Annotated in this window: 55 protein-coding genes (2 of these 55 only partly in view); 19 read left to right on the top strand and 36 right to left on the bottom strand. The window is 52.2% G+C overall.

What is annotated here, in order from left to right; all coding sequences use genetic code 11:
* Positions 1-402 carry the 5' portion of an FtsX-like permease family protein gene (locus tag CIG75_RS15950; protein ID WP_094237523.1) on the bottom strand. 2,106 nt of this gene lie to the left of the window's left edge, so only the first 402 of its 2,508 coding nucleotides appear in the window; the start codon lies at positions 400-402; its stop codon lies off the left edge, out of view.
* Positions 403-470: 68 nt separating this feature from the next.
* Positions 471-875, bottom strand: a complete 405-nt coding sequence (locus tag CIG75_RS15955) for a hypothetical protein (RefSeq protein WP_094237524.1) — start codon at positions 873-875, stop codon at positions 471-473.
* Between the two features lie 236 nt (positions 876-1,111).
* Here CIG75_RS15955 and CIG75_RS15960 point away from each other — a divergent pair, with 236 nt between their 5' ends.
* Together CIG75_RS15960 and CIG75_RS15965 are read left to right on the top strand one after the other, a co-directional pair.
* Positions 1,112-1,876, top strand: coding sequence for a hypothetical protein (locus CIG75_RS15960; protein ID WP_094237525.1), 765 nt, complete (start codon positions 1,112-1,114; stop codon positions 1,874-1,876).
* A gap of 128 nt (positions 1,877-2,004) precedes the next feature.
* Positions 2,005-2,424, top strand: coding sequence for a VOC family protein (locus tag CIG75_RS15965; RefSeq protein WP_094237526.1), 420 nt, complete (start codon positions 2,005-2,007; stop codon positions 2,422-2,424).
* A 206-nt stretch (positions 2,425-2,630) separates the two neighbouring features.
* On the opposite strand, the gene CIG75_RS15970 is transcribed toward CIG75_RS15965, so the two are convergent.
* The 12 genes from CIG75_RS15970 to CIG75_RS16025 all read right to left on the bottom strand — a co-directional run bounded on the left by CIG75_RS15970 (position 2,631) and on the right by CIG75_RS16025 (position 16,168).
* The gene (locus CIG75_RS15970) at positions 2,631-3,893 is read right to left on the bottom strand and encodes an MFS transporter (protein ID WP_157729593.1); all 1,263 of its coding nucleotides are present in this window, start codon (positions 3,891-3,893) and stop codon (positions 2,631-2,633) included.
* A gap of 88 nt (positions 3,894-3,981) precedes the next feature.
* Positions 3,982-5,343 carry a coproporphyrinogen-III oxidase family protein gene (locus CIG75_RS15975; protein WP_094237528.1) on the bottom strand — a complete coding sequence of 454 codons (1,362 nt, stop codon included), beginning with the start codon at positions 5,341-5,343 and terminating at the stop codon, positions 3,982-3,984.
* Between the two features lie 1,003 nt (positions 5,344-6,346).
* A complete protein-coding gene (locus CIG75_RS15980; RefSeq protein ID WP_157729594.1) occupies positions 6,347-7,711 on the bottom strand; it encodes a coproporphyrinogen-III oxidase family protein in 1,365 nt (454 codons plus the stop codon).
* Between the two features lie 339 nt (positions 7,712-8,050).
* Positions 8,051-9,295, bottom strand: coding sequence for an MFS transporter (locus tag CIG75_RS15985; RefSeq protein ID WP_157729595.1), 1,245 nt, complete (start codon positions 9,293-9,295; stop codon positions 8,051-8,053).
* Positions 9,296-9,399: 104 nt separating this feature from the next.
* Positions 9,400-10,683 (bottom strand): EF-P 5-aminopentanol modification-associated protein YfmH, encoded by a 1,284-nt coding sequence (yfmH, locus tag CIG75_RS15990; protein WP_227874260.1) that lies wholly within the window; start codon positions 10,681-10,683, stop codon positions 9,400-9,402.
* A complete protein-coding gene (gene yfmF, locus CIG75_RS15995; protein ID WP_157729596.1) occupies positions 10,676-11,959 on the bottom strand; it encodes an EF-P 5-aminopentanol modification-associated protein YfmF in 1,284 nt (427 codons plus the stop codon). The genes yfmH and yfmF overlap by 8 nt, the downstream gene beginning before the upstream one ends.
* Before the next feature lie 151 nt (positions 11,960-12,110).
* The gene (locus CIG75_RS16000) at positions 12,111-12,344 is read right to left on the bottom strand and encodes a hypothetical protein (protein ID WP_094237533.1); all 234 of its coding nucleotides are present in this window, start codon (positions 12,342-12,344) and stop codon (positions 12,111-12,113) included.
* Between the two features lie 252 nt (positions 12,345-12,596).
* Positions 12,597-12,893: a hypothetical protein gene (locus tag CIG75_RS16005; RefSeq protein ID WP_094237534.1), complete on the bottom strand. Its 297-nt coding sequence runs from the start codon at positions 12,891-12,893 to the stop codon at positions 12,597-12,599.
* A 95-nt stretch (positions 12,894-12,988) separates the two neighbouring features.
* Positions 12,989-13,234: a hypothetical protein gene (locus tag CIG75_RS16010; RefSeq protein ID WP_094237535.1), complete on the bottom strand. Its 246-nt coding sequence runs from the start codon at positions 13,232-13,234 to the stop codon at positions 12,989-12,991.
* Positions 13,235-13,294: 60 nt separating this feature from the next.
* Positions 13,295-14,464 carry an NAD(P)/FAD-dependent oxidoreductase gene (locus CIG75_RS16015; RefSeq protein WP_094237536.1) on the bottom strand — a complete coding sequence of 390 codons (1,170 nt, stop codon included), beginning with the start codon at positions 14,462-14,464 and terminating at the stop codon, positions 13,295-13,297.
* A 364-nt stretch (positions 14,465-14,828) separates the two neighbouring features.
* Positions 14,829-15,428 (bottom strand): CYTH domain-containing protein, encoded by a 600-nt coding sequence (locus CIG75_RS16020; RefSeq protein WP_094237537.1) that lies wholly within the window; start codon positions 15,426-15,428, stop codon positions 14,829-14,831.
* A 104-nt stretch (positions 15,429-15,532) separates the two neighbouring features.
* Positions 15,533-16,168: a CAP domain-containing protein gene (locus CIG75_RS16025; protein WP_407701265.1), complete on the bottom strand. Its 636-nt coding sequence runs from the start codon at positions 16,166-16,168 to the stop codon at positions 15,533-15,535.
* Positions 16,169-16,281: 113 nt separating this feature from the next.
* Between CIG75_RS16025 and CIG75_RS16030 the strand changes: the two genes are divergently transcribed.
* The 3 genes from CIG75_RS16030 (at position 16,282) to CIG75_RS16040 (ending at position 17,753) form a co-directional block, all read left to right on the top strand.
* Positions 16,282-17,175, top strand: a complete 894-nt coding sequence (locus CIG75_RS16030) for a LysR family transcriptional regulator (RefSeq protein WP_094237538.1) — start codon at positions 16,282-16,284, stop codon at positions 17,173-17,175.
* Positions 17,176-17,218: 43 nt separating this feature from the next.
* Positions 17,219-17,386 carry a twin-arginine translocase TatA/TatE family subunit gene (locus CIG75_RS16035; protein ID WP_094237539.1) on the top strand — a complete coding sequence of 56 codons (168 nt, stop codon included), beginning with the start codon at positions 17,219-17,221 and terminating at the stop codon, positions 17,384-17,386.
* Between the two features lie 172 nt (positions 17,387-17,558).
* A complete protein-coding gene (locus tag CIG75_RS16040) occupies positions 17,559-17,753 on the top strand; it encodes a hypothetical protein (protein ID WP_094237540.1) in 195 nt (64 codons plus the stop codon).
* 112 nt (positions 17,754-17,865) lie between these two features.
* Here the strand turns inward: CIG75_RS16040 and CIG75_RS16045 are convergent, their stop codons facing one another.
* From CIG75_RS16045 to CIG75_RS16055, 3 genes are all read right to left on the bottom strand, one after another.
* Positions 17,866-18,711 (bottom strand): YhcN/YlaJ family sporulation lipoprotein, encoded by an 846-nt coding sequence (locus tag CIG75_RS16045; protein ID WP_094237541.1) that lies wholly within the window; start codon positions 18,709-18,711, stop codon positions 17,866-17,868.
* A gap of 357 nt (positions 18,712-19,068) precedes the next feature.
* Positions 19,069-20,139: a bifunctional phosphoglucose/phosphomannose isomerase gene (locus tag CIG75_RS16050; RefSeq protein ID WP_227874261.1), complete on the bottom strand. Its 1,071-nt coding sequence runs from the start codon at positions 20,137-20,139 to the stop codon at positions 19,069-19,071.
* 110 nt (positions 20,140-20,249) lie between these two features.
* Positions 20,250-21,008, bottom strand: coding sequence for a CDP-alcohol phosphatidyltransferase family protein (locus CIG75_RS16055; protein ID WP_157729597.1), 759 nt, complete (start codon positions 21,006-21,008; stop codon positions 20,250-20,252).
* Between the two features lie 75 nt (positions 21,009-21,083).
* Between CIG75_RS16055 and CIG75_RS16060 the strand changes: the two genes are divergently transcribed.
* Entirely contained in the window at positions 21,084-21,599 is a 516-nt protein-coding gene (locus CIG75_RS16060) for a hypothetical protein (RefSeq protein WP_094237543.1), read from the top strand.
* On the opposite strand, the gene CIG75_RS16065 is transcribed toward CIG75_RS16060, so the two are convergent.
* Positions 21,574-22,662: an HD-GYP domain-containing protein gene (locus CIG75_RS16065; protein ID WP_094237544.1), complete on the bottom strand. Its 1,089-nt coding sequence runs from the start codon at positions 22,660-22,662 to the stop codon at positions 21,574-21,576. The two genes, CIG75_RS16060 and CIG75_RS16065, sit on opposite strands and share 26 nt — an antisense overlap.
* A 175-nt stretch (positions 22,663-22,837) precedes the next feature.
* Here CIG75_RS16065 and CIG75_RS16070 point away from each other — a divergent pair, with 175 nt between their 5' ends.
* The gene (locus CIG75_RS16070) at positions 22,838-24,028 is read left to right on the top strand and encodes an ornithine cyclodeaminase, nickel-pincer nucleotide-dependent (protein WP_157729598.1); all 1,191 of its coding nucleotides are present in this window, start codon (positions 22,838-22,840) and stop codon (positions 24,026-24,028) included.
* 91 nt (positions 24,029-24,119) lie between these two features.
* A complete protein-coding gene (locus CIG75_RS16075; protein ID WP_094237546.1) occupies positions 24,120-24,725 on the top strand; it encodes a hypothetical protein in 606 nt (201 codons plus the stop codon).
* Between the two features lie 51 nt (positions 24,726-24,776).
* On the opposite strand, the gene icmF is transcribed toward CIG75_RS16075, so the two are convergent.
* The 6 genes from icmF to CIG75_RS16105 form a co-directional block, all read right to left on the bottom strand.
* On the bottom strand, positions 24,777-28,022 hold the full coding sequence (icmF, locus tag CIG75_RS16080) for a fused isobutyryl-CoA mutase/GTPase IcmF (protein ID WP_094237547.1): 3,246 nt from the start codon (positions 28,020-28,022) through the stop codon (positions 24,777-24,779).
* Between the two features lie 30 nt (positions 28,023-28,052).
* Positions 28,053-28,688, bottom strand: a complete 636-nt coding sequence (locus CIG75_RS16085; RefSeq protein ID WP_094237548.1) for a TetR/AcrR family transcriptional regulator — start codon at positions 28,686-28,688, stop codon at positions 28,053-28,055.
* 163 nt (positions 28,689-28,851) lie between these two features.
* Entirely contained in the window at positions 28,852-29,451 is a 600-nt protein-coding gene (locus CIG75_RS16090) for a hypothetical protein (RefSeq protein WP_094237549.1), read from the bottom strand.
* Positions 29,452-29,738: 287 nt separating this feature from the next.
* On the bottom strand, positions 29,739-29,960 hold the full coding sequence (locus tag CIG75_RS16095) for a YqgQ family protein (protein ID WP_094237550.1): 222 nt from the start codon (positions 29,958-29,960) through the stop codon (positions 29,739-29,741).
* Positions 29,961-29,973: 13 nt separating this feature from the next.
* Complete coding sequence (locus CIG75_RS16100; RefSeq protein ID WP_094237551.1) at positions 29,974-30,777, bottom strand: DUF3109 family protein; 804 nt, start codon at positions 30,775-30,777, stop codon at positions 29,974-29,976.
* Positions 30,774-31,211 (bottom strand): hypothetical protein, encoded by a 438-nt coding sequence (locus CIG75_RS16105; protein WP_094237552.1) that lies wholly within the window; start codon positions 31,209-31,211, stop codon positions 30,774-30,776. The genes CIG75_RS16100 and CIG75_RS16105 overlap by 4 nt, the downstream gene beginning before the upstream one ends.
* 175 nt (positions 31,212-31,386) lie before the next feature.
* Between CIG75_RS16105 and CIG75_RS16110 the strand changes: the two genes are divergently transcribed.
* Together CIG75_RS16110 and menA are read left to right on the top strand one after the other, a co-directional pair.
* A complete protein-coding gene (locus tag CIG75_RS16110; protein ID WP_094237553.1) occupies positions 31,387-31,779 on the top strand; it encodes a hypothetical protein in 393 nt (130 codons plus the stop codon).
* A gap of 17 nt (positions 31,780-31,796) precedes the next feature.
* A complete protein-coding gene (gene menA, locus CIG75_RS16115; RefSeq protein WP_094237554.1) occupies positions 31,797-32,744 on the top strand; it encodes a 1,4-dihydroxy-2-naphthoate octaprenyltransferase in 948 nt (315 codons plus the stop codon).
* 15 nt (positions 32,745-32,759) lie between these two features.
* Here the strand turns inward: menA and CIG75_RS16120 are convergent, their stop codons facing one another.
* The 3 genes from CIG75_RS16120 to CIG75_RS16130 form a co-directional block, all read right to left on the bottom strand.
* Complete coding sequence (locus CIG75_RS16120) at positions 32,760-33,245, bottom strand: phosphatase PAP2 family protein (protein ID WP_157729599.1); 486 nt, start codon at positions 33,243-33,245, stop codon at positions 32,760-32,762.
* A 76-nt stretch (positions 33,246-33,321) separates the two neighbouring features.
* The gene (locus CIG75_RS21030; protein ID WP_094237556.1) at positions 33,322-34,446 is read right to left on the bottom strand and encodes a hypothetical protein; all 1,125 of its coding nucleotides are present in this window, start codon (positions 34,444-34,446) and stop codon (positions 33,322-33,324) included.
* A gap of 190 nt (positions 34,447-34,636) precedes the next feature.
* Entirely contained in the window at positions 34,637-35,230 is a 594-nt protein-coding gene (locus CIG75_RS16130; RefSeq protein WP_094237557.1) for a biotin transporter BioY, read from the bottom strand.
* Positions 35,231-35,333: 103 nt separating this feature from the next.
* Between CIG75_RS16130 and CIG75_RS16135 the strand changes: the two genes are divergently transcribed.
* Positions 35,334-36,128, top strand: a complete 795-nt coding sequence (locus CIG75_RS16135) for an ATP-binding cassette domain-containing protein (protein ID WP_094238473.1) — start codon at positions 35,334-35,336, stop codon at positions 36,126-36,128.
* Positions 36,119-37,849 carry an ATP-binding cassette domain-containing protein gene (locus CIG75_RS16140; protein ID WP_172844470.1) on the top strand — a complete coding sequence of 577 codons (1,731 nt, stop codon included), beginning with the start codon at positions 36,119-36,121 and terminating at the stop codon, positions 37,847-37,849. Before CIG75_RS16135 ends, CIG75_RS16140 begins: the two co-directional genes overlap by 10 nt.
* A gap of 63 nt (positions 37,850-37,912) precedes the next feature.
* On the opposite strand, the gene CIG75_RS16145 is transcribed toward CIG75_RS16140, so the two are convergent.
* Genes CIG75_RS16145 through CIG75_RS16155 form a run of 3 tightly spaced genes read right to left on the bottom strand, consistent with a single transcriptional unit; the run spans position 37,913 to position 43,274 of the window.
* The gene (locus tag CIG75_RS16145) at positions 37,913-39,685 is read right to left on the bottom strand and encodes an acyl-CoA dehydrogenase family protein (RefSeq protein ID WP_094237559.1); all 1,773 of its coding nucleotides are present in this window, start codon (positions 39,683-39,685) and stop codon (positions 37,913-37,915) included.
* A 42-nt stretch (positions 39,686-39,727) separates the two neighbouring features.
* The gene (locus CIG75_RS16150) at positions 39,728-40,906 is read right to left on the bottom strand and encodes an acetyl-CoA C-acyltransferase (RefSeq protein WP_094237560.1); all 1,179 of its coding nucleotides are present in this window, start codon (positions 40,904-40,906) and stop codon (positions 39,728-39,730) included.
* 28 nt (positions 40,907-40,934) lie between these two features.
* Positions 40,935-43,274, bottom strand: coding sequence for a 3-hydroxyacyl-CoA dehydrogenase/enoyl-CoA hydratase family protein (locus CIG75_RS16155; RefSeq protein WP_094237561.1), 2,340 nt, complete (start codon positions 43,272-43,274; stop codon positions 40,935-40,937).
* Positions 43,275-43,613: 339 nt separating this feature from the next.
* Between CIG75_RS16155 and CIG75_RS16160 the strand changes: the two genes are divergently transcribed.
* Entirely contained in the window at positions 43,614-44,345 is a 732-nt protein-coding gene (locus tag CIG75_RS16160) for a 3D domain-containing protein (RefSeq protein ID WP_094237562.1), read from the top strand.
* Positions 44,346-45,045: 700 nt separating this feature from the next.
* Here the strand turns inward: CIG75_RS16160 and CIG75_RS16170 are convergent.
* Positions 45,046-45,552 carry a hypothetical protein gene (locus CIG75_RS16170; RefSeq protein ID WP_094237564.1) on the bottom strand — a complete coding sequence of 169 codons (507 nt, stop codon included), beginning with the start codon at positions 45,550-45,552 and terminating at the stop codon, positions 45,046-45,048.
* A 136-nt stretch (positions 45,553-45,688) separates the two neighbouring features.
* Between CIG75_RS16170 and CIG75_RS16175 the strand changes: the two genes are divergently transcribed.
* Positions 45,689-46,147 (top strand): acyl-CoA thioesterase, encoded by a 459-nt coding sequence (locus CIG75_RS16175; RefSeq protein WP_094237565.1) that lies wholly within the window; start codon positions 45,689-45,691, stop codon positions 46,145-46,147.
* A gap of 112 nt (positions 46,148-46,259) precedes the next feature.
* Here CIG75_RS16175 and speD read toward each other — a convergent pair whose 3' ends face one another.
* Positions 46,260-46,637, bottom strand: coding sequence for an adenosylmethionine decarboxylase (speD, locus tag CIG75_RS16180; RefSeq protein ID WP_094237566.1), 378 nt, complete (start codon positions 46,635-46,637; stop codon positions 46,260-46,262).
* 448 nt (positions 46,638-47,085) lie between these two features.
* On the opposite strand from speD, the gene CIG75_RS16185 reads away from it, so the two are divergent.
* Complete coding sequence (locus CIG75_RS16185; RefSeq protein ID WP_094237567.1) at positions 47,086-47,346, top strand: hypothetical protein; 261 nt, start codon at positions 47,086-47,088, stop codon at positions 47,344-47,346.
* Between the two features lie 62 nt (positions 47,347-47,408).
* Here the strand turns inward: CIG75_RS16185 and CIG75_RS16190 are convergent, their stop codons facing one another.
* From CIG75_RS16190 to CIG75_RS16205, 4 genes are all read right to left on the bottom strand, one after another.
* Positions 47,409-48,158 carry a PRC-barrel domain-containing protein gene (locus tag CIG75_RS16190; protein WP_094237568.1) on the bottom strand — a complete coding sequence of 250 codons (750 nt, stop codon included), beginning with the start codon at positions 48,156-48,158 and terminating at the stop codon, positions 47,409-47,411.
* A 79-nt stretch (positions 48,159-48,237) separates the two neighbouring features.
* Complete coding sequence (locus tag CIG75_RS16195) at positions 48,238-49,362, bottom strand: hypothetical protein (protein ID WP_094237569.1); 1,125 nt, start codon at positions 49,360-49,362, stop codon at positions 48,238-48,240.
* A 221-nt stretch (positions 49,363-49,583) separates the two neighbouring features.
* On the bottom strand, positions 49,584-50,021 hold the full coding sequence (locus tag CIG75_RS16200) for a S1 RNA-binding domain-containing protein (RefSeq protein ID WP_094237570.1): 438 nt from the start codon (positions 50,019-50,021) through the stop codon (positions 49,584-49,586).
* A 122-nt stretch (positions 50,022-50,143) separates the two neighbouring features.
* The gene (locus CIG75_RS16205; protein ID WP_157729600.1) at positions 50,144-50,902 is read right to left on the bottom strand and encodes an ATP-binding cassette domain-containing protein; all 759 of its coding nucleotides are present in this window, start codon (positions 50,900-50,902) and stop codon (positions 50,144-50,146) included.
* Between the two features lie 156 nt (positions 50,903-51,058).
* Between CIG75_RS16205 and CIG75_RS16210 the strand changes: the two genes are divergently transcribed.
* The 4 genes from CIG75_RS16210 to CIG75_RS16225 all read left to right on the top strand — a co-directional run.
* The gene (locus CIG75_RS16210; RefSeq protein WP_094237572.1) at positions 51,059-51,250 is read left to right on the top strand and encodes a hypothetical protein; all 192 of its coding nucleotides are present in this window, start codon (positions 51,059-51,061) and stop codon (positions 51,248-51,250) included.
* Between the two features lie 125 nt (positions 51,251-51,375).
* Positions 51,376-52,260 (top strand): ATP-binding protein, encoded by an 885-nt coding sequence (locus CIG75_RS16215; RefSeq protein WP_094237573.1) that lies wholly within the window; start codon positions 51,376-51,378, stop codon positions 52,258-52,260.
* Between the two features lie 172 nt (positions 52,261-52,432).
* Positions 52,433-56,089, top strand: coding sequence for a fibronectin type III domain-containing protein (locus CIG75_RS16220; protein WP_094237574.1), 3,657 nt, complete (start codon positions 52,433-52,435; stop codon positions 56,087-56,089).
* Between the two features lie 16 nt (positions 56,090-56,105).
* On the top strand, positions 56,106-57,671 hold the 5' portion of the coding sequence (locus tag CIG75_RS16225; protein ID WP_094237575.1) for an S-layer homology domain-containing protein. It continues 99 nt past the right edge of the window; 1,566 of the gene's 1,665 nt are visible here — the first part of the coding sequence; its start codon is at positions 56,106-56,108; its stop codon lies beyond the right edge, outside the window.

The raw sequence follows: 57,671 nt of genomic DNA on the forward strand, positions 1-57,671 counted from the left end.
AGTGGGAGATTGCCAAACAGAGCTTGGCAGTTCCAACTCAACACTTCCAGTATCGTTTGTAAAAAAGCCTACGACAGAGACGGGAGCCGCAATCTCGATGCCGCTAATTTTTTTTATTTTTTCATAATCGGCAATCGAAATTCCGCCCATTCCTCCGGTTAAATAATTTTCCTCCACTTTTTCATCCGATTCTGCATTTTCCTTTTGTGGGCGCTCAGGGCGCACCAAGATATCGTAACTGCCTCTGGCAAACATCGCGATCGATTGATCGGTAGCCAATTTTGTTGACTGCAAACTACTGATGGAAGCGGGAATCGAGGCCAGCAAAAGAGTGAGCAAAAGTATCGATGTGATAAAGGTCCGTGATGACTTTTTGGCTGACTTTATGATGTAGCTATACATGGGTCGTCTCTCCGTCCCTTCCTAGAAATAAAGGGAGAAGCGGGGCTTCTCCCTATTGCTAAAATATTTTACCAATTTTTTACGTATATATCTCTCCAATCCCAACTGCTCACTCCACCACTGTTTGTATTCAACTGAATACGGTAAATATTCGCAGAGCCATACAACCAACGCCAAGTCTTCGTTTTGTTATAGCCACTATATCCGCTGGAATTCCCATCACCCCAATAAATCGTACTGCCAAAGAATCCATTTCCTCCATCCCAGCTACCAGTACCATCCAGATACAATTGGTTGAAGTACGGTTGACTTGTTGAAAGAGTTGTCGTTACATAATCACCGCCCTCAGGAGCGACTAGAGAATTCTCATATACAGTCTTTTGATCGACTACCGTTCCAGCAAAAGCAATGCTACCACCAGAGATTGACAGCGTCAGACCTAATGACAAAACCAGTAGAACTGCCTTTTTCATAAAATCACCTCTATTTTTTTATATATGAAATATATTATTTTAATAGTATTTTTTTGTCAACGCCATATAAATGACTATATTTCTACTCTTTCCATACACTGTAAACCACATTTGACAAAATTTAGATACGATAGTAACTTAACTTCATCATCTCTCGTAGTAGGAAATTTATTGAACACGAAGCAAACTGTACAACGTATGTCCTTCCACATCTCCATTGAAGCGGTATCTTCGCTATGAACATCAGGCAACGAACGGCCCTGATCATTGGAGTAGCGATTTCCGCCCTTTTGCTCGGTTGCACCGATGAGACGGCGCAAGAGAATACATCTGTCCAGCAAGATCCGACGCCAAGTGCTTCTCAGGCTCAAAAATTGCTCAGCATCAGAGCGAACTACGCACCACCCGAGAAAAAACAAACACCGACTCAGTCGGCACTTCATCAATTGGTGTGGGAACTATCCAACTCTGAGAAACGCTCCCCAACACCGCAAGATATACAGTGGACGACCACGTTCTTACAGAACAGCGTGGTCATGCTGAAAGTTCCTGTTACAGACCCGTGGTTCAATCTGGTATTTCTTTCCCAGCAGGAGCAGGAATGGACCATGTTTGGATATGCGAATCTCCCTGTCACCACGGATCGAATGAACTCATCGAAAAACGGGCTCAACTTGCCGATGAATAGCTTTAATTCCGCCCATTTGTCCGACAGCACGAACACCCACTTCATCTGGGCTTTTTTAGATGAAGCGAAACATGTGGTCATCTGGAAATATCCACATACTGCCCCGTTCTCAGTCAACGCGAACGCCAAGGTTGTTTCGATCAACGGACGAGAAGGTTGGTATGCCACCCAAGAAACGGACAGTGGATACTTGTACTACATCGAACAAGGTCACGTCGTTTGGCTGACTGGAAATGTGACCGAAAGTGAATTGTTATCGGTTGCAAGGTCACTACCTAGCTCGACATCACACTCCTTTCCTTACACATACTAGCTGAATTAGCCGCATGAGATTCCTACCCGATCAACGCACGCCTTGTCCTTGTTTTCGAATTGGAAAAATGATACAATAGATCTCAGTTGTTACTTTAACAATTTACTTTTCGTGAGGAGCGAAGTGAAGTGTCTATTGATGCTTATCTGAATTTTAATGGAAATTGCCGTGAAGCGGTGGAGTTTTACACCGATGTTTTCGGTGCTGAGAAACCTCAACTCATGACATTTGCAGACATGCCGCCGCATCCCGATTATCCGCTCGCTGAAGAATCAAAACAACTGATCATGCACACTCAGCTGACCATCGGCGGAAGCAGAGTGATGTTTTCAGACGTAATGCCCGAGATGCCTTTTGTAGTTGGCAACAACATCAGCTTGGCTTTTGTAACGGACAACAAGGATGATATTCAATCCGCCTTTGAAAAGCTGAAAGTAGGCGGCACTGTTAATATGGAACTGCAAGAAACGTTCTGGAGCAAATACTTCGGCATGGTGACCGATAAATTTGGCGTGGGCTGGCAATTGAACTTGAACGTTGAGGAGTAATAACGGCTCAATCCTATTTTCCACATGGATTGCCGTGTAACCAAAAGGCGACGCTTCCGCATCGGAGGCGCCGCCTTTTTGTGCACTTCGAGGTATCTGGGTGGGATGTCTGCTCGCTGGCAGTCCAAACTCCCTCCTGTCGCATCACAAAAAACGGATTCGGAGCTCGCCTGCCCCGAATCCGTCTTGCCCTACCACGACCTCATCTACACCGCCTGCGTCTCTTCTCCCACCGACTCGCGGTACAGTTTTCCCTTCAGCCACAGGAATAGCACCGCTGCCGACACGACGCAGATCGCCGCCAGCATCCAGCCGCCGATGGCGCTCGGGATGTAGCCGCCGATAATGGAAAACAGCGGCAGGGAGATGCCGTACGCCAACCGAGACATCGACAGCCAGGTCGCCACGACTCGTCCGCGCAGTTCCGGTTTCGAGTAGGTCATCAGCGAGGTTTCTGTGATCACGTTTACTTTGGATTGGAAGATGTTCGCGAGCAGCATCACCGCGAAGAACAAGTACCAGTTGTGAATGATAAACATGCATCCAAGCCCGATCCCATACAACATGTTGGATGGGAAGTAGATCTTGAAATACGAACTGTCGTCAAACTTGCGCTTTTTAAAATACTGCTTGAGCAAGACCGCCCCGATGATATAGGCGACGGCCGTCACCGAGTAACCGATGCCGACGCCCGCGTCACCCGCTTGCAGTTCGTTCAGGACGTAAAGCGGGAACAGGATATAGATAAATCCGAGACAGAAGTCACGGAAGAATTGCAGCCAGAACACGCTGACCAATTGCGGGCATTTTTTTACATACTCGATCCCCTCTTTGACCTGTTGCAGATAAGGCAGGCGCGCCGCTGACTTTTTCTCCATCGGGGTGTACTTGATCAGCGCGATAAACACAGCCGATACCAAATAAGAGAACGCGTCAAAATACAGGATGTTCACAGCGCCGACCCACTGGGTCAAAAAGCCACCTATGGCGCTGGCCAGCACCATCATGGTCGAGTTGAGCAGCGCAAACGACGAAGTGGCTGCGATCAAGTTTTGCTCCTTCAAAATCTCGGGAATCATCGAGGTCCGCGCCGGAGCGAAGGCGGCCGATGCGAACGCGCCAAACGAGATACAGGCGTAGATCACCCAGATGTTCTCCATCATCACACCCGCAACGATCCCAAGCGTCGAGATCGTACGCAGGATGTCTACCCAAATCATCAAGCGCTTCTTGTTCCAGCGATCGACAAACGGCCCCATCATAATGCCACCGAACAGCACCGGCAGGACACTGGCGATGAACAGACCTCCGATCGAGGAGGCGGTAGGCACGATGGCATAGATCACCGAAATCAGCGCGATCGTTTTAAACCAGTCGCCAAACAAGGAGACCATCTGCCCGAAATAGAGCATGGTAAAATTGCGATTTTTAAACGGAGACGGCAATTTCTCCGTCGTCGCTGTAGACATGTCGAACCCCCCTTTTCCAAAATGATAAACGGTCAAGTGACAAACAAAGACCAGCATGAAGCGAGCGCCTCTTCATGCTGGTGAACGCCTATTGAATCACGGCAAGCTCCGTGTTCTCGTAGAAGTCTCGATCCTTTTGCGTATACTCGACATATCGGTCATACGTCTTCTTCTGATCTTCCGGCAGCAGGTCGATCATCACATGCATATACCAGATCTTGCCGAGTTCGGTCAGTTTGAGCAGCCCGTCTTCTTTGATGACCAGCCCCATTTTTTCAAACTTTTCGATCTTTTCCCAATACTCGGCTGGCAAGTCGAGCTGGCTCAGGTACTCCAGCGATACTTTCATGTGTTTCGGGAAGTAGATCAATCCTTTTTCTTTCGCATCATACTCTTTGGCACGCATGACCGGCAGGGTGCCGTTCTCCACCGCGCGGATGTACTCATCAGTCCTCACGCTGTTCGAATGCGAGATACCGCTCAAGTACGAAGCAGCCGCCTGACCGCAGCCGATGTATTCGTCTTCGTAGCTGCCGTAGATCGTCGCCCCAAATTTGAAATCTTTGTACGCCGCATCCTTTTTCGCAAAGGTGTAAATATGCGTCTGCTCGTACCCATGATTGAGCAGATAGGAGTTGACGAACTGATGTTGAAGCACCTTGTCGTCCGCTTTCGGCGGCGCCGGCACCCGACCGTCTTTGATCATGTTCAGGAAGCCTTTGGAGGTGACGAGATATTCGAGCGGGTAGACGTCAACACTGGTCGTCCCAAGTTCGCGCACACTCTCAAGGTCCTCATGCAATTGCTCGATCGTCTGCCCCGGCAGTTGATAGAGCAGGTCCATATTGTACGCTTTGAAATACTTCTCCGCCAGTTCTCGCGTTTGCTTGATTTCGTCAAGCGAAGCGGTCAGGTTGAACAATTTGCGGTAGTACGGATTAAAAGTTTGAACGCCAAAGGAGATCCGATTGACACCGTTCGCCGCCATCGCTTTCAGCTTGTCTTCCGAAGCGCTCTTCGCCTCGACTTCGAAGCTCCACTCGATGTCATCTTTTAACGTGAAATTCTCTTGAATCGTCGTGCAGAGGTCTTCGATCATCTTCGGAGACAACACGGAAGGCGTGCCGCCGCCAACATAGATGGCATCGAGCTTGAACTGTTGGATATAGGGCGTGCTGGCGATGGCTTTCAACTCTTTGAGCAGCGAATCCACGTAGGGCTGCAATTTGTCTTGGTAGTTCGTCGAACGAATGAACGGACAGAACGTGCAGATCGTGTCACAGAACGGAATGTGCACATAAAGCGACTTCGTTCCTGGCAACGGCGTACGCGCCGAGTTCAAAAATTGACGAACGGTCTCCACCGGTTCCGGCCCCTCTTGGATGAACGGATAGAGATAGTTCCACATGTTTGGCAGTTTTTTGTAAGGCAAAGCGCTATGCTGCGACATCTTTGTAAGTACCCCCTTTTCTTGGTCAGAGGCTGACAGGGGTTGCCCCCCTGTCAGCCGAATATGTGATCACAGATTCTGGCGCCTATGTTACGCAGCTACGATGATCCACTCACGCATGTTCTCTCCCCCTTTCAAATAGCATCGGCGCAGCAAACGCACGTTGAAGATACCATCCATGCGCGCATCCCTTTGCGCTTTCCTCACCATCTACGAGGTCGAACTTTTCAGAAGATTACTCGATCGTCACGCCTACGAGAATCCACTCACGCATGTTTCCTCCCCCTTTCATGAAGCTACGGCGCAGCAAACGCACGTTGACGATACTAAGCCATTCGCGCATTTCTTTTCACGTTCCTCATGAACGATGCGGCAGCGCTTAGAAACCTTTCGTATCTCCGATAGGAAGCCAATTTTTCATCTTGTGTCCCCCCTTTCACGAGATGAGTCAGGATTGTCATACACCACTACAGTTCAACTACAGGGATCCATTCTTTGATCATGCCGTACACCCCCTCTCGTTTCGCCTGCGGTGGGACGATTAAAATTCCACATCAGATGTGCCTACAGAGAGCCATTCTTTGATCATTACGTACACCCCCTCGTTTTGCACATGATCGGTTGAGAGTTATTTACTTCACCGCCACCAACCGTGGAACTGTCACACACCACTACGCTTCAACGACAGTGAGCCATTCTTTGATCATCCCGTACACCCCCTCGTTTTGCCCATGATCGGTTGAGAGCTATTTACTTCACCGCCACCAACGGTGGGACTGTCACACACCATTACGCTTCAACGACAGTGAGCCATTCTTTGATCATCCCGTACACCCCCTCGTTTTGCTTACGTTAGATATGTATTTAAGGCTAAAACAAATTATCACACGTCAGTTGAATTATTAACCGGAAAATATTTTATTAAATAACATAAATCCCTTCCTCTCTTCACAATCAGAAAACCCGGACTGGTAGTCAGTCCGGGTTCCGTGTCTGTTCCTGATTAGGTAAACACGATCAATTCATCATCAAACGTGAAGTCTGCACGCTCGTTCAACTGGGAGGAGATCCGGTCATGCACTTCGCGGGTGCGCTCCGGCAACATTTCAATCATCATGTTCATATACCACGGCTGGCCTTCGCGAGTCAGCAAGAGCCGGTTACCTTCTCGTTTGATCAAACCTTTTGCTTCGAACTGGTCGAGCAATTCATAGTAGCGGGCATCCAACTCATGACGGTCGATGTCATCAAGATCGATCGACATCCGTTTGGGGAAGTAGATCAAGCCTTTCTCACGTGCATGGTAGTCGTTGACGATCTCGACAGACAGCCCGTTTTCTTCGACCGCACGGAGATAGTTTTCCACCGTGTCAAAATTGCGATAGACCATGCCCGCTTGGTAGGAAAAAGCGGAAAGTCCTGCCCCGATACACTCATCTTCGTAGTGACCGTACAACGTCTCACCGAACATGAACCGTTTGTGTTCGGCATCTTGGCGAATAAAGGTATAGATGAACTCCTGCTTGTAGCCGTGCTCAACGAGGAATTGGGTCACCGCCTCCTGCTGAGCCACCTTTTCATACGCGTTCGGCGGCTTGGGAATGCGTTCATTTTTGATCGACTGCAGGAACCCTTTGGAGGTGATCGTGTAGTCGAGCGGATACGCATCAATCGAGGTGGTATTCAGTTCAAGCGCATGTTGCAGATCTGCCTGAATCTCTTCCCATGTCTGACCTGGCAATTGGTAGAGCAAGTCCATGTTAAATCCTTTGAAATACTTACCTGCCAGCTCCCGCGTGCGTTTGATCTCATCGTGCGATGCTGTCAAATTGAACATTTTGCGGAACTTCGGGTCGAAAGTCTGAACACCAAACGAGATGCGATTAACACCCTGTTCGTGCATCGCCTTCAATTTGTCTTCTGTCGCGCTTTTCGCTTCCACTTCAAACGTCCATTCGAAACCGTTTTTCAGTTTGAAGTGGCTGTGGACCGTCTCACCGATCATGTGGATCTGCTCTGCCGAAAGCACGGAAGGCGTTCCGCCGCCGACGAAGATTGCATCGAGCGCTACTCCTTGAATGCGCGGGGTAGAGGCGATGAGCTTCAGCTCTTTGATCAACGCATCCACATACGGCTGCAATTTATCCTGATAGTTGGTCGAACGGACAAACGGGCAAAACGTGCAGATCGTATCACAGAATGGAATGTGCATGTACAGCGTCTTCTTGCCACGTTGAGGTGCTGGCGTTTGTAAAAATTGACGCACATGCTCCACCGAAAGATCAGAACGCTTCAGATAGGGGTAGAGGTACACCCACATCTTAGGCAACGCGTGAAAGGGGAGCTCTTTTGCTCCAGAATCGGACATGTTCATGGCCTCCTCGTCTTTTCTCATCACATCTTCTATAAATGAACTCTATGAGCATACCCCTCGTATCAGAATAGCAAGGAGAGGAAAAAATTCCCTCTCCTTGCTCCAGCAGCAGTTCATTTCTGAACGACTCTCTAGTTCTCGATAATGATCCAGTTACGTTCGTGGATGATCCAAGACATGTCTTTCACCTCCTAAAAATATAAATGAATATTGATCACATAAATATTATAATCTTTCATTTTATTGTTTTCAATATAAATTATAAATTAAATATTTATCTACAAATTGTGACAGGCCCCCAAAAAGAAGAACCCTTGTCATGACAAGGGTTCTTTAGGCATGCATTGTCGATTTTTCTTTTGCTCTGTCACCTAGCGCCGCTTTCAACCACGGGGAGACAAGGAGTGCGGAGATCACACAGACTCCAGTCAGAATGTAGCCACCGATGTGCGTCGGAATATAGACGCCGATCACCGAGAATAACGGGAGCGAGATCGCATAGGCGAGGCGCGAAGCGGTCAGCCAGGACGCGACGACACGACCGCGGTTGTCAGCTCTCGAGTAGGTCATCAGCGACGTTTCGGCAATGATGTTCACACCTTGCGAGAAGATATAGGTTACGACGAGGGCGACCAAGAACCAATACCAGCCCGTCATGGAGAACATCACACCGAGTCCGACCCCGTAGATGATATGGCAAGGGAAGAAGATCTTGAAAAAGGCGCTCTCGTCAAACGGTTTTTTCTTAAAATACCACTTGATCAGCCATGCGCCGATCAGATAAGCGACCGCCGTCATCGAATAGCCGATGCCCATGCCCGTGTTACCCGTCTGCACCACTTCGAGAATGAAGATCGCAAAGAGGATGTAGACATACCCGAGCACAAAGTCACGCGCAGCTGTGATCCAAAATACAGCGACCAACTGCGGGGTGGCGCGGACATAGTCGTACCCTTCTCTGACTTGCTGCCAGTACGGCGGGCGGACTTTGACCTCTGTTGGCTGGGGGTGATAGCGCATCAAGACGATACAGACGGCCGCAAAGAGATAGGAAAATGCATCAAAATACATGATCGGATAAGGGCCGACCCAGTCGGCCACAAAACCGCCGAGCGCGCTTGCAACAACCATCGTGATCGAATTGAGGATCGCAAAGGAGGAAGTTGCTTTGATGATCTGCTTTTCTTCGACGATCTCCGGCACCATCGCCGTGCGCGCAGGCTGGAAAGCGGCAGAGACGAGGCTTGAGGCGACGATCAGCGCATAGATCAGCCAGATGTTCTGAAGATAGACCCCGTACACGATCATCAGCGTCAACACGAAGCGCAACAGGTTGCTCCAGATCATGATTCGCTTTTTGTTCCAGCGATCCACAAAAGGTCCGACAAAAATACTGCCAAACAGCGTGGGCAGGATCGTGGCGATAAACATGCCGCCAACTGTAGCGGCCGACGGGTGCAGTTCGTATAGAATGACAATCATCACCACGCCTCGGAACCAATCGCCAAACAGGGAAACGAGTTGACCCAAGTACAGCAGCGTGAAATTGCGATTGTGAAACAATGAAGGCTCTTTCACAGCACAGCCCCCTTCTTTTATTTTATAATCATCTATTAAAAATAAAAATACCAGCAACAGGGCAAAATCCCTGCATGCTGGTACCATTTTCTTCATATTTCTTTTTATTTTGGCAAAACGATCGAGACGGTCCGCATCTCTGGATCGAGATGTTCACGTAGACGCTGGTTGACCTGCTCCAACGTCAAGCTTTCCATCACGCCAATGATGTCGAAGAAATCCGCATCGCGGAACGTATAGCTCGTAAAATAACGGGCGAGGGCACGCGCCGAATCGAGCGCCGCCACCATTTGACCGACCATCTTGCAACGGGCCCGATTGAAGTCCTCCTCCGAAACGCCATGTTCTGTCGCTTCGGCAAATGCCGCTTCGACCACCGCCAACACGCGATCCGGATCTTTCGTATTACCGCCGAAGATGGAGTGGGCAAAGCGCGGAGTTACATCATAGGACCAGCTAAAGCGTTTGTCGATGATGCCCTCCTCGTACATGCGGTTAAAGAGCGGCGAGCTTCTCCCGATCAGCGCTTCCAGACCGATCGAAGTCGCATACTCGTTGATGATCATCTCTTTGCCAGACACACGGCTCATGTCTTTGAAACCAAATTGCATAGAAGGCATCGAGATCAGCATTTTTTCTTCGTGGCGCGCACGGCGAACAGGGGTCGGCTCATTTTGGATAATGCGCTCGATCTCCGGCTGGCGTTTGAAATCTTTTGCCGCCTGGTTGTCACGAATCAGCGCATGAATGTGCACCGGGTCAACATCCCCCACCACGACCACCGACATGTTGCTCGGATGGTAGAACGTGTTGTAACACTTGTACAGGGTATCCTTGTCGATCTGCTGAATCGTATCCACCGTTCCGGCAATGTCGATGGCGATCGGATGCACCTGATACATCCCTTCGATCAGATTGAAATAAACGCGCCAAGCGGGATCGTCATCATACATGCGAATCTCCTGCTCGATGATCCCTTTCTCCTTTTCGACGTTCTCCTCGGTGAAGTAGGGCTCCTGCACGTAGTTGAGCAGCGTGGTCAGGTTCTCATCCAGGAAATCGGTCGAAGAGAACAGATAGGCGGTCGTATCAAACGAAGTGAACGCATTTGACATCGCGCCATAGCGGGCGAACGTTTTAAACACGTCTTCACCGCTCTCCTGTTCGAACATCTTGTGCTCCAAGAAATGAGCGATGCCGTCCGGAACGATCGTCGGTTCGTCGGCACCGGGCACAACAAACTCACGGTCGATCGAACCGTATTTTGTGGAGAACATCGCGTAAGTTTGCTTGAATCCTTCCCGCGGGATCACGTATACGTTTAGCCCGTTGTCTAGTTGATCGTGGAAAGCGCTCAGTTTCAGTTGTTCATTGCGAATTTCACGCACCGTGGTTCCCCTCCTCATTGCGAAGCGTATAGATCGTGTCAAATTGCAGGCCTTGCGCCACGCGGACGACATCTTCGACGGTGACTTTTTGGAACGCTTCGATCATTTCCTCGCGCGTGCGCACGCGACCAGCGATCAGGCCGTTTAAGTGAAAATCGGCGAACGACGTCGGGGTATCCATCGCCGTCTTGTAGGCGTTGATCAAAGCAGAGATCGTGAACTCCATCTCCTCAGCGCTGATGTCGCCTTTTTTGATCGTTTCAAATTGCTCACGGATGATATCCACCGCTTGGTCAATCTTGTCAAATTCCACGCCGGCATAGACGCTGATGATGCCTTTGTGACCCTCGAGTCGAGACATGCAGTAATAGGCCAACGAGTGCTTCTCGCGGACGTTGACGAACAGTTTGGAGTGCGGGAAAGCACCGAGCACGCCGTTGCAGACATGCATGGCCGCATAATCATCCGACTCCCAAGCCACGTTGCTCCATACACCGATGTTCAGCTTGCCTTGGTTGATGGCCAGGCGTTCGACCACCTCTTTGACCTCATGCGTTTCATGCTGAACCTGCACAGCTTGAAAATGCAACTGCGGGTCGCGCTCCATGTTGAAAACGCTAAAAATATCTTGAACCACTTGGTCGATCTCCACGTCTCCGATCACATAGATGTGGATCGGTGCCGTTTTCAACAACTCTTGGTAGACCGCATAAAGCGATTGCGGGGTGATCTCATCGATGCGTTCCTCATAACCCAGTCGCGGAATCGCGAAAGGTTCCCCTTTGGTCATCTCTTGGATGCATCGCTCACCTGCGTAGACGATCTTGTCATCAATTACGGCTGCCAACCGTTTTTTGTGCTGTTCTTTCTCCGCCTGCACATACTCAGGCAGGAAAGCGCCGTCTTCCAATCGCGGACGGAGCATCACATCGGAGAGGATGCCGAGCGCCTTTTTGAACAGACCTTCGCCTTGTTTGAGAAATTTTTCATTGGGGACGTTCATCGAAAAATCGACCACTTGGCGCTCCCCTTTTTTGTCGATGATAGCAGACAACGAGGCGCCATACAGTTCGTCAAGCGCAAGTTGGAGCTTCTCGGGTGTCGGATATCGTTCAGAGCCACGATTTAACAGATAGGGAAGCACGGCCAATGGCGTCGCCGTCTCCTCGCGCAATTCTTGGGTAAAGGTCGCCACAATCGTGTTCATCCGGAACTTGTCGGTTGGCAAAACATGAACATAGATGCCACGTTCCTCACGGGTTTGAAACTGATTCATTGGGCTGTTCATCCTTTCGTATTCCGAGCCTTCAGGCATACTTATATTACTGAATATGTTCTCATAGTACTCGGAAATGTATTCCAATGCAAAAATCCCTCGCACACAACTCTCTCAAAGGGGTGCAAAGGGATCTATGTAAGCGGCTGGCTTAGGAGCGTCGAACCATGTTGCGTGCCGCCGCCTGTGCCACATCGAAGTCTACTTTTGAGATGATGGTGGATTCTTTAATCCAGTTTTGTACTTCCCGACTCATCGTGGGGGTCACATATTTAGGCGCCCCGAAGTTGTCAATCAGTTCCTTCTTGGTCATGCCGTGAGCTCTTAGACAGTGGTTGTTTGTCAAGATCTCCATCAATTCTCCACACGCAGGACACTGAAACATAGACACAACCTCCTAGTTCGAGTACGCCTAGGACATCCCTGTCGCAAGCACTCGTAGTCAGGGTTCGGTCACACGATGACCGGAAAAGCAGTCAGTCAGTTGTCAGAAAAGATTATCTATTTTATTTATACTATCCAGTCTACACCGCTTGACCAGCTTTCTCATGGGACTAAAGTCTTATTTTACAGTTTTTCCTATGTAAAAAGCACCTTGCCCAATCGGACAAAGTGCTTCATGATTTGCTACAGATGTTCACATTTTCCCTTTGAGATTCTTCAAGAGCTTCCAGATCACGCCAATTCCTGTCAGATAGTACAGCACCGACAAGATCCAACCACCAGTCGGATCGAGATCGGTCGCGTTCAGATTGACGAGCAACAGCATCGGGAAGACCCAGGTTAGGATACCGCCGAGGAAACCAGACAGTTGATCAAGAGAGAATGAATTGCTCTTCAGGCTTTTGTAGACGCCCATCAACAAATCGAGAGACATCAATCCTAGCACGGCCCACATTGTGTACATCATCCAACCAGTGAGAACGAAAGACATTGGATTCACCCTTTCATCAGGTCATATCATCCTTGTACTAACAGAGTATGATACGAGCCAGAGCAGGGACACTGTGCGGCTGCGGATTTTCAGGGTTACACGCGTTTGAACTTGCCGAGGATCTCGGCGCGCTCTTCCTCAGTACCGTCAAAGTTGGATGCAGAAAAGCGTTGTTCTGCCCACCGCTGCATCTCTTGACGGGATTCGAAATCGTAGGTGAGTTCGCCTTCGACCGAAGAGATTTCGGATACCACATAACGGCGTCCGTGTTGGTGGATGTTCATTTGGTTCCAATTATCCGTTTTATAGACGTTCATTTTCTTGCCGCCTTGTTGGCCCATGCCAATCCGCCTCCTTCGAAAAGAAAGCCCTTCCCGAAGGAAGAGCTCTATGTTTTGTGCTTACGACTTGAGCAGTGCGCCGATTTTTGCCAAGTAACGATATTTCGATGCGTCTTTCACGCGATAGGCCAACCAGCCGGTCGCTTTCATCTTCTTGCCGAGGGAACCGATCGCCTCTTTGCGGCCAAGCGATGCAACCGCGCCGAGCAGTACCGGATTGAACTTCTCGAGCTTGATGTGCTTCATGCTCGAGTAGATATTGACTGCCGCATTCTCGCCCATTTGCGTCGAGATCTGAGCGGTCGGCGGATACGGACGGCCATTCGGTGCCAGCACGAAGCAGGAATCGCCGATGATCCAAACGTTCTTTTCGTCCAGTGCACGCATGTACTCGTCCACTTTTGCACGACCGCGCGGTTCGGTTTGGAAACCAGATTCGGCAACCACCGGAATACCGCGCACACCGCCAGTCCAGATCATCGTGTCGCTGGAGATGGTATCACCCGTTTTGAGGTGTACCACGCCAGGCTCGACTTGAACGACCGGTGTGCCGATGATGAACTTGACGCCGCGAGCTTCCAAGCTTTTCTTCGCGATCGCGACCAGCTCTTCGTCAAAACCCGGCAAAATCATCGGAGCTGCTTCGACGTTGATCAGCTTGATCTTGTCTTTTGGCACGTTGTACTGCGCTGCCAGTTTCGGCAACATGTCAGCCAGTTCGCCAACCAGCTCGATGCCAGTAAATCCTGCACCGCCGACAACGAAAGTCAGTTTGCTGTCTTTCTTGTCTTGGTTGTACGATTTCAAGCAGTCCTCGATGTGTTCGCGAATGCGGTTCGCTTGGTTGACCGATTTCAAAGTAAAGCTGTATTCTTTCAAGCCCGGGATTCCGAAATACTCCGTTTCCGAACCAAGCGCGACAACGAGGTAGTCGTAGGACAGTTTGTTGTGTTCAAGCGTTACTTCTTGCGCAGCTTTGTCGATGGAAACCACGACGTCTTGAACGAACTTGATCTTCTTCGCACCGAGGATCGAGTTGATCGAGACCGTAACGTCCTTCTGTTCTTTCGCACCAACTGCCGGTTCATGCAGTTGGGTGACCAATTGATGATAGTCATGTTTATTGACAAGGATAATCTCTACTTCTTGTGCCGTCGTCAACTTGTTCAGTTCAAGTGCACAGACGAGACCAGCGTAGCCGGCTCCTAAAATTACTACTTTCTTCGCCATGATTCCCCACCCTAATTGTGTCGAATTTCACATACTTGACTCTAATTCTAGCAAATTTGTGACATTCGTCAATGAGATTTGTTACTTTTTTATGAACTGTATTGTCTGACAATTGCAAAACATTCTAAGGATGTGGTATAATCTAGCGGGCTTGAGGAAACAGCAACCTCATTGTCAAATGCTGTCGAGCCCTGTTGCTGTAAGGCTGTATCAAGATTGTTCCCGAATCTCGCTTATCACACTCTGGAAATATAAAGCGTCCCAGCTCATGCCGGGACGCTTTTTGGTATTTGATGGGACGATCATTCTTCAGATGCAAACCTCGCCGCCACGCTTGATCAGATTCAACAGGAGCTACAACTCGTTATTCGCGCACGAGATGCAATGCGTAGGCGAGCTTGGAAACGGAACTTTGTTCGACGCGGCTGCCATGTTGTACACGAAACGCATCGGTCAGTTGCAACAGGCGGTTCTCTTCCCCGCTGACCAGTTCGAATTCAATCTCATAGAGCGGATAATCGCGTCCATTTCCGGTGATCAGCACCTCGTCGAAGCAGACTTCGATCTTTACCGTCTGCTCTTCGATCAGGTAGACGTAGCGTTTGGTGCGCATCGCGACATGGGGTACGACTTCCTCATAGGTGCGGTCGATTTCCTGAAGCAGGTCGTTGAGGATCGGACTGTCTTTCGGCAGCGTGTCGAGCGTTCCTTCGTAGGTCTCTTCGATCTCGACACGTTTGTGCGACTCTTTCGTGTCTCGCTTGATGTTGACGATCGAGCGGCCTTTGACCTGACGCAGGCGCAGACCAATCTTCAAGCGATCCAGTTCTCCATCGGTCGTGTTGTAGTATTGGTTGGTCTGCTCCTCGATGTGGTCGAGTTGGTATGTATGGCCAAACTCCTCTTTGATCTGCTGCCACGCCGCTTGTTCGGTGCGAAATTTCACTTCCGTTTCGATTGACATTGCGGGTATGACTCCTCTCCACTACGCAACTTTTGTGTTTACGAGTATAGCACAGCAAAAGCCAGACGGGGAGTGACCCGCTGGCTTTTGCTCGTTTGGATAACTCAGCGTTTGATAAACTGCTGGGTCCAATACACGCCGTAGGAACCGCCAAACGCCACGCCGCAGCCGATCTCAGCATATTCGGCTTTGAGGATGTTGGCGCGGTGCCCCTCGCTCTTCATCCACGAGGCGACCACCGATTCGGGTGTCTGCTGCCCGGCCGCGATATTTTCGCCCGCTGTCGTGTAGTTGATGCCAAAGCTTTTCATCATGCTAAACGGTGAGCCATAGGACGGGGAGTTGTGTGCAAAATAGTTGCGGTTGCGCATGTCCTCCGATTTGACGCGGGCACAGCGTTGCAACTCCCAGTTCATTTTCAAGGGGCGCAACCCGATTTTGGCCCGCTCGGCGTTGGTCAGTTGCACGACACGATTTTGGAATTGTACCACTTTGGCGTCAAGCTGCGGGATGATCAGCTTTTGACCGGGATAGATCAGGCTCGGGTTTTTCAGATTGTTGGCGTTGACGATGTCAGACACCCCAATCTGGTATTTCACCGCGATCTTCCAGACGCTGTCACCTGGCTGAACGGTGTAAGAGACGGCCGCTTCCGCCTCGGCAAGCTGAGTGGTTGACGGCAGGACGAGAGTTGAAGCCAGCACCATGGCGGCCACAGTTCTTTTTATCCATCGTTTCACGGTCTCTTCTCCTCCTTCTCCTGTTCTTGCAGAGCTAGTTTGCGCAAGAGAAGATTCATCGCGCCACGTAATCTCTGGTACAATAGGTACAGAGGACCAAAGGGGGCCTTTTTGTGATCAACACGCATTTACAGGTCTTTGCGACCGTCGCTGAGAAAAAAAGTTTCTCCCGCGCCGCCGAAGCGTTGCGGCTGACACAGCCGGCGATTTCGCAACAGATTCATACATTAGAAGAATACTATGGCACCAAGCTGTTTGAGCGCACCAGCAAACGCGTCGAACTGACGACAGCAGGCGAAACGCTGCTTCCCTACGCCAAACAGATTCTCGATCTCGCCGCCCTTTCCAAAGGAGCGCTCGACGACCTGATGGGGCGAGTGACCGGGAAGTTGACGATCGGTGCGACATTTACGATCGGTGAGTATATTTTGCCGCAGGTGCTCGCCGAGTACACCCAACGCTTTCCGGAAGTGGAATTGAACCTGTTGATCGCCAATACGGAAGAGATCGGTGAACTGATGCTCGACTATCGCATCGATGTCGGCGTGGTCGAAGGTCGGCTGCAACATCGCCATCTGACGCTCACACCCTATTTGGATGACGAAGTGGTGCTGTTGGCGCCGCCCAGCCATCCGCTCGGAAGCGCTGAGAACATACAGGCTGGCGATTTGGAAGGGCAAGCGTTCATCCTGCGCGAAGAAGGTTCCGGCACGCGAGCCGTGGCGGAGGAGTTTTTGCAAAAGATCGGCGTTGTGCCGCGCAAGGTGATCACCATTGGCAGCACGCAAGGGATCAAAGAAGCGGTGGAAGCAGGGATGGGGCTGGCGATCTTATCAAAATGGTGCGTCCGGCGCGAGATGAAGTTCGGCTCCTTGGTCCGTTTGAAATTGGAAAGCTTTCACTACAGTCGCCATCTGTCCTTGCTGGAGCGCGCAGGGCGTTTTCAGTCGCGAGCCGCCTCCGAATTTGCCACATTGGTCCAGCGTTATGCATATCCAGAGGCTTAATCACACAAGCTACCAGCAAATCTGCTTGTGGAGGTGAGCCGCCATGCTTGCTAACATCGGAGTGCCTGGGATGATTTTGATCTTGGTGCTCGCTGTGATCGTGTTTGGCCCGAAAAAGCTACCGGAAGTCGGGCGCTCGATTGGCAAAAGCTTGCGTGAATTTAAGGCTGGCATGCGGGACGTTGTCAATCCCGATCAAGAAAACAAGTAAACCACGGTCCTCTGCGGGACGGTGGTTTTTTCGCACATTTTTTCGCTGAGCATCTGCACCTCACACCCGAAGCGAACACTCTTCTCGTTCAGTTTTACGGTTCGTCGTTGATGAAATGCAAACCAAACGGGCACCCTACAGAGGTACACCATCTCTGAGGGGAGGCCCGCACATGGATCAACGCGCCATGCAGAGGAACATCGAGACGTATGTCCTCCAACAGCTGCAGCAAGGACACAGGATCGACTCGGTGGTCGAGGTTGCCAACCAACTCGACTTGCCTGTGACAATGGTCGATCGGGCGATGCGCAATTTGACCTCTCAAGGCTATCCCGATCTGCCGTACACAGAAGCAACCGAATATTGAGCTTGCGAAAAAGGATCGTGTCCGCAAAGACACGACCTTTTTTGATTCCGATCTGTTGGTGCGAGCGCTACAATACTCGCTTGTGATCCGAACTTTTACATACTTTATTATTTTATTTCCAGATGTCTTGCAGGTGATCGTCCAGCGCATGAGTGCTCGGTTCGATCTTACCTTTGGTCAGTTCGTCCGCGTAGTGCTGAAAGCTTTGCACATGCTCAACATGGTTGGTGATGTGCACCGTCTTGATCTTCGGATCGAGCGCTCTCAGCTTGGCCGCAATCCGTTCCTGCACCGGCTGGGGAATGTCGCCTTCTGTCTTCACATTCAGCTTTTTGTTCGCTTCATGCGGTGCCTTGACCATTTTGGCTTTCACTTTTTGGTCTTCGCTCAGCGCTACATATGCATGATGCTTCGCATCGACCAACACGGTCGCCTTGTCCACCCCTTCCAACTTCGAGACTGCGGCCGACATCTCCGCTTGCTCGTGAAGCTGTGGAGCTTGCTCCTTCGATTTCTGCGCAGTCTTCGCTTGTGGCTGTGCTTGTGACTGTACTTTTGGCTGTTCGCTCTTGCGCATTCCAGCTTGCTTCGCCTGTTCAAGATCGGAGCGGATTTGCTGTTTGGCTTCATGTGGCAAGATGTAGATCAAGCCCTGCCCCTTTTGTCGCTCCTTGCGCTGACCGACGCTTTCCGCTTGGCCAGGTTTTTTCTCGCCTTCTTTTTTCTCCTTCAGGATCTTCGGACTTTCCTTTTTCTCTTTGCCGCCGCCTTCACCGCCAGCCGACCCACCTCCCGAATCAGCACCTGCCGCTTCCGCCTCATTCTTCTTTTTGACTGAGCCACCCATCTCCTGAATTTTTTGCCGCTCATAGGGTGTCCGCAACATTCCGCAGGCGGATAACGAGGTTGTCGAAACTGCGATCGAAAGCGCCAGTGCTACCCATTTGCTCAAACGCATCGTGAACACCTCTTTCTACACTGTTTGTTCAGTATCGAATGGTTTCGCCAACAGCGGGAATACACGAACAGCGCGACGCTTTGCCAACACCTTTAGACGATCGACGTCAACCCCTTGCACTGCATGATCACAGATAGGGTTTGTTGCAGCGAGGTTTCTCATGCAATCGGCGGGTCGGTGACTGCATCTCCCAGCCTCTGCTGTTCGCCGTGAGCAAGCCCTTACGCCGCCGTCCCTACGTGATCCGGCTACGTCTCGATTGGCAACTCGCTCAAGGCATACCATGAAAAAACGCATGAAAAAAGCTCCGTTGCGCACGGAGCCTTCATCCTGTCGATCGATCATTTTGCTTACAAATTAGTCTGCTAAGCGATTCTTCAGCTGTACGATTTTATCGACCGGCGTTGGGTCCAGCCCATACAGCACCGCAAGATACGCCGATACGTAATCCCCGACATAGAGTAAAGAGAACATCTGCGCCAGCTCGCTTGCTCCTTGCGCGGGCAGTTCGTAGCGCCCACATGCTGTGTTGGCCAGCACTTCGCCCATGGTGATCTCGATCCGCTTTTGCACGCGCGGATGATTGTGATTGGAGGTCAACGTGATGATCTCGATCTTTTCGATCAGTTCTAGCGGTACGTCAAAGCCTACGATCTCGTTGTGATTGAGTTCCGGATAACTGTGCGCAAATGCAACAGTCTGCGCATTTTCATTGAGCTGTGTCTTCCATCGGTATGCGATCGTTTCGGTCAGCCCGGTCGCACCGTGGATCAGCGGGATTTTCCCAAACAGGCGCGATGCGATCCGTTTGGCGAGATTGTGCTCCGACTTCACCTGAGGCGCCAACCGCAGGCGCATTTCATACAGCACGCGCACCGTCTCGGTGATCTCCTCGCCACAGTCGGGCAACAGGCCCGCTTTTTGCAAGAGCAACATTTGTGGAATGAACAGATACCCTGCCGCCGCCCGCGGCTGCAAACCGCCCGGTACAGTCACAACAACATATCCGTCTGCCCAAGCCTGCTTTTTCAAAATGCCACCCGAAGTGACAGCGACGACCTGTGCCCCGCGCCGTTTTGCGTCGGCGTAGGCGGACAGCGTCTCCTCCGTATTGCCTGAGTACGAGACGGCGATCACCAACGTGTCTTTTCCCACATAGGAAGGCAAGGTATAGCCTCGATTGACGAAAATCGGCACTGGACACTTGTCGGCCGCATAGCTTCGCAGCATGTCACCTCCGACCGCCGATCCGCCTAGCCCAGTGATGACGATCGTCCGCACCAGCGATGCTTTGAACTGAGCGATCGAGTACTCCATCTTGCTTACCGCTTCTTCGATCTGCTCTGGCAATCGATAAATCGCCCCAAACATGTCGGCAGGATCATGGGCGCTCAGCAGCGTTTCATCATCGAGGTGAAGAGGTTCCACAGTCGTTTCCCCCTTTCGGCATTACCACTCCATACCTAACAGTAGTTGCCTACCTTCCCCTTTATGACAGCAAAACCCCCTTTGCGAGCGCAAAGGGGGTTCCTAGATCGTTAACGCCAACCTGCTCGTTTCCAATAGCGGTAGACATCGAAGAGCAGGTGCCAAAGCACGGTGATCACCAAGGTGATGAACAGGCCGAAGATTGGCAACTGCACAATCGGCAGCAGACAGAAGATGATCGCTTGGCTTTCGATGACCGAAAAGGGAGTGACGATCATAAATTTTCGATACAGACGGGCTTGAAAGGGTGTCATCACCATTCCATTGATGATGATCGGCTCAGCAAGTGCATCGCTTGCCGCAACTGGAGCCGCTGCATTGGCAGCTGTGTTTCGCTCGATCGTCTCTTTGATCAACAGGTCGCCTTTGGCAAAAGCTCTGGTGTAGACATACAATCCGGCCATCACCCACGACGCGGTGAGCAGCCACCCATCGAGGTTGCCGAGCCGCTGCTGACCATAGACGAGCGCCAAGACGAGTAAAGCGAGCTTCAATTCGTCTAAAATATGGTCGAGCCAAAACCCAAAGTTTGAAGACTGCTTGGTCTTGCGTGCCACATAGCCATCACAGCAGTCCAAAATGTAGGAGACCTGATAGAGCAGGCCACCGAGCACCAGCATCCACGGTGAACCTAAGGCAAAACACCACACGGCAAACAATGCGATGAGAAATGACAGCACAGTGATTTGATTCGGCGTGATCTTCGTCTTGCAAAAAGCTTCCGAGATCGGCACCGCAAAAGGCAGTGTCGCATACGCATCCCACGGGGACGGGTAGCGCACATAGGGGTTGTCGCGCAGTTTAAACAAAGGGAGCATCCTTTCTCTGACAAGTTCTATCCTCTAACTTACCCATATCACCCGCGTTTGTAAAGGTGAGTTTCCATGCGATTCTGTGGTAGACTACATGACAAAGGCTGGAAAGGACTGATCGATATTTCTACTCTGTTTCAAGATATTGCCGAGATTTTCCGCGGCCAGGTTCGCGAGCCGTTTGTGCTCGATTACAGCGAGGAAAGCCTCAAGGAAGTCGATCGGATGCTTTCGATGATCACCGAACCGGGGCAAGCGCCTGATGACACGCTGGTGTTGTCTGCAGGTGCTTATCTGGGCGAGACGACGATTCGATTGCTCGGAGGTGAATGGCGCCTCGATGAGACGGAACTGACCGATTCATCGGTGCTCGTCGAAGGCTGTGAGCTCTGGCCGTTTCGCCGCGTGCGCCAACGCATCTATTACGGTACGCAAAATCCGTTATATGCGTGGTTCGAAATGGCGCGGGCCGGTGCCGCTCAGGAAGTAAAAAAGCTCCTGCAAGGGCAGGAGCAGGCTACGTTGATCCGCCCGACCGGACATGATCCGCTTGTGATCAAGATTACAAAATCTCCTCGCAATCGGTGATCATCAGCGTCAAATCTTGTGACAGATCGACCTCGTACGGATACCGCACTTCATGGCCATCCGCATCTTTTAACACGCGCAGAATCGGGCGGTGTGGAAACTTGGTGTTGATATCGACCACCACCGCCGTTTCGCCCGTGTTGAGCATCACCGTCAGCCCCAACGGGTACAAAGCGACATTGTCGCGGAACTTGCGGATCAGGTCATTGTCAAATTGTCCGGCCGAGGCAAAGAGAAGTTCCAGCGCTTCGTGAGGCAGGTACGCTTTGCGATAGACTCGGTTAGAGGTGAGCGCGTCATATACGTCCGCGATGCCGACGATCTGCCCGTACAGGTGAATCCGATCGCCCTCCAGCGCACGCGGATAGCCCGAACCGTCTAGCCGCTCATGGTGCTGCAAGGCGCAATGCGCGGAGATCAACGGAATATCATCATGTTCTTTTAAAATCTCATAGCCAAAGACAGTATGTTGCTTCATCAGCTCATACTCTTCGTCGGTCAATTTGCTGGGTTTTAACAAAATTTCCATCGGTATCATCGTCTTGCCAATATCATGAAGGATCGCGCCGATCCCTAAATCGATCAGTTGGTCACGCTTTAGACCCATCGCCATGCCAAGAGCTGCCGAGTAGATCCCGACATTGACCGAATGGCTGTAGAGATAATTGTCAGTCGTATAAATGCCGGTCAGTTGCAACATGACCTGCCGATGCGATTGCAAATCATACAAAATGTCTTCAAACACACTGCGAAACTCTCGACCGAGCCGTGGGTTGGCGATCGAACGCACCCATTTTCGCGATTCGATCATCTGCGAAAACGTCTCGTACACCACTTTAATCGCACGGCTGCGAGTTTGCTCCGAGATCGCGTCTTTGATCACGAGATCGTCCGTTCGAGGGTCCTCGATATAAACTTGTGTCACGTTCAGGTCGAGCAGCCGTTGAATCATCGATTCGCTGAGTTCTTTCCCGGCTGCAAGCAACACGTTGCCATTGCTGCTGTAGATCGGCTTGGCCAATCTCGCTCCCGGTTGCAGAGCTCCCGTTGCAGTCATATGCATCTGCTATCACCCTCGATCAATTCTTCATCATAACTATGTGAGGGTATTCGACAAGTTTCGTCGTTTACCTTCCTCTTCATTTCGTGACTTAAATTCAAATTGTAAGCGCTATGAAATGATGGTGGGAAATTGTATACTTAAAGGAAGCATAATGACTAGGGAGGTTATGTTCCAAATGTTCATACAGGAAGTATTTGAATTGCATGCACATACTCCGACTCTGCTCGACCTGGAAGACCTTGCCGGCCGCGAAGACGCACATCTTGAATTGCACGGCACCAAGCCGATGCGCTTCTCTATCTATGTAGCGCCTGAACGTTTAGAAGAAGTGTCGGCCTTGTTCATCGAACAAGGTTGCAAGCGCCTGCATTCGACCGAGTTAAAAGTGGAAGCCGCTCCGAAAGACGGGGTGGTCCCCGATGATTTTCATTCCACTTCCAACAAACCGACCTTCATCTTCCGCAGCGGGCAATGGATTCCGGTCAACCGTCTGCGCATGGATGGTGTGATCACATTTGACGAAAAAGACACGCCTTACTGTAACCTGATGCGCGATGTGAAGGCTGGTGAGGACGTGGTCGTCGGTCATGGCGGCATTCGCATCGCCTTCCTCGATCTGCCGACCAAGAATGAAGAAGAGTTCGGCTTCATGCAAGGCGAAGTTTCCTCGGAACGGCAGAACCCAGTCTTGATCCGCAAAATTGCGAAAGACATGAAAGCGATTCGCGACCGCGGTGGCCGCATTGTCTTTGTTGCCGGCCCTGGTGTCATCCATACGGGCGGCATGACACCGTTTTGCGGCCTGATCGAAAAAGGATATGTACAAGCTGTGCTCTCCGGGAACGCCTTGGCTACTCATGACATCGAAAATGCGCTGTACTCCACTTCGCTTGGCATCAACACGCAGACGGCCGACATCGTCTCAGGCGGTCACCGCCACCATCTGCAGGCGATCAACCGGATGCGCTATCACGGTTCCATCGCCAATGCGGTGCATGCGGGTGAACTTCAAACCGGCATCATGTACACACTGGTCAAACACGGGATTCCGTTCTCGCTGGCCGGTTCGATCCGCGACGACGGTCCGCTGCCCGACACCGAGATGGATCTTTGCGCGGCTCAAGCCCGCTATTCTGAGCTGGTTCAAGGCACCGATATGGTGGTCATCATCTCGACCATGCTCCATGCGATCGGTACGGCCAACATGATTCCGGCCACCTGTAAGACGATCTGTGTTGACATCAACCCAGCGGTCGTATCCAAGCTCGCCGACCGCGGGTCGACGCAGACGATCGGAATCGTCACCGATGCTGGACTGTTCGTGGAACAGCTCAACCGTGAGCTCGATTTGTACGAAGCGCGTTAACGAACAGCAAAAGAAAACCCGACATAGGATGCCGGGTTTTCTTTTTTACGTTATACTGACCTAAGAGAGAAACAGATAGGAGGAACCAGACTTGTTGTCATTGCTCGGGGGACTGATGTTCCGTCCTCAGGAAACACTCCAAAAACTGTTGCAAAAACCAGACTCGGATCTCGCAGGTCGGCTGGTCAATGTCGTCACCGCGCTGATGATGGTCAATTTGGCGTTTTATTTTGCTTCTGAGCCGTTTTTCGAAAAACAATTTGGCATCTACAAATGGCTGTTTGTGCTGTTGCTACCGCCAGTGCAATTTTTACTGCAACGCTTTTTGTTCGGGATCACTTCGCGGTTGGGTCTGCTGATGTTTGCCTCGGATCGCCTGCCTGTCGACCCACAGGAACGGAAAGCAAAATGGGGACTGCTGAAAAAGTATTATCCATACACGTACTATCCAAGTGTTGTCATGAGCGTCTTGGCCGCACCGCTGAACACGACCTTCTTCTCGATCCTGCTCGTGTTGATCGGTGTCATCTACATGTACTTGTTGCGCGTGCACTTGCTGAAACAGGTGTTTGGCATTTCTGGCACGGTCGCCTTTTGGGGCCCAGTGTTAGTCGAATTGTTGATTTCGTTTGCTCTGACGATCGTGATTTTCATCCTTTCCTTTATCGCCGTGACGATGTTTCACATCGCCCTTTAAACCTTTTACAAAAAAGCGACCTTCCTGGCGGAAGGTCGCTTTTTGCGTGTGCTACATGTTGCGGCGATATTGTCCGCCCACTTGATACAGGGCTTGCGTGATCTGGCCGAGCGAGCAGACTTTGACCGTCTCCATCAGCTCTGCAAAGATGTTGCCACCGCTCATCGCCGTTTCTTTCAGGCGGCGGATCGCTGCTCCGGCCTCTGCTGCATGCTCGCTTTGGAACGAGCGCAGATTGGCGATTTGGAGCTCTTTTTCTTCTTTGGTCGCACGAGCAAGTTCGATCTCCGGCGCTTCGAAGTCGTCTCCTTGCGTTTTCGGGTTGAGATAGGTATTCACCCCGATGATCGGCAAGGAACCGTCATGCTTTTTGTGTTCATAGTACATCGATTCCTCTTGGATCTTGCCGCGCTGGTATTGCGTCTCCATCGCGCCGAGCACGCCACCGCGGTCGGAGATGCGCTGGAACTCTTGCAGCACCGCTTGCTCGACGAGGTCGGTCAACTCTTCGACCACAAACGAGCCCTGCACCGGGTTCTCATTTTTCAAGAGGCCATACTCTTTGGTCAGGATCATCTGGATCGCCATCGCGCGGCGCACCGATTCTTCGGTCGGCGTGGTGATCGCTTCATCATACGCGTTCGTATGCAGCGAGTTACAGTTGTCCTGCAACGCCAACAGCGCTTGCAGCGTGGTCCGAATGTCGTTGAAATCGATCTCTTGCGCATGCAGCGAACGGCCGGACGTCTGCACGTGGTATTTCAATTTTTGCGAGCGATCGTTGCCGCCGTATTTGTTCTTGATCGCAGTCGCCCAGATGCGGCGTGCGACGCGGCCGATCACCGTATACTCCGGGTCCATGCCGTTTGAGAAGAAGAACGACAGGTTCGGAGCAAAATCGTCGATGTTCATTCCGCGGCTCAAGTAGTATTCAACATAGGTGAAGGCGTTGGCCAGCGTGAAGGCCAACTGGGAGATCGGGTTGGCACCCGCTTCTGCAATGTGATAGCCGGAGATCGATACCGAGTAGTAATTGCGCACCTTTTTGTCGATGAAATATTGCTGGATGTCGCCCATCATGCGCAGGGCGAATTCGGTCGAGAAGATACAGGTGTTTTGCCCTTGGTCTTCTTTCAGAATGTCAGCCTGTACGGTGCCGCGCACTGTAGATAGCGTATAGGCGCGGATTTTTTCGGCCTCTTCAGCGCTCGGCTTGCGGCCATTGTCCGCCTCAAACTTGGCCAATTGCTGATCGACCGCCGTGTTCATATACATCGCGAGAATCATCGGGGCCGGACCGTTGATCGTCATCGACACCGATGTGGACGGTGCGCAAAGGTCAAAGCCAGCATACAGCTTTTTCATGTCATCCAACGTACAGATCGACACGCCCGATTCACCGATTTTCCCATAGATGTCCGGGCGGTAGTCCGGATCTTCGCCGTACAGGGTCACCGAGTCGAAAGCGGTAGACAGGCGTTTTGCATCATCATTTTTGGACAGGTAGTGGAAGCGACGGTTGGTGCGCTCCGGAGTCCCTTCACCTGCGAACTGGCGCTTCGGATCTTCCCCTTCACGCTTGAACGGAAACACGCCTGCCGTATAAGGGAACTCACCGGGCACGTTTTCGTTCATCAGCCATTTCAGCAGGTCGCCCCAATCTTCGTACTTCGGCAGCGCGACTTTCGGAATCTTCGTGCCAGACAGCGACTCGGTGAACAGCTCGGTGACGATCTCCTTGTCGCGGATTTTGGTGATGAATTGGTCTGCCGAGTATTGCTCTTTCAGCTTCGGCCAATTTTCGATCAGTCGCTTCGCCTCCGGATGCAACTGTCCATCAAAGTTGGCGATCTGCGCATCGAGGGCGGCCAGCATCTCGTCTTGGCCTGCGAACAGTTCGCGCACGCCTTTCAATTGGAACAGCTTGCGCGCGATGGCAGCTTGCGCGTCGATCAGTTTCTTGTAATCGCGAATCGAACCTACGATCTCCCCGAGGTATTGAGTCCGCTCCGGCGGGATGATGTAATTTTTCTTGGAAATGCTTTCGGTCACATTCATTTGGGACTCCCAATTGAGGTCCAGTTTCGCGTTGAGTTGGTCGATCAGCGCACGATAGAGGACGTTGGTACCAGGATCATTGAACTGGCTGGCGATCGTGCCGTAGATCGGCATCCCGTCTACGCTTTGCTCCCACAGGCTGTGGTTGCGTTGATACTGCTTCTTCACATCGCGCAGCGCGTCCTGCGACCCTTTGCGCTCAAACTTATTGATCGCCACGAGGTCAGCAAAATCGAGCATGTCGATCTTCTCCAACTGCGACGGCGCGCCAAACTCGGAGGTCATCACATACAAGGAGAGGTCGGTGACTTTGGTGATCTCCGCATCGCCTTGGCCGATCCCTGATGTTTCGACGATGATCAGGTCGTAGCCAGCCACCTTGACCACATCGATCGCTTCTTTGATCGCAGCCGACAGCTCAGAACGCGACTCGCGAGTCGCAAGCGAGCGCATGTAGACGCGCGAGTTGTTGATCGCGTTCATGCGAATGCGGTCGCCAAGCAGTGCACCGCCCGTCTTTTGCTTGGACGGATCGACCGAGAGGATAGCGATCGTCTTGTCTTCAAAATCATTCAGGAATCTGCGCACAAGTTCATCGGTCAAAGATGATTTACCCGCGCCGCCGGTGCCGGTGATGCCGATGACCGGCTTGTCTTGCACCTGCTCACGAATCTCGGCCAGAAGCTTTTGATGATCCGCATCGTTTTGGTAGACCGCTTCTTCTGCAACGGTGATCAGCTTCGCGATCGAAAGCGTATTCTTTTCCTTCAGCTTGGCAAATTCTGCCTCAGCCTGCTTGACAGTCGGGAAGTCTGCGGTTTCCAGCATGTGGTTGATCATGCCTTGCAGACCCATCTTGCGGCCGTCTTCCGGCGAATAGATCTTGGCGATGCCGTAGCTTTCCAAGTCGCGAATCTCCTCCGGAACGATGACGCCGCCACCGCCGCCAAAAATCTTGATGTGCGAGGCACCGCGCTCTTGAAGCAGATCGTACATGTATTTGAAAAATTCAACGTGACCGCCTTGATAGGACGAGATCGCGATACCTTGTGCATCCTCTTGCACAGCGGCGTTGACGATCTCTTCAGCGGAACGGTTATGTCCAAGGTGAATGACTTCCGCACCAGAGGATTGCAGAATGCGGCGCATGATGTTGATCGAAGCGTCATGACCGTCAAAAAGTGCGGAGGAAGTGACAAAGCGAATCTTGTGTTTCGGACGATAGATCGTGGTTTCCATGTATCATATTTCCCCTTTCGCATAGCCCAGTTACATCGACGATGGGCTGATCTCCTGAAGCAATAAAGACGTTTGTTTCTCAGTATATTGTTCGAGCGAATAATCTCGGTGCAACGCCCAGCGGCGGAACGTCCACATCTGGGCTAAAACCACAATATTGTGCGCGAAAAGCTTTACACTTTCAGGTGCAAGCATCAGCGAGCCGTCTGCACGCCCACGCTCCAAGATGTCAACAAATAGTTCGGTGATCTCCGTTTCTTGACGCAGTACGAGTTTCAATTGCGCCGCCGGCAGCGACTTTGTTTCCTGATAGATGAGCAACACGTAATCTTGCAATTCGTCCACACAGGCAAAAAAGTGCCGAATCGACAACACGAGCAATTCCCGGCCCTGCTCTGCACCATGTAGCACTTCGTCGAGCCGGCGCTTCATCTCACCGTGAATGTACGCACAGACCAGATAGAGCACGTCCTCTTTCGAATGCACATATTCGTAGAGCGTTCCGATGCCAAGACCGCTCGCCTTGGCGATTTCGCGAGTCGTCGTCTTGTGGAACCCCTTCTCCACAAACAGGTCAACGGCCGCCTGAACGATCTGACGACGCCGTTGCTCGACCAGTTGCGGATCGGACACGCGTGCAGGAATCGGTTTCGATTCGTCTGTCATCTCGCACCTCCTCTTCAACCGACTGAGCGCTCGCTCGGTTAGCATTCTATGTTCAGTTTATTCGTTATCGTGCCATTCCGTCAACGGATAAAACAACAAAAAGAGCGGATCGAAATCCGCTCTCTAGTTATTCGTCTATACGAATCAGATGCTAGGAGTAAAATTACTTCGCGATGGTGCCTTCTTTACCTACAACTTTGTAGTTTTTACCGTCTTTCTTAACGGTGTAGGTCAGACCTTTGTAGGTCAAGACGTAGTTACCATCTTTTTCTTCTACTTTCGCATCTTCGTATTTTGCTACAGCAGTCAGTGCGTTTGCACGGATCGCTTCAGCTTTTGCAATTGTGGTTTCCGGCTTGAAGGAATCTTCTTTCTTGTTCTTCACAGCCAGAGCTTTGATCGCCTCGTTTGCTTTGTCGAGCGCAGCTTTGTCGCCGATGACAGCGGTGTATTCCTTCTCAGCCAGAGCTGCGTCCCAGTAGGTGCCCAGGAAAGTCAGCGCTTCCTCTTTCGATTTAGCCGGCTTCGCGAAGGTCACTTCTTTGTCACCTTCCAGGCCTTTAACGGTACCAAATTGGGCCTGCAGTTTTTCTTCTGCAATTACAGCAGCTGCAAATACAGCTTTGTTGGTTTTTTCTACGTCTTCTTTTTTCGGAGCTTCAGCAGCCGGTTTTTCGCTGGTAGTTTCGCTACCGCAACCTACGCCAGCAACAACGGTCGTTGCAAATGCTGCAGCCAGAAGAAGTTTCGAGAACTTTTTCATAGTAAAATTCCCCCTTTTCAAGCAGGAGTGTATCACAGAAAACTCGCAATTGGGAAGAGCACTTTAAAATTTGGTAATATTCTGAAAAGTATATTATATGCATTCAATTGTATGATTATACGTGAATTATACCGGTTACTACTTGAAAATATTGAATTCGGTGCGATATTTCTTTTAACTACCCTTGCCTAATGTAGATATACATACAATTTCAACAAAAAACAGCGGGATACTAGCAGTTTGTGAAGGTGTATAATTCTCGCATGATGATTTCCAATATTTCTTAGTTAGCGCTGACGTCCATTTTCCAATTCTGAGTAGGCGCGGCGCAGGGCCAGCTTGAATTTGGTATATTCGCTTGCCTCTAAGTGCTTGTCTTCATAGAGGTCCTCCAGTTCCAAATCCATCAGCACGATGTCATCGAGTGGGCTGCCCGTATAGACGATGATCGCGTACTGTTTGAGGAACTCTCGGACTTTCATCAGTTCCTGATGGGTATTGAGCTCCATGCGAACTCTCCTCTCACGTAGGTTGGTACGAGGCTTCGATCTCCTGCCACAGTTCGTCTCCATAGGTGCGGCAGAGAATCTCTTTCATTTCCTGATAGACCGGGCGATATCGGTCGGGCGCAAAAGCGTCTGCTAAGAGCCCTGCTCGAATATTTTCACTCACCTTCGGCGCGCCTTTGTCGGACGCCCGCAGGCGCAGCGGCAAGTTGGCACAGACAAAATCATGACGATAGGCGCTCCCCCAGCGCGAGAAACGAGCCGTCTCCTCATTTAGCGCCGTGATCAGCAGACGCCCACCCTCCTCGACGATCCATTCGAGCGGAAACAGAGCGCAGGAAAACGGTTTTACCTGTTCAGGCAGGAGTTGCTCCTCCAGCGCATAGCGGTGCGCGGCACAGGCTGGTCCGGCCCCCTCAACCTCGCAGAACAGGCAGTCGTTCTTAAAGGTTGCGATCGTTGGCAGACCTGTCGTCTCCTGATGGCGTTCATAGAGCCCCTGCTGCTGAAGCTGCTCTTGCTTGTCCCGGTGCAAATGGCGCTTCGTCAACTCCGGCAGGTGCAACTCCAGCAATTCGGTCTGCTCGTGAGCGGGCGGAAAGGGGAACCCTCCTTCACAACACGATTCATGATGCGCATGGTGACAGTTGCGGCAGTCGAGCAACACAGGTGTTAGCAGCGCCTTGCTGTCGATGTCGAAACCTTTCCATGCCCGGATCGTCCCGTCCCGCCGTCCCTTTTTCCAATACTTGTGCAGGTGATATGCCTCATTTTCAGTCAGCGGCAACGGAGTGCCGACAAAGCGGTAACGCGATTTCATTCCGGCTGTGGCACCGGAAAGGAGAGTTTGCCAATCTCGCGGATCTTTTGAATCTCCGCGCTGTCTTTTTGATTGGAAAGCACGACGGTGCGGAAGACGATGCCTGCACGGCCTTCGAACTCGATGCCGTAAATGTCGAGCACTTTGCCGACCAAGACATCGCTCTCGTCACCGATGTACACCGCTCCGATCAGTCCGAGCACCGCTTCGACGATCGCTTCCGGCCCTTGATCGCGCAGTCCTTGATTTACCTCATCGAGATAGCAGAGCAGATCGACGATCCCGATGTGCTCCCCGTCCACCTCAAATTGAAACTGTCCGTTCACCGAATGCGGCAACAGACGGCTGGGTGCCCACATCGCGAGCATCATTTCTTCATTAAATATAACCTTCCCATCTTTAATCGTAACTTCTACATTTATTTGATCGCTCATCACGGTACACTCCATTTCTCATGAAAGTCGTGGATATTATACCACAAAAATCTGCTCGCCCCCAAAATGGAAACGTTTGGCGCAACAAGTTAGGGCGAACCTTATATTGGAATCTTATCGATTCCATAGTATAGTTAGTCTCATAGGATCATCGTTTGAGCGGAGGGAATTTTTCATGTACATGGTTGGAGATTTTGGGCGTGTATTGCTGTTGTTCGCTTTGATGACGCCTGTTTTGTTGTTTGTAGGCTTTCATCTGCTCAAGTTGGCCTATGGGGATCGGGAACATGCTGAACCGACCGATGTCGTGGTCATGCCGCCCGACCTAGTCTGGATGAACTACACAAATGATCTTGACACCATCATCGAAATCACCAGCGCCGTCATCCAAGTGCGGCAGGAGCCTCCGGTGTCCTACGCCCAGATCAAACCTTATCTGGAGTCGTATGAGGCGCACAAAGTCGCGCAATTGATCGGCGTGTTTCACGTGTACCGCGAACGGGAGATTCGCCACTATCTAACCACCACCTATCATAAATCAAGCGCTCAAGCGCGCCTTCAACAATAGTGAAGACTGGCCGCAACATGAACGTGGAAAGGAACGAAGCGATGCCTGCGCCTGCCAAAATGAAACCACCTTCTCAACTACAAATCTGGCTTCGTGCAGTCCGCGTTCCTGCTTTGATCGGCACGATCATCCCCGTTCTGCTCGGCGGCGGTTTGGCTTTGATCGACCGTGGATTTGAAGGCTGGACGTTTTTAGCTGTGATGATCGCCGTGATGCTCGTCCAAGCGGGCAGCAATCTGTTTAACGACTACTTCGACTACCACAAAGGCGCAGATGATGAGACCTCGCTGACACAGGCCAATCCACTGCGCAAAGGCTGGTTGAAAGCTTCGCACGTCTATCTGGGCGGCTGGATCTGTTATCTGGCGGCCGCGCTGGTCGGCTACTATATCGTCTCGATCGGCGACTGGCTTATGCTCCTCTTCGGGGTGATCGGACTTCTTCTCGGGTATCTTTACACCGGAACGCGTTTCGCCCTCGCCTATCATGGGCTGGGGGAACTGAGCGTATTCATCGTGATGGGACCACTGATCGTGCTCGGCACGTATTACGCGATGGTCAAAATTCTCTACGGGCATGTCATCTTGAACGCATTGCCGTTCGGTCTGCTCGCCGCGGCCGTGGTGCACGCGAAAAATTTGCGCGACTTAGAGCATGACCGACAGATCGGCAAACGGACGCTGGCAACATTCCTCGGCGAGCGGAAAGCGAAGTGGGAGTTCTATCTCTTGCTTCTGCTCAGCTACTTGACGATGATCGGCATCTGGCTGCTCGGTTACACCCCGCTCTCCTCCCTGCTCGTCCTGATCACCTTGCCACTCGCGTGGAAGACGGTGACCATGGTGGCCAAGTCGAGCGACCCGATGGAGCTGAACATCGGGCTTGGGCTTGCCGTGCTGTTGCAATTGCTGTTTGGAATTTTGAACGTGTTTGGGATTTTCCTCTATTACTTTCTGCAACTTTAAAAGCCATCTTCCCGCCTATGGGAAGATGGCTTTTGTTAGTAAGAGAGCGACACTCGCCCCCAGCATGGCACCAAGCGTGACGTCTGAGGGGTAATGCAGGCCAACATAGACGCGGGAGAGTGCGAGGATGCCCGCCATGATGAGCATCACTGCCCCGACAATCGGAACGAGCCACCATACGGAGACAGCCAGTGCGAAGCCGCACGCCGAGTGGTTGCTGGGGAAAGAGGCGCTGGGACGGTGCTCCAACAGTGGTTTGAACCCTTCGGCAACAAAGGGGCGGGTTCGGAAGTACAGACGCCCGATCAGTTCATTGAGCCCACGGGTGAGCGTAGCGGCCAGAAGCGCCAACAGCACAGCTACGAGCTCCTGCTTCCCACCCTGTACGGCCACCACCCCCATCACGAGGAATAACCAAAGTGGGCCATATTTCGCAATATGCGTCATCGCGCGGTCCAGCAGCTGGGAGCGACCCACATAGCGGCGAATCGAACGCATCATCAGTTTGTCCATGTTACCCCCTGCATTTCAAAAGACCCTGCTCCGACTCGGAACAAGGTCTTTTGGTTTCCGTTGTTTATCTTTTCGCTTCAATATACCCGTAGTTGGACGCTGTGTCGATATGGAAATGGATGCTCGAAGCGCCCGGATACAGACCGTTCCAGCTGATGTCGCGCCCAGAGCGGCTCGTAGCGTCCGCTTTGGACATTCCAGCCACGATACGCATGAACTCTTCGTAGTATGCCAGGTTCTGCCCTTGTGGTGTGAAGCGTTCAAAACGCATGTTGATCGAAGTCGCCGTGTCACCGCTGAACGTCACTTCAACGATGGCAGCACCGCGCAGATAGACCAGTTTGTTGCCCGAACCGCCAAGCGGTTGGTTGAACTGGAAGAAATCCTGCACATTGGCTCGCGACGCGCCAAGCACCGATTTCAGTACCCCGCCTTCAAGCAGCGTCGCTTGAGCGGCTGGAGGTGTCTGTTCAGGCTCAGGAGCCGGAGTTGGTGTCGGCTGTGGAGTCGGGGTTGGCGTTGGTGTCGGCTTTGGAGTTGGGGTTGGCGTCGGCTGTGGAGTTGGCGTCGGTGTCGGTTTGGTGGGTGTCGGCGCCTGACCTGCATTGCCGGTCTTGCCATCCGTCTTCGGAGTGGTGCCTGCGTTGCTCGAGCCGCCCTGTTGCGGTTTGTAGGAGTCGAACGGATTAGGCGCGACTGCGACCGTCTTCCCGTTGGACACAGGTTTCGCTGTCTGTTGCAAAATGGGCTTCGGCGCGTTGTTTTCCTGCGATACTTTTTCCAAACTTGCGCCGCCATCAGACAGCAGTGCCAGATATTCTGGCGGAATTGGTTTGTTCTGTTTGATCAGATCGAGCACGATCACCAAGAAAGACAAGTCATCAGCCTGACTTTCTGCTGTGTCGTCACCAGAAGGAGCAGGTTTTACCACCGCTTCTCCTTTTTCCGTTTCAGAAGTCGCAGTCAGTTCTTTTGACTGGTGCTTCGCCTCTGCGTCTTCTTCCATCGCTTCGACTGTCGGCATGAAGATCTGAAGCAACAGCATGATGCTGCAAAGCAACACCGACGCAAACGAGAACATCGCCCACGTTTTGCCGTACTTCCCTTTGCCCAGCACGTTGCCGATCATCATCGCGATAGAGAACACAGCGATCACACCGAGAACGACTAAGCCAATGGTCAGCAACATGTGTTCACCACCTTTATCACCCATTTGCACTCATTCTTTTCTCCACATTTCGACATGTTCTAGTAAAAATCCTGTTTATCATTTGAATTCAATTTCCAAACATTTCTGTTTTGCACACAGGAACAGCTCGCCGCGCAACCAAAAAGAGGACTGCGCACGAAGCGAGTCCTCTAGTTCCAGTTCTGATCCTTTACTTGAGCGTTACAACTTTCGAGCCGCCTTGACCGACCAGTCGCTCCGCCGGATAGACGCGTCGCACTTGCAGGATGATGAGGCTGGCAACGACCGCTTTGGCCAGATCGCCCGGCCAGAACGGATAAAAACCTGCAATCATCGCCGACTGCCATGTGAGATCAGCGACGCTCTTCAGCCACGGCACACCTCCAAGATAGAGCACGAGGAAGCCGAAAACGAAGGTGACGAACAGCATTTGGATGTGGGCAAACACGCCACTGCCTGTGATACGCTTCGCAACCAAGCCAACCAAAAACGCTGCGACCGGATACATCACGATGAATCCTCCCGTCGGACCTGCCACCAAACCGATCCCGCCATTTCCATGCCACATCGGCAGACCAAACAGCGTCAAAACGACGACGAGCGCCATTGAGAAAAAGCCGTAAAAGGGTCCGAGCAACACTCCGGCAAACAGGATCGCCATGTTGCTGAGCGTGATCGGCACGGGCGAGAACCCGAGGTTGATATTGACGTAACTCAGCACGACCAGCAAGGCGGCGAACAAGGCGCTGAACACCACGCCGCGAACAGAAGATTGTACACCCATTGAAAAACCTCCAGATATTTGTTAACTTTGGTATGTCGATAAGATGACAATTCGCATTGTAGCACAGATCAATCTGCTGTGAAATGAAAAATTTGGAGGACCTATGAAACAACAACTGATCCTTTCTGACGTAAGCGTCGCCTTCGCCACGTCAAAAGGTGTCCATAGCGTTTTAGAAGATATCAACCTGACGATCGAGCAAGGTGAGTGGATCGCGATCATCGGGCAAAACGGCAGCGGCAAGAGCACCTTGGCGAAAGTGCTCTCCCGACTTTGCCCGATCTCGCGCGGCGAACTGAACGTCATTCCTGCACGCGTGCAGATGGTCTTTCAAAATCCAGAAGCGCAGATCGTCGGAGAAACGGTGTATGAGGACGTATGCTTCGGCATGGAAAACGCGGCTGTCCCCCCAGCGGAGATGCCGGAACGGGCACGAGTAGCTTTGGAAAAAGTTGGTTTGGCGCATTTGATCGACCAATCGGTCTCCACACTATCGGGCGGACAGAAACAGTTGCTCGGTATCGCTGGGTGCCTGGCGATGGAGGCTGAAATGATCGTCTTTGATGAGTGCACCGCGATGCTCGACCCGGCCTCGCGGGAGATGGTGCTTAGCGTGGCCAGAGATTTGCAGAGGCAGGGAAAGACGCTGATCTGGATCACGCAATGGATGGAGGAGCTGGCCGATGCTGATCGAGTTCTCGCGTTTTCGGAAGGCAAGACTCGATTTGATGGAACGGCCCAGGCGTTCTTTTACGACGGGATATGTCAAAGCTTAGGCTTTGTGCCGCCCTACGCGGTACAAGTGGCGCAGCACCTGCTGGGACAGGGCGTAGCACTGGCTGGGCGGCCGCTGACGGCGAGCGAATTGAGCGAAGCGGTAGGTGCCCTATGCCAATAAACGTGCAAGGAGTCAGACTGGGGAGCATCTTGGAGGACTTGTCTTTCACGCTGGAAGAAGGAACGATCACCCTATTGGTCGGCCAAACCGGGGCGGGAAAATCGAGTTTGCTCGACCTGCTGAGCGGTTTGAACCGCATGGATGCGGGGACGATCGAGTATGACGGCGTGCCGCTGTGGGCGGGGAAATCGGTGCAGGGAGAGGTGTTGCGAGACATCGGGGTAGTGTTTCAATTTCCTGAGCATCAGCTGTTTGCCCGGACCGTGCAGGCAGAATTTGAATATTCACTGAAGCCGCTCGGTTTGGCGAAGGCAGAGGTGCAAGCACGGACGCTGACAGCACTGCGCGAAGTCGGTCTGCCCGAGGAGATGACTGCGCAAAGCCCGCTTGCGCTCAGTGGCGGGCAAAAACGTCGCGTGGCGCTGGCTTCGACCTTTGCGACCGCTCCCAAGTGGCTGTTCCTCGATGAGCCGACCGCCGGACTCGACCCGCAGGCTGTGCAGCAGTTGCTCGCTTTTTTGCAGACCGTCAAAGACAAGACTGCAGGTGGCCTCATCATCGCCACACATGACCTCGACGCCTTCTTCCCACTCGCCGATCGCGTGTTGCTGTTAGACCGTGGCCGTCTTGCGGCCGATACCACTCCACAGGAGCTGTGTGCAAAGCCAGACCTGTTGCGTCAAGCGCGAGTCGGGCTTCCGAGCAGCGTAGCGCTGTCTGAAGCGTTCGCGACCATCGGGATCACGCTCACCTCCTCCCCGTCGTCTCCCCACGAGATGGCAGCTGAGATTGTCCAACAGTACGAAGCAAGCCAAAGTGCTAACCAGGTGGCGAGCAGCGCGGAGCGGCTCGCTCTGCCGAAGGATGCTCCAAGCGGGACAGATAAGACGCCTCGGCAAGCGGAGGTACGGGCACAGTCGGATAGCGAATCGGAGCATCGAAGCGAGCGTAAACACCCTCAAACAGGCGTTAGCGCGCTCCTGCCGACCCGTTTAGGAGCTGTGCTTCGTTCGCTTGACCCGCGCGCCAAGTGGGCTTTTTATCTGTTGGTATCGCTGGGGGTGCTGGTGCAGACCCGCTGGGTCGGGCTGGCGCTGGCGACACTCATCACGCTGGGCTGCATGTGGGTGGCCGAGATGTGGAAACGCGAAGTGTGGCGGATGACAAAACCATTTTTATACTTTATTGCTTTTTCGATCATGCTGTCCGGACTGAAAATTGGAGCTGGGGTGAGTTTTGAATGGTCGCAAGCCCTGCTTACGTTTCGTCAGCTCTTTAAGTTCCTGCTGTTGATGTTGCTCGGGATGTGGCTTTCGACGACGACCAGTCAACTCATGATGAAGCAGGGCTTAGAAACGGCGCTCGCACCGCTCAAAAAGCTCAAACTGCCCATCGAAGCATTTGCGCTCGCCACGTCGCTGATGCTGCGCTTTGTACCGGTGATCATGCAGGAACTGCGCCGCTTCTCCCGCATCACCAAAGCACGTGGAAAATCGGTCAAAGGCAAGTTGCGCCTGCGTGACATCGGAGCGGTGGTCGTGCCACTTTTGCTATCTGTGCTCCGCCTGGGAGAAGACCTCTCCATCGCGATGGAAGCTCGGGGCTATGCCAGATTTGGCACCCGGCGCACATCTGCGGTGCGGCTTCGTCTGGTCCGCAAGGATCGGGTGCTGCTGCTCATCGGTGCAATGTTGCTCGGCATATTTCTGGTCGCCCGTTAGCGATCCTCACAAAAGAGCCGTTCCTCATCAAGAGGAACGGCTCTTTTCTCAATCGGGCAACGTTTAGTTCACGTAACCTTCTTGCTCTACGATGGTGTTCGCCAGTTCGCGTTTGATCGCGATCGTGTTTTGCGGGGTGTAGCGGGTCAGCTTTTTCAAAATGGAAAGCTGGGTGCGCAGCATGTCGCCTTCTTCCATCGCCGCAAGCGTTTCGCGCGCCAGCAGTTCGATCTTGCCAAACGTGTCGTTGACAAACACTTTGGTCATGTCGATCTTGTGCTTCGCTTCGGCCTCGCCGCCTTTGTCGATCTGCTTCTTGGCGCGGAGCAGGCAGGATTCCATCGCGTAGATTTCGATCATCATGTCGGCCAAGTTGTGCAGAACTTCTTGCTGTTGATCCAAAACGGCTTGGTATTTTTGCACGCCGTAGCCGCCGATCATCAGGAAGATCTTCTTCGCTTTTTCGATCAGGTCGGTTTCAACTGCGAGCGGCTCGCTTTCATCGATCTGGGATGGCATCAGCATCATCAGCTCGCTTTGCAACGCTTGTGCGGCTTGCATAAGCGGCAGTTTGCCTTTCAGCGCGTTCTTCACCAGCGTCCCCGGAATCAACAGGCGGTTGACTTCGTTAGTGCCTTCGAAAATGCGGTTGATGCGGGAGTCGCGGTACATCGTCTCAATCGGGTATTCGTTGATAAAGCCGTAGCCGCCGTGGATTTGAACGCCTTCGTCAACGACGAAGTCGAACGCTTCCGAAGCAAATACTTTCGAGATCGAGCACTCGATCGCATATTCGGCAATCGCATCGGCAACCGCTTTGCCGGACGCTTGCTCACCGGACAGCGCCGTTTCGATCAGGCCGCCGATGCGGTAGATCATCGACTCGGTCGCATAGGTGCGGATGTTCATCTCTGCCAGTTTTTCACGGATCAACGGGAACTTCGCGATCGGCTGACCGAACTGCTTGCGCTCGTTGGCATACTTGGCGGACAGCTCGAGGGCATACTTGGAAGAACCGATGCAACCTGCCGCCAACTTGTAACGGCCAATGTTCAAAATGTTGAACGCGATCACATGGCCGCGGCCAACTTCGCCGAGCAGGTTTTCAACCGGAACGGCCACATCTTCGAGGATCAGCGGACGAGTGGAAGACGCTTTGATCCCCATTTTCTTCTCTTCCGGACCGGTCGATACGCCCGGATACTCTTTTTCAACGATGAACGCGGAGAACTTGTCACCATCCACTTTCGCATAGACCACAAACACGTCTGCAAACCCTGCGTTGGTGATAAACTGCTTCGTGCCGTTCAGGATGTAGTGTGTGCCTTCCGAGTTCAGCACGGCGGTCGCCTTCGCGCCCAGCGCATCAGAGCCCGAACCTGGCTCGGTCAGGCAGTAGGCTGCAAATTTTGCTCCGCTCGCCAGATCGGGCAGGTATTTCGCCTTTTGCTCTTCGTTGCCGAAGAAGACGATCGGCAAGGTACCGATGCCGACATGCGCACCGTGCGAAAGTGCAAACGAACCACCGCGGGTGATGTGTTCGGTGATCAAGGTCGAAGAGATCTTGTCAAGTTCCAGACCTTCGTTCGCTTCTGGGATGTCTGCTGCCAGCAGGCCGAGATCGGCCGCTTGCTTCAGCAATTTTACGGTCAGGTCGATGTCCAACTTCTCCAACTGCTCACGATGCGGAACGACTTCCCCTTCAATAAAATCTGAAGTCATCTTCGCGATCATCTTCTGCTCATCGGTGAAATCTTCCGGGGTGAACACATCTGCCGCATCCGTCTGTGTGATGACAAAGGAACCGCCGCGCACAATGTCTTTCAATTCGCTCATCGTGATCTTCCTCCTCAGGAGTTATGTTTCTGTCCGTTACGTTTAGACCAGTTCAAAGACGCCTGCTGCGCCCATGCCGCCGCCGATGCACATCGACACGACGCCATAGCGGCCACCACGGCGACGCAGCTCGTTCAAAATCGAAACGGTCAGCTTCGTGCCTGTGCAACCAAGCGGATGACCAAGCGCGATCGCACCTCCGTTGACATTGACTTTCTCCGGGTCGAGTCCAAGCTCTTTTACCACGTAGAACGCCTGTGCCGCGAACGCTTCGTTGATCTCGAACAGGTCGATGTCTTGCAACGACAGCCCCGCCTGCTTCAGCGCCTTGGGAATGGCGACCACCGGGCCGACGCCCATGATGTCCGGGTCAACGCCGCCAACTGCGAACGAGCGAAATACTGCCAGCGGCTTAGCACCAAGCTGTGCCGCCTTTTCTGCCGACATCAACACGGTCGCTGCTGCGCCATCAGACGTTTGCGACGAGTTGCCTGCGGTGACCGAGCCTTGCACGTGGAACGCAGGGCGCAGTTTACCGAGCACTTCCAGCGTGGTATCTGGACGCACACCTTCATCCGTATCAAATAAGAACTCCGACACTTGCTGCTTGTTGTTCGCCCCCACCGTCACGTTGCGCACGGTGATCGGAACGATCTCCTCTTTAAACTTGCCTGCTGCGATCGCAGCCGCCGCGCGCTGATGCGAGCGTACTGCAAATTCGTCCTGCTGCTCACGAGTGATGCCAAAGCGCTGCGCCACCTGTTCTGCCGTATGGCCCATGCCCATGTACACGTCGGGCAGGTTGTCAACAAGCCACGGATTAGGAGCCAACTTGTAGCCGACCATCGGCACCATCGACATGCTCTCCACGCCGCCTGCGATCACCGTATCTGCCGCGCCGATCATGATGTTCTGCGCTCCGATGGCGATCGATTGCAGACCGGATGAGCAGAAGCGGTTGACCGTCATGCCCGACACGTTGGTCGGGAGCCCGGCGCGCATCGCGACGATGCGGCCGAGGTTCATCCCTTGTTCTCCTTCTGGAATCGCACATCCAATGATGACATCTTCAATCTCTTTCGGGTCGAGCCCGCCGACGCGGTTGATCGCTTCCTGCACGACCAGACCGCCAAGGTCTTCCGGGCGCGTGTTTCGAAGCGACCCTTTATGTGAGCGGCCTACAGCCGTTCTGACAGCCGATACGATCACTGCTTCACGCATTCTGTGTTCCCTCCTCGATCTGCCCGCGCTAGTTGCGGAGCGGTTTTCCTTTGGCCAGCATGTGTTGCATGCGTTGCTGTGTGAGCGGTTCGCCGCACAGCGACAGGAACGCCTCACGCTCCAGATCGAGCAGATACTGCTCTGTCACTTCGGTGCCCGCTGCGATCCGTCCGCCAGACAGCACGGTCGCGACCTTCTCCGCAATCTTCACGTCATGCGCCGACGCATGGCCGCTCAACTGCAATTGTCTCGCCCCGAGCTTCATCACAGAATAACCTGCTTCACCGACCACTTTGATCTTCTTTTGCACCGGTGGGCGATAGTTATCTGCCAGCGCCAGCACCGATTGTTTGGCGTCATAGAGCAAGTAGTCGCTGTTGACCGTCATGGCATCCGACTTGCGGAAGTACCCTAGTTCCTGCCCTTCGCGGAAGGAGGTGGAGACTTTCGCCAACGCAATCGTTTCAAAGGCTCGGTTGACGTACGGTTGCAGGTCAGCCCCGGCCGGAACGTTCTCGATGTTGCGCAAGAGCAGCTCTTTGTTGCCGCCGCCACCAGGAAGCAGACCGACCCCCACTTCGACGAGGCCAAAATAGGATTCGGCCGCACCTTGAATCTTGTCGGCTGGGAAACACACTTCGGCGCCACCGCCAAGCGTCATCGAAAATGGAGCGGCCACGACCGGTTTGTCGAGGTACTTCAGCGCTAGAGTCGCATTTTGGAACTGGCGGATGATCAGGTCGATCTCTTCCCAGTTGTCATCTTGCGCTTCCATCAAGATCATCATCAGGTTGGCCCCTACGCAGAAGTTTTTGGCTTGGTTGCCGATGACCAGACCTTGGTAGTTTTTCGATACTTCGTCTGCCGCGTAGAACATCATCTGGATGATATCGGTGCCGATCGCTTGGTTCAACGAGTGGAACTCCAGCGCGGCAACGCCGTCGCCCAGATCGATCAGCGATGCGCCTGTATTCTTCTTGATCACCTTGTTTTGCGCTTTCAGTGCGGACAAGGAAATGATCTCTTTTTTCTCTTCCAGACCTTTGAAGTCACCTTGCAGCGTGTAGAACGACTTGTGTCCAGCCTCTTCTTCGTAGAACGTCTTTTTGCCTGTTGCGAGCAGGTTTTTCACCCATGCTGGAACGGTGTCACCTTCCGCTTCCATGCGCTCAACCGATTTGGCTACCCCGATCAAATCCCACGTTTCAAACGGGCCCGTTTCCCAGTTGAAGCCCCATTTCAGCGCACGGTCGATGTTGACGATATCGTCCGCGATCTCTTCGGCGCGCTCTGCACTGTACAACAAGGTGCGCTTCAAGACGCTCCAGAGGAACTCGCTCGCCGCATCTTTTCCATAGACGAGGGCTCGAACTTTTTCCTTTAAGGTCTTTTGCAGTTTTGCCGCTTCAAGCGATGCAGATTTCAGCTTCTTGCGCGGGCGGTATTCGAGTGTTTCATAGTCGAGCGCGAGAATGTCCTTGCCTACTTTTTTGAAAAAGCCTTGTTTCGCCTTCTGACCGAGCATGCCGCGCTCGACCATCTGCTTCATGAAATCAGGAATCACAAACGTCGCTTTTTCCGCTTCATCGGTGACCGAGTCATGGCAGTTATTCGAAACGTGAACGAACGTGTCGAGGCCGACGATGTCGAGGGTGCGGAACGTCGCCGATTTCGGACGACCAAGCACCGGACCTGTCAAGGCATCCACTTCATCAACGCCAAGCCCGTGTTTGATCATTTCCTGCACGGTGACCATCAAACCGTAGGTGCCGATGCGGTTGGCGATAAAATTGACCGTGTCTTTGCAGAACACGACGCCTTTGCCCAGCTTCTTCTCGGCAAATCCCGCCATGAACGCGATCACATCTGGCGAGGTGTCAGGTCCAGGAATGATTTCGAGCAATTTCATGTAGCGCGGCGGGTTGAAAAAGTGCGTGCCAAGGAAATGCTCGCGAAACGTCTGGCTTCTGCCTTCGACCATCGCGGCGATCGACAGGCCCGAAGTGTTCGAAGATACGATCGTGCCTGGGCGGATCACGCCTTCCAGCTTTTCAAACAGGTTTTGTTTGATCGCGAGGTTTTCAACCACTACCTCAATCACCCAATCGACTTCGGTCAAGCGGTGGAGGTCGTCTTCCAAGTTGCCCACCTCAATAAGTGCGAGGTCGTGCGGGCTATACAATGCAGCCGGTTTTTGCTTCAGCAAACCGTCGCGGCCGCGTTTTGCGAGTACGTTACGATCTTCTGCCCCTTGGGGCACGATGTCGAGGAGCAGGCTCGGCACCCCTACGTTGGCTAGATGTGCGGCGATCCCTGCGCCCATGACGCCAGAGCCGATCACGGCCACCTTGCGAATCTTACGTTCCATCTCCCATGCCTCCTTCGTCTCGTCCGTTACATCTTCTGTAGAAATGTATGGATCGGACGCTGCAATTATCTCTTTCGACAGATCGCACCTCCCCCAACCAAACGGTCGGTCGAAATGCGACAAAAAAATAGGCGTGTGTAAAATTGACTATTCAGTCAGACTCTCTTTGTTCTTATTCTATTCGATCTTTCGAAATCATTCCAGCCCTAAACTGATATTTCTTCCGAGAAATTTTCGCGAATTCCGAAAGTTTCTGCAGCGATAGGTTTATAGACTGCTAAACGTGGCGAGTCTAGTGACAAGAAAACAAAAACCTCAAGATTGAACGGAGGACACCAAATGATGAACCTTAATCACGCAATGCTCGCTCTGGTGCTGAGTTTCTTCTTTGTGATCACACAGCTGAGCACACCGGTTCAAGCCGGATCTGATCTTCAGTTCTTGGCAAGTACGACCGATCAGGAAGGCGTCTTGTACGGCCCCCCGATTCCAAGTCAAATTCCTACGCTGGCATCGCGCTCCGGCTCGAACTTGCCAAAAGATGTACTCACCATCACCCCCCAGACGTTAGCTTATACGGTCCAAAAGGGTGATTCCCTCTACGAAATCGCCAAAGTATTCGGTACTTCTCCCCAAGCGCTGAGCCAAATGAACAGCATCGCGAACCCTAGTCTGCTGACCGTCGGTCAGGAACTGCAAGTCCCGAATATAAACAATCAGCAAATCACTACCGACTACAAAATCAAGCAGGTGCTGAGCGCCGACCTGACCGCGTACACAGCAGGACCGGAATCGACTGGCAAATCACCTGGTCACCCAGCCTACGGAATTACTGCGAGCGGCAAGTATGTCAAAGACCAGCACACCATCGCCACCGACCCCGCTGTCATCCCGCTTGGCACCAAAGTCTATATTGAAGGAATAGGAATCCGCACGTCCGAGGACACTGGCGGCGCGATTCTTGGCAATCGGATTGACGTCTACATGAATGATCTGAAGGAGGCCATCCAGTTTGGCGTAAAACGCAACATCAAAGTCTACATCTTAGAAGACAGCGACGTATCCGCATAAATTAAAAAGGCGAAAAGGATTTGCGCGCATCCTTTCGCCGATTATGCAGAGCCCGAAACAGGGTACGCCGACCTCGGTTATGCCCTCCTGCAAGATTTCAATCACAAAGCTAAGCAACTCTCCCCATTCCGCACCATCACACCATATAGATGCTCAATATCTGCCCACATTATCATCTGTTGGTGGTCGGATTATTTCCCGATCGCTTTCCTCGCATCATAGCAACCATTTTGCTGCCCGCACAACTTCAGTCTCCCAACTTCTCCCCACCTATGCCTTGCTTGCACGAGCGATCGATAGAAGTTGAAATGCTCGATTCTCCTAGATCAGGAGCAAGGGGCAAGTTCTCCACTTTTGCACCAGACCTGCACGGCGAGCTACTCCCTACTCCCTACTCCCTACTCAATACTCAATACTCAATACTCAATACTCAATACTCAATACTCAATACTCAATACTCAATACTCAATACTCAATACTCAATACTCAATACTCAATACTCAATACTCAATACTCAATACTCAATACTCAATACTCCCGCATCTAGCACCACGACTTCATCAAGACACTTTAAATCGTCATCAGCCCCCACCCAACAGGAGCGTACGAAACTGATCGGTCTTCACGCGGTTGGCTAGATTCGATACTTCAAGCGTTTCGATTTAGCAGATCAGGGCTTTCGACAATTTCCTAGGAAATATTAGGCAACCTCGACATCACTCACGATTTCTACACGGACGACGAAGTGATCGTGCGTGAGGACGCGGATACGAGCTTTTTTGCGCAGTCCTTGCAGTAGCTTTCTTGGCACATAGTAGCGAGCCGCTCGACCAGCTACATTGATCGTGACTTGGTAAAGGTCGCCGATGTAGGGGAGCGGCACGTGATTCACTTCTTCGATCGTTCCGGTGACCAGCACCAATTCATCCGATTTTTCTATAAAATGAGCACACGCCGTATAATACATCGCGACAAGCATCGTGTTGCTGTACGTAGAAAGGGCAAACAGAAAAGTACCCGCGCCCCCGGCGGCCAGCAAGATTACCACCAGCCAATTGATCGCATCGCCAGTCGCCATCTTCCAAATGATGCTGGCTACGACTGCCAAGACGACCATAGCGGAGCCGAATACGACACGCTTGACACGATCGCGTTTCGCCTGCCATTGAACTGCCCGGCTTTTGATCTCATCGAGCATGCCTTTCACCTACTTTCCACCTCTTACATGACTTCATTATGACATGCTACCCTATGAATTTCCGTGCAAAAATCTTGCCAGTTCCACAAAACTTGACCGACCGGTCGTTCGAATATAAGATGGTAACACAGAGGAGGTTAACGTGATGTTCGATCTTGATGTCCTATCTTATTTTCGCTTTGTTTCACCTGCGCGCGTGCGTTTTGCCGAAACGGATGCCAACGGACACATGAACCACGTGTCGGTTGTGATCTATATGGAGCAAGCACGCTGTGATTACCTGAGCGCCTTGGATCTGTTCAGCATGGAGCAGATGGCCCGTGCAGGCAAGACGTTCGTGCTGGCTCGGCAAGCGATCGACTATAAGTCGCAAGCCTATTTTAATGATACGGTCGATACGTATGCCCGCGTTTCGCGCTATGGCCGCTCCTCGCTCGACATCGACTATGTGCTGATCAATCGTCAATCCCGCTCCGTGATCGCTACGGCTACGAGCACGCTCGTCTATTTCGATACCCACACACAAAAAAGCACCCCGTTGCCAGACGACCTGCGTGAGCGCGTCGAGCAGCTGGATGCTTCCTATCCACCGATCTCGCTGTAAAGCAGATCGGTTTTATGCTTGTTGTGCGAACCCTCCAAAGAAAAAGCCCCTTTCGTCTCGTTAGCGAAAGGGACCACCTCCCATTTTGGGATCAAACCCAACCGTTTTTGTTTTACTTAAGTACTTCGATCGGACCTTCCAAACCACGCTTGAGCATTTTGTCAAAAATGCGTTGCGGCTTGAAAATCTCCAACAGGTAGTCGATCGCAACTTGAGGATCCACAGTATCACCACAGGTGTAGCAATCCAATGCAGCGAAACCTTTTTCCGGATACGTATGAATCGACAGGTGAGATTCGGACAACAATACGAGTACAGTTGCACCTTGCGGGTCAAATTGCTTGTATTGTACCGAAAGAACAGTCGCGCCGCTCTTCTCAGCCGCTTCAACCATGCGATCCTTCAGGAATTCGCCATTGTTCAGGATGTCAAACTCTACACCCCATGTGTCAACTGCAACGTGTCTGCCGAAAGTAGAATATTCTTCCATCTACTTCGTCCCCCTTCCCTATCAAACAATTATATGGTCATTGTTCGCTAGGACCTGCGTCATTCACTACAGGGGGAGGTTAGTCCGATGAGGTCCCAACCCTTTCAAGTGAATCCTGGTTCCTATTGTTATTTGACTCAACAGCAAAGAGAATATCATGTTTCGCGAGGAACTTCAATAGGCTTCACCAAAGTTTTTCAGTACACCCAAATCTATTTTTTGTTGGGATTGTATGTTTCTGGTGCTTTGTCAGTTTTTGACGAATATTTATACACTATGTTGAATTTTATTTGCATGATTACACCCTATATCTTATGTGAGGAAAGCTTGATTTGACTGCGAAATTGGGGAGTTGTTATGAATTTCTTACGTTTGGGATATGCAAGCAGTCTGGCGGGAGATAATACGAAGGAATTTCGACACAAGATAAAAAAAGGAGGGAAAACGTTTGGAACATCTGACTCCAGACAGCGGGAATCTTGAGCAGTCGGTGGATGCGTTTTGCCAATACATTTGGGACCATTATGAAGAAAACCCGGCGATTCTGCCCTGTGAAGTGACGATCAATCAAGTCGGCACCGGAATTTTTGCCAAGGTGGATGAGGACGGATTGTATTTTGAGGCGAATGGTGAAGAGTTTGACCTGGAAGAATTTTTCATGACCAACAATTTGCGTTCGGACACGTTAGGATTCACACCGCATGCATAATCAAAAGTGGCAGCCTCCATCTGGAAGCTGCCACTTTTCATATGTTCGGTTCGAGTGCTTGCTCAGCTGATGGGTACAGCCAGACGGTTCAATTTCATGAACAGCATCGGGCCGATCGCTTTGACCATCTCGACCAGCTCTTCCGTGATGACGGTGCCTTGAGCTGCGATCAGCTCACCCGTTTCGGAGAGCAGATCGTCGCTGAGCACTTTGCCGATCAGATAGCCAGAAGCGGACGCAGGCGGCTCAGACGTCTCTGCCGAAGCAGCCGTCTCCGCCACAGAATCGCTGACGAGCGTAAGCGAAGCCGTTTTGGGTTCATTGAGAGAAGCGACGATTTGCGCTTCGTCGTGGATGACGATGACGTCGCGGCCAAACGTCATGATGTTCGGCTTGTGAAAGTATTTGACAGAATCGGTGCTCCCCTGTTCCAAAAAGGAGCAGGCGGTGATCACACCCGTTTCTTCATCGACATAAAACTCGTCAACCGAACCAAGCAACTGCCCTTTGCGGGACAGGACGCGGGTCCCGATCACCTGATAGCCGAGGAGGATCAGGTCGCGTGCGTTCTCCACGTGGGAGATCTCTTGGATGGCAGCGCCCGACTCGACAGTCACCGCAAAGTCGCCGACTCCGATCGCAGAGGAATAGGGCAAGGCGTACACCCCGATCGAGTTTTGTTCATTTTCGACGAGGAACAGTTGCACATTTCCCGTGTCCGGTTTGATAATCAATTGTTTGACCGTTCCGATCTCGGCACCGTCAATCAAACTAAAGATGGGAAGGCCTAAAATATCGATGCTTTTTTTCATCTTGAATACGCTCCTTGCAAAATGTTCATTAAGAATGCCTATGTTCAAATCATGTGCAATTTAATAGATGATCTGTAGATTACGATGCTTCTTGCAATTTATCCTTCATCGACTCCGGAAGTTGTGCCAAGCAAGCTTGCAGTTCTTCTTTCAACATATCTTTTAATTCCTGATCGGTGCACACAGCGACGGCCGCATCAAAAGCGGTGACCGCACGCTCCCACTGAGCGTTCCCCTTCGCCTCATAGCCTGTGGCGATCTGCAGATTCAGCCAAGCGGACAATTCCTCGTCCGCCAACGGAGGCCGTTCCAGCGCCTTCTGTTCGGCAACGTCTGTCTGCATCTGTGGAGTTTCTTCATCATGTACAAGGACGTCTGCCTGCACCAGCGGAGTTTCTTCCTCCTCATGTACAAGAACGTTTACCTGCACTTGCGGAGCTTCTTCCTCTTCATGGACAAGAGCGTCTGCCTGCACTTGCGGAGTTTTTTCCTCCTCATTTACAAGAACGTTTACCTGCACTTGCGGAGTTTCTTCCTCCTCATGGACAAGAGCGTCTGCCTGCACTTGCGGAGCTTCTTCCTCCTCATGGACAAGAGCGTCTGCCTGCACTTGCGGAGTTTCTTCCTCCTCATGGACAAGAGCGTCTGCCTGCACTTGCGGAGTTTCTTCCTCCTCATGGACAAGAGCGTCTGCCTGTACCTGCGGGGCTTCTTCCTCTTCATGTACAAGAGCGTCTGCCTGCACTTGCGGAGTTTCTTCCTCCACATGTACAAAAACATCTGCCTGTACCTGCGGAGCTTCTTCCTCCACATGTACAAAAACATCTGCCTGTACCTGCGGAGCTTCTTCAAATGCTTCCGCTTGCCCAAAAATCGGTTCGCTGGAAGTGAATGTTTGTTCTGCAACTGGAATCGTCTGTGTGGTCGATGGTTCCCCTGATACTTCTTGCAGCGACCGCTCAGTCGGTGCTGTGTGATAACCGCGCAAGCTGAGCGCGAGGGTCATACAGCAACATGCCGCAGCGATCGGAAGCGGGCCAGCTAATTGAGCTGTGATCGGGCCGATCCCCATCGCACCGATCGTAAGGATCAGACTCCCCCACATTTTTCTGCGTTTCGACCAGTTCCGTTGGCCTGCCCATTCAATAAACAATCCGAGCATCGCCACCGCACAGCCGATCGACAAGGCGTACGTGATGAACATACAACTTTGCCTCCTCTGTATTCGCGAAAAATGTAATTTGAATAAATGGTTTTAAAAATACCTGCTTATACGAATCTATTATATTCCTAATTATCTGCTTTCCGCGTAAGACAAAAGACATGAATTCTGACAATTAACAGGTGCCTATAGTCCCGATTTTGGCACAAAAAAAAGCACTCTGACAGGTCAGAGTGCTTCTTTCTGCTCATTTGGAAAAAGGCTTACAGACCAGCCTTTTTAACCCATTCTTTGAGTTGGTCTGCCATGGTGTTGAACGGTTCGGTAGAAGCGTCCGAATGTGCGATGGTAGTAGCCGGGCCGCCAGCTTTGCGAGCGCCGCCGCCTTTGTTGCCGCCACCCTTCGCGTTGTTCGAACGGCCACCGCCGTTGCCACCACGGCGCGGACGGTCGGAACCTTCCGGCTTCGGTTGGGTTTCTTTGATCGACAAGGAGATCTTGCCGGTGTCTTCCACGTTCAGTACCTTAACTTGAACAACATCACCGACGTTCAAAACATCGTTGATATCATTGATAAAGGTATGAGAAACTTGGGAGATGTGAACAAGACCAGTCTTGCCCTCTGCCAGCTCTACAAACGCACCAAACGATTTAATACCTGTGACTTTGCCTTCGACGACGGAACCAACTTCAATAGACAAATTACAACGCTCCTTTTATCAACACAAAAGATAGATACTATTATACCGTTTTTCCTACAAAATCACCACTAAAAAATTACTACCCGCCAAAAAAGCCCCTCGCATCGCGAGGAGCCCCTCGTTTAGCGCTGACCTGCCCACCACAGATAGGCGTCTGTGAGCGTCGGCGTCACTTGACTGACTTCTTCATAAGGAACAAAATCAGCGATCTCTCTGACGTACACGCCATCTTCCAGCATTTTCACAGCGGTGACGATTCGTCCCTCTGCTGCCTGCGGCAGTTTCGGCGCCACATACTCCCACACCTTACCTTCCACCCAGGAATAGGCCGTATTGGCGCTGACATGCGCCGCTTCTTTTTCCGGGTGCAACAAACAGAGCGTATCGAGCAAACCTTCCAGCGAGTCACCTAAATTGCTCGCCACCACCACCACGCGCTCTTTCGCCGCTTCTCCAAGTGCGTACCCGATCATCATTCGTTCCTGCTCGCTCAATTCGGCTAAAACTTCATCGAGCAACAGCACCTGCGAGTCGCTGAGCAACGCTTTCGCCACCAGTGCCTTGCTCTTCATCAACGTAGAAAGTTCACCGATCGTCCGATCCGCCCAACGGTTCAAGTACATCAACTCGATGCTGTCATTCACTTTGCGAGTTACGTCTTCTCTCGGGATCGCCTTGGTTCCGGCCATGTAGCAAAGGTACTCTTTTATCGTAAGTTCATGGAAGGAATCCATCGCTCGTGATACATAACAAGTCTGCCCATTTGTTCCTTCCTCTACTTGGGCCATCTTTTTCAACAGACGTGTCTTGCCTACACCGCGTGGTCCCAACACTCCGTTGTAGCCGGTGCCAAATTGTAGTCCATCCACTTGAATCTTCATGGTCGATCCCTCCCGTTTCATGCTCTACCCTATTAGTCGAAGGAGTCAGTTATTTCGTTTCACATTCCGACAACTTTTTGCCAAAAATTTTATTAGGCAATTCGACTGCCGTTTAAGCGCCCCTGTGCTCGAATACTATGGCGAGGAGGTTGGACGATGAATTTGACTAGCGCATTTTTAAACAAACGGGACATCTCCCAATTGAAAATCGAGGAACTGGAAGATCTTCAGTACCACCTGCATAACCGGGAAAAAAGTTTGATGCAGAAACTGGAACAGATCCGTAGAGACTTAGCGGACATCGAGCATGACCGCAATAAAGTAAAGACAGAAATCGGCAATCGCTGACCTATAAATAGACGCGGCCCACATGGGTCGCGTCTTCTTTATTTCAATAAAAAATAATCCCTCATCTTACCAAAATATTCTATAATAAAATTATGGAAATGATATTAATATAAGGAGGTGTGATAATGCCCCGTTCTACAAAGTTGCTCCAAATTTTATTAATCGCAATATTAATTATGGTGAGTTTTCAAGTTTATTTGACCTTGGCTTCCCTTCACCTTTATGCCGCACTGGCAAGTATATTCTGTTTCCTGCTCCTGCTGCTCTTGCTGACTTTATATGTGCGGAAAGAAAAAGAGTACGCTGCTAGCAACCGCGAGTTGCACGAGGCGATGCGTCGCACCGAACATTTGGAGACCGTGTCCCAGATGGCCGCATCGATCGCCCATGAAGTGCGCAATCCGATGACGAGCGTGCAGGGTTTTTTGCAGTTGATGAGCCGCGAGGTAAACCCTGGGCACGCCCATGCGATGTATCTAAGAGTGATGGAAGAAGATCTCAGGCGCATCTCGACGATCATCACCGAATATTTGAATTTCTCAAAGATGGGGAGTGACATGCTCGAGGAAGTCGATCTCCGTCAACTCTTGCACAACACCTGCACCCTCTTGCAAAGCGAAGCCAACATGCGTGGCATTATCATCACCCTCGAGCTTCCAGCGGACAGCCTGTTCCTCACCATCGATGCCAATCGCATCAAACAGGTCTTGATCAACCTGGCCCGAAACGCGATGGAAGCGATCGATGGTCAAGCAGGCACGATCACGCTCGTGCTCGAAGACAGCGGTGACCGCGTCTGCTTAAAAGTAAAAGATACCGGACCCGGCATCTCGGCGTCCGACCTGCCTCGCATCTTCAATCCGTTTTACACCACCAAACCAACTGGCACTGGCCTTGGCTTGTCGATCTCCAAGCGCATCATCGAGGAAAAAGGCGGCTCCATCGCCGTCCAGACGGAAGAAGGCAGAGGCACCACATTTTTTCTCTACCTCCCCAAACACCCCTTTTAACCTCAGATTAACTTTTTTTGAGAACCCGCTTTCCACCGTGAAAAAAGGTTCTTTTTTCTAGGACTAAATGTCGAAAAATGACCATTCTTACTATCTTTTAACAGGATTCCCTATTCGAAACGCGAAGTAATTATCTTACCAACTTGGAAACTATTAAAAGGAGGGATTTCCATTGCATCAGCACCGCTGGTCCCCAAGATGGAGGACCCCGCTTGCGCTGCTCACTGTACTTTTGCTCATCGCCACGCTGATCCCGATCCTTCCGCCTCAACAGGCCGAAGCAGATGCGGACATCACCTTATCCAGTTCTGTCTTCCCCCTTGGCTACCCTGGTACCAAGATCACATTGACTGGGGGCAACATGTTTCCGTTCCACACCGGCGCGCAGATCACGCTCTACAATCAGAGCGGACAAAAGGTCGATGCGATCGCCGACATCCAATATTTAGATAACAGGCGCATGTCGTTTACATTGAAGCCGGGCTTGATTGAGGGCCACTATCGACTTCTCGTCATGTCTTATGAAACGGCAATTGCCGAAATCCATGTGATGAGCAGTTACGACCCGACCAACGTACGGGTCACGCCGGGCGCAGACCGTGACATTCGCATCGACTGGACCGATCCTGGCGCGATCGATCTGCGCGAAGTCATCATCCAATACGGACCGATCAACTTGACAAACTATCTTCACACGGTGACCGTCCCCCGTTCGCAACAAACGGTTACCCTTCGAGATTTGGAGCACAACAAACGCTATAAAATCAAACTGTTTACGCGCAAAGTGGATGGCACCACTTCGCAAGGTACCGAATTTACCAACAACGGAGCGGGATACCTCGCTCAGGACAGCACACCTCCAGGGGAGCTGACCAGCTTGGTGGTTCGCTCGATTCCCAACGGTTTTGACCTGAGCTGGAAAGACCCTGTCGATCCCGATTTGAGCCTCGTCACCATTCAATATGCAGAGCATGGCACCAACCGCTGGTCGGATGGCTATGTCGTCGCCAAAGGCGTCGAACATGCTGTGCTTCGAGAGATGAACACCTCGAAACGATACGATTTCCGCTTTACCAAGACGGACCTGTTCGGTAACTGGTCCCTACAGGTGGCGACCAACAACGGCTACGGGTACACGTTCGACACGACACCGCCGTCAAACGTTACCAGCTTCAGCGTATCGGCTCCATCCAAAACGTCAGCGTTGCTCACCTGGGTTGACCCGAGCGATTCCGTCTCTGCCGATCTTCACCATGTCAAAATTTATCTCAGATCTGCCCTCACCGACTGGATCTCGGTCGGACGAGTTGACAAAGGGGTCAGACAGTTCACTTTGAACGGTCTGTCCGGCAACATCGAATACACGTTTAAAGTGACAGCAGTAGACAGCTTCGGCAACGAATCGAGCGGTGTGACCGTCTCCCGCACGATCGATACATTTTCGTTAACCGACCTCCGCAACCTGACCGTCTCCCAAGAGAGTGAAGGCGGCCTGAAGCTGGCGTGGAGCGAGACGGGAACTGCGATCAATTTCAATCAGTTCAAAGTTTATTATGCGCCGCACGGTACGACCGAGTTCCGCGAGACGGTGTTGAGCAACAAAAGCACGCGCTCAGCCTATCTGCGCGATATGCCGCGCGGCACGTACGACCTGCAGTTCCGCCTTTATGACAGCAAAGGGGTGGAGCAAGCTTTTCACCTGCTGGATAACGGTGGACACGGCTTCTATGTAGCAGGCAAATCGGGAGGAAACTACCCGGCCGAACTTGGCGGCGTACGGATTCAGCCTGTAGACATGAAAAAGATGCTGCTTTCCTGGAACCCCGCTTCCACCGACGGTACACATGTCGAAATCTATTCGGCAGAACGCTCCTTGTCGCCAGTCTGGAAGCTTGTCGAACGCGTGGACAAGCGAATCCAGCGCTATGAAGTCAGCAATCTGCTACTCGACCGCGATTATTTCTTTAAATTGATCGTCGTCGATACGAACAAAAACACCAGCTCCTATGGCATCATCTTTGACAACAGCGGGTATGGGTACAACCTGACCAGCGGTGACATCTATCCGCCGCATGAAGTGACAAACGCAAGTGCTAGCTTGTCAGGCAATGCGTTGACCGTCTCCTATTTCGAACCGAATGATGCCGATTTTGAAAAGGTCATGATCTATGCCCAGAAGCTCGGCGGTTCCGAAGTGAAGCGCTTTGATGCTGCACGCGGTCAAGGCGGCATGACGATTCGCGACCTGACTGCGGGCACGACCTATACGCTGCGCATCACCACCGTCGATACGAGTGGCAACGAGTCACAAGGCGTGACCTTGACCAACAATGGCCGCGGTTTCACCATTCCGCTCGGCTCAGGTCAAGCGCAAAACGAAGTGCGCAATGCACTGCTGATCCCAGATACCACCAAATTGACGGTGCGTTTCACCGATCCGCTTTCTGCCGACTACAAGCAGACTGTGGTCGCACTGAAAAAGAGCACCAGCAGTTCCTACACGAGCACCAAAACGGTACTGAAAGGCAACAATGAGGTAACTTTTGATGGTCTCGACCCGAATTCGATGTACCAAGTTCGCATCACGACGCTGTCCACTGCGAACACCGAATCGGCTGGTGTCTATCTCGGCGGCACCACAGGCATTGGCCTGCAACCGATCAGCAAAGTGACTCAAGCCAACGTGACCGAACAAAAGGGCAAACTGACCGTCACTTGGCAGGACCCGGTCAACACCTTGCCATCCGGTGTACAGGTCGAAGTGCAGCCGCGCGGAAGCTCCGTGTGGAGTGAACCGCTGATCGTACAACCGGGCACAGGGCGCGCCGTCTTCACAGGGCTTAGTGAGACCGAAAGCTACAAGGTCAGAGTGACCACCTTGCTCAATCAAGTCGCTTCCACCCCTGTGTTGCTGGAGAATAGCTCCAGCGGCTATCGTCCGAGTCCGGTCGAACTGTATGCAAATCCGTCGCAGATCACCTATGATGCCAGCCTCACACAGCGCATCTCTCTGCTTGGTGTGAATACTCGTTTCCCGTACAACAACAAAGAGATTAGCGCCAAGCTGTACACGTCGAACGGCGAAGACGTCTCCACTGCGATCACCGCGCAGAACACCAACTCGTCAACCCGCTACGACCTCACGCTGCGCCGCTCGCTGCAGCCCGGTCTGTACAAATTGGTGCTCAGCACCTTCGATGACGGTGAGTTCATCTCGTGGATCAAAGTGGTTGACCGTGCACCACTGGTGCAAGCGGTAGCGCTCGATCAGGCTGCCATGAACTCCGGATATTCATCCTTCACCGCCAAAGTGACCGGCACCGGATTTAAGACAGGTGCCAAAGTGTTGATCGACGGCACGACCGAAGTGTCCCCGTCCTCGATCACGTCCGACAGCTTGTCGTTTACGATGCCGTCTGGGCTCCTGCCCGGCGTGCACAAAGTGGTGGTCAAAACGGCAGACGGCACCTCGGCACCGCTCGGGTTTACCGTTCATCCATTCAGCGCCGCCGTCTCGTATACGGCAGCCACCACCCGAAGCGGCCTGCACAAGGCGGAAGTACGAGTCAAAAATCATGACAACAACATTCGCAACAGCAAAGTGCTCGTCATGGTGCGCAAAAACGGCAAATTGATCGAGACGAAAGAATTCCAAGCCACGTTCAGTGCATTTGAAACGGTCAACTTCAAGCTCGATTTTGGCGGCCAGAACACCGTCTATGCTGATGGACCGACCAATTCGCTGTCCATTCAAGCGTTTGTGATCGATTCGTACACCGCAACACCGCTGGCAGAAACGGTCAACTACTACCGAACACTCAATCTCTAAACGAGGAGGACTCGCGATGAACTGGAAACGACTTGCCCTCACCGGCTGTTTGACGGCGGGCCTCCTGCTTGGCCCCATCCCTGTAGCTCCGGCCGTTTATGCAGACACGACGATTGCCATCAAGACATACGGCTCCGGCGTGACCGCCGAAGGGGTCTATCAGGACCGCGGTGTGTCGCTACGCGGCACCCCCGTGTTCCTCACGGTCGAAAGCTTGGACGGAGATACGGTGCACCTCGACCAAACCAAGACCGATGAGAACGGCATCTACCGCTTCGACTGGACGATGGCTCAAGATTTTCCAAGCGGACTCTACCGCGCGACCGTCAGCGTTCAAGGCGAGCAAAAAAGCTCGACGTTCAACTTCGTCTCGAAGAAGGGAGATGGCATGGTCTCCCCGATCGACACAGGGCCCTACCGCTTCACAGGCGAGCTGAACAGCGGTCAAAAGCAAACGGTGTTGTATGATTCTGGCACGGGCGTACAGGTCGAACGCCGCTCCGGCATGTCCTTTGTCACGCTCAATGAGAGCAGGGCGCTAAGCGCAGTGCGCGGTGCCACTACAGGCACGACGTATCTGACGATCTCTGTGCCGACGACCGACCGCTATGCACAGGTGACCATACCGGCTGCCGTGATCAAAGAGGTGATCAACCGATTTGGCCGCAGCGCGCACCTTTTGATCGCAGCGGAGGCAGGCAGTTACGACCTGCCGCTTCCGGCGGTTAATGAAACGCTGCTGAACAGCGTGCTGAACAGCAACGGTGGCAGTTTGCAATTTACGATCGCCTCGGCTGAACAAACTGACCGCACGGCGATCCAGACCAAATTGCAGGTCCAAAAGATCAACAACCCGATGTTGATGCCTGTGCAGTTCGGCGTGCAGGCTTTGTTCGGGGGACAGTCGGTTCCTCTGCTTGACTATGGCAATCGCTTCGTACAAGTCTCGATCGATCTGACAGGAGCGGTGCTTTCCTCCGATCAAACCGCGTCCGCCCTGTTCTACCATCCGCGCGATGAACACTTGGTTCCATCGCCATCCAAATTGTTTCGTGACACGGTCGGGCATGGAAAATTGGTGATCAAACGCTCCGGCAACGGCATATACGTGCCGATTCAAGATGCGAAATCGTTCACCGACATTCAATACACACCGCAGCGGTCGAAGATTCAGGAACTGTCAAATCGCCACATCATCAACGGGCGCACCACGACATCCTTTGCACCGCAAGGCAACATCACACGCGCAGAATTTGCGACGTTGATGATGTTGTCACTGGGACTTTCCGACAAGCAGGGCACCAGCCTGTTCCGTGATGTCCCGAAAAACACTTGGTTCACCAAGCCGGTTGGCATCGGCTCCACACTCGGCTTGATCAGCGGTCATGACGCGTGGACGTTCGCACCGCACAGCCCGATCACCCGTGAGGAGATCGCCTCGCTGATGGTGCGCTGCTTGAGCTTCGTCGAGCAGCGTCCGTACGTGGACACCACTCGCATCCTCGGACAGGTACAAGATCGCAACAACGTCTCGTCCTGGGCGCGTGAAGACGTGGCACTGGCCATCTCGACAGGCATTCTC

Origin of the sequence: Tumebacillus algifaecis, from assembly GCF_002243515.1 — a bacterium.
Lineage (GTDB): Bacteria > Bacillota > Bacilli > Tumebacillales > Tumebacillaceae > Tumebacillus_A > Tumebacillus_A algifaecis.

Excerpts from the sequence above, each read along its gene's own strand:
- speD (WP_094237566.1), bottom strand. The coding sequence starts at position 46,637 with ATGGAAGAATATTCTACTTTCGGCAGACACGTTGCAGTTGACACATGG.
- CIG75_RS16060 (WP_094237543.1), top strand. The coding sequence starts at position 21,084 with ATGCGATTCTGTGGTAGACTACATGACAAAGGCTGGAAAGGACTGATC.
- CIG75_RS16065 (WP_094237544.1), bottom strand. The coding sequence starts at position 22,662 with ATGCATATGACTGCAACGGGAGCTCTGCAACCGGGAGCGAGATTGGCC.
- CIG75_RS16040 (WP_094237540.1), top strand. The coding sequence starts at position 17,559 with ATGGATCAACGCGCCATGCAGAGGAACATCGAGACGTATGTCCTCCAA.
- CIG75_RS16100 (WP_094237551.1), bottom strand. The coding sequence starts at position 30,777 with ATGAAATCGCGTTACCGCTTTGTCGGCACTCCGTTGCCGCTGACTGAA.
- icmF (WP_094237547.1), bottom strand. The coding sequence starts at position 28,022 with ATGGAAACCACGATCTATCGTCCGAAACACAAGATTCGCTTTGTCACT.
- CIG75_RS16015 (WP_094237536.1), bottom strand. The coding sequence starts at position 14,464 with ATGGCGAAGAAAGTAGTAATTTTAGGAGCCGGCTACGCTGGTCTCGTC.
- CIG75_RS16105 (WP_094237552.1), bottom strand. The coding sequence starts at position 31,211 with ATGAGCGATCAAATAAATGTAGAAGTTACGATTAAAGATGGGAAGGTT.
- CIG75_RS16145 (WP_094237559.1), bottom strand. The coding sequence starts at position 39,685 with ATGAGCGAATTGAAAGACATTGTGCGCGGCGGTTCCTTTGTCATCACA.
- CIG75_RS16035 (WP_094237539.1), top strand. The coding sequence starts at position 17,219 with ATGCTTGCTAACATCGGAGTGCCTGGGATGATTTTGATCTTGGTGCTC.
- CIG75_RS16110 (WP_094237553.1), top strand. The coding sequence starts at position 31,387 with ATGTACATGGTTGGAGATTTTGGGCGTGTATTGCTGTTGTTCGCTTTG.
- CIG75_RS16070 (WP_157729598.1), top strand. The coding sequence starts at position 22,838 with ATGTTCATACAGGAAGTATTTGAATTGCATGCACATACTCCGACTCTG.
- CIG75_RS16150 (WP_094237560.1), bottom strand. The coding sequence starts at position 40,906 with ATGCGTGAAGCAGTGATCGTATCGGCTGTCAGAACGGCTGTAGGCCGC.
- CIG75_RS16085 (WP_094237548.1), bottom strand. The coding sequence starts at position 28,688 with ATGACAGACGAATCGAAACCGATTCCTGCACGCGTGTCCGATCCGCAA.
- CIG75_RS16045 (WP_094237541.1), bottom strand. The coding sequence starts at position 18,711 with ATGCGTTTGAGCAAATGGGTAGCACTGGCGCTTTCGATCGCAGTTTCG.
- CIG75_RS15955 (WP_094237524.1), bottom strand. The coding sequence starts at position 875 with ATGAAAAAGGCAGTTCTACTGGTTTTGTCATTAGGTCTGACGCTGTCA.
- CIG75_RS16005 (WP_094237534.1), bottom strand. The coding sequence starts at position 12,893 with ATGTCTTTCGTTCTCACTGGTTGGATGATGTACACAATGTGGGCCGTG.
- CIG75_RS16210 (WP_094237572.1), top strand. The coding sequence starts at position 51,059 with ATGAATTTGACTAGCGCATTTTTAAACAAACGGGACATCTCCCAATTG.
- CIG75_RS16205 (WP_157729600.1), bottom strand. The coding sequence starts at position 50,902 with ATGAAGATTCAAGTGGATGGACTACAATTTGGCACCGGCTACAACGGA.
- CIG75_RS15975 (WP_094237528.1), bottom strand. The coding sequence starts at position 5,343 with ATGTCGCAGCATAGCGCTTTGCCTTACAAAAAACTGCCAAACATGTGG.
- CIG75_RS15970 (WP_157729593.1), bottom strand. The coding sequence starts at position 3,893 with ATGTCTACAGCGACGACGGAGAAATTGCCGTCTCCGTTTAAAAATCGC.
- CIG75_RS16215 (WP_094237573.1), top strand. The coding sequence starts at position 51,376 with ATGCCCCGTTCTACAAAGTTGCTCCAAATTTTATTAATCGCAATATTA.
- CIG75_RS21030 (WP_094237556.1), bottom strand. The coding sequence starts at position 34,446 with ATGTTGCTGACCATTGGCTTAGTCGTTCTCGGTGTGATCGCTGTGTTC.
- CIG75_RS15980 (WP_157729594.1), bottom strand. The coding sequence starts at position 7,711 with ATGTCCGATTCTGGAGCAAAAGAGCTCCCCTTTCACGCGTTGCCTAAG.
- CIG75_RS16130 (WP_094237557.1), bottom strand. The coding sequence starts at position 35,230 with ATGGGTGTACAATCTTCTGTTCGCGGCGTGGTGTTCAGCGCCTTGTTC.
- CIG75_RS16155 (WP_094237561.1), bottom strand. The coding sequence starts at position 43,274 with ATGGAACGTAAGATTCGCAAGGTGGCCGTGATCGGCTCTGGCGTCATG.
- CIG75_RS16135 (WP_094238473.1), top strand. The coding sequence starts at position 35,334 with ATGAAACAACAACTGATCCTTTCTGACGTAAGCGTCGCCTTCGCCACG.
- CIG75_RS16090 (WP_094237549.1), bottom strand. The coding sequence starts at position 29,451 with ATGAAAAAGTTCTCGAAACTTCTTCTGGCTGCAGCATTTGCAACGACC.
- CIG75_RS16000 (WP_094237533.1), bottom strand. The coding sequence starts at position 12,344 with ATGTTTCAGTGTCCTGCGTGTGGAGAATTGATGGAGATCTTGACAAAC.
- menA (WP_094237554.1), top strand. The coding sequence starts at position 31,797 with ATGAACGTGGAAAGGAACGAAGCGATGCCTGCGCCTGCCAAAATGAAA.
- CIG75_RS16140 (WP_172844470.1), top strand. The coding sequence starts at position 36,119 with ATGCCAATAAACGTGCAAGGAGTCAGACTGGGGAGCATCTTGGAGGAC.
- CIG75_RS16095 (WP_094237550.1), bottom strand. The coding sequence starts at position 29,960 with ATGGAGCTCAATACCCATCAGGAACTGATGAAAGTCCGAGAGTTCCTC.
- CIG75_RS16190 (WP_094237568.1), bottom strand. The coding sequence starts at position 48,158 with ATGAAAAAAAGCATCGATATTTTAGGCCTTCCCATCTTTAGTTTGATT.
- CIG75_RS16160 (WP_094237562.1), top strand. The coding sequence starts at position 43,614 with ATGATGAACCTTAATCACGCAATGCTCGCTCTGGTGCTGAGTTTCTTC.
- CIG75_RS16020 (WP_094237537.1), bottom strand. The coding sequence starts at position 15,428 with ATGTCAATCGAAACGGAAGTGAAATTTCGCACCGAACAAGCGGCGTGG.
- CIG75_RS16175 (WP_094237565.1), top strand. The coding sequence starts at position 45,689 with ATGTTCGATCTTGATGTCCTATCTTATTTTCGCTTTGTTTCACCTGCG.
- CIG75_RS16195 (WP_094237569.1), bottom strand. The coding sequence starts at position 49,362 with ATGTTCATCACGTACGCCTTGTCGATCGGCTGTGCGGTGGCGATGCTC.
- CIG75_RS16010 (WP_094237535.1), bottom strand. The coding sequence starts at position 13,234 with ATGGGCCAACAAGGCGGCAAGAAAATGAACGTCTATAAAACGGATAAT.
- CIG75_RS16120 (WP_157729599.1), bottom strand. The coding sequence starts at position 33,245 with ATGATGCGTTCGATTCGCCGCTATGTGGGTCGCTCCCAGCTGCTGGAC.
- yfmF (WP_157729596.1), bottom strand. The coding sequence starts at position 11,959 with ATGAATCAGTTTCAAACCCGTGAGGAACGTGGCATCTATGTTCATGTT.
- CIG75_RS15960 (WP_094237525.1), top strand. The coding sequence starts at position 1,112 with ATGAACATCAGGCAACGAACGGCCCTGATCATTGGAGTAGCGATTTCC.